This window comes from Kitasatospora sp. NPDC006697 (assembly GCF_042869935.1).
Lineage (GTDB): Bacteria > Actinomycetota > Actinomycetes > Streptomycetales > Streptomycetaceae > Kitasatospora.
Window position 1 is genome coordinate 1 of record NZ_JBIAGU010000043.1, and the last position, 55395, is coordinate 55395.

The 55395-nt window shown below is 75.4% G+C and carries 50 protein-coding genes; 28 read left to right on the top strand and 22 right to left on the bottom strand.

Annotated elements, in window-relative coordinates; genetic code table 11:
• Nucleotides 1–145 precede the first annotated feature (145 nt).
• From ACFYNO_RS37635 to ACFYNO_RS37645, 3 genes are all read right to left on the bottom strand, one after another.
• Nucleotides 146–1381 carry an MFS transporter gene (locus tag ACFYNO_RS37635; protein ID WP_388022347.1) on the bottom strand — a complete coding sequence of 412 codons (1236 nt, stop codon included), beginning with the start codon at nt 1379–1381 and terminating at the stop codon, nt 146–148.
• A 75-nt stretch (nt 1382–1456) separates the two neighbouring features.
• A complete protein-coding gene (locus tag ACFYNO_RS37640) occupies nt 1457–2212 on the bottom strand; it encodes an SDR family NAD(P)-dependent oxidoreductase (RefSeq protein WP_388022349.1) in 756 nt (251 codons plus the stop codon).
• 40 nt (nt 2213–2252) lie between these two features.
• Nucleotides 2253–3011: an arylmalonate decarboxylase gene (locus tag ACFYNO_RS37645; RefSeq protein ID WP_388022352.1), complete on the bottom strand. Its 759-nt coding sequence runs from the start codon at nt 3009–3011 to the stop codon at nt 2253–2255.
• Nucleotides 3012–3297: 286 nt separating this feature from the next.
• On the opposite strand from ACFYNO_RS37645, the gene ACFYNO_RS37650 reads away from it, so the two are divergent.
• Together ACFYNO_RS37650 and ligA are read left to right on the top strand one after the other, a co-directional pair.
• The gene (locus ACFYNO_RS37650; protein ID WP_388022353.1) at nt 3298–3774 is read left to right on the top strand and encodes a hypothetical protein; all 477 of its coding nucleotides are present in this window, start codon (nt 3298–3300) and stop codon (nt 3772–3774) included.
• Nucleotides 3775–3849: 75 nt separating this feature from the next.
• A complete protein-coding gene (gene ligA, locus ACFYNO_RS37655) occupies nt 3850–5883 on the top strand; it encodes an NAD-dependent DNA ligase LigA (RefSeq protein WP_388022356.1) in 2034 nt (677 codons plus the stop codon).
• 15 nt (nt 5884–5898) lie between these two features.
• On the opposite strand, the gene ACFYNO_RS37660 is transcribed toward ligA, so the two are convergent.
• Nucleotides 5899–6933 carry an FAD-dependent oxidoreductase gene (locus ACFYNO_RS37660; RefSeq protein ID WP_388022358.1) on the bottom strand — a complete coding sequence of 345 codons (1035 nt, stop codon included), beginning with the start codon at nt 6931–6933 and terminating at the stop codon, nt 5899–5901.
• Nucleotides 6934–7030: 97 nt separating this feature from the next.
• Between ACFYNO_RS37660 and ACFYNO_RS37665 the strand changes: the two genes are divergently transcribed.
• The 3 genes from ACFYNO_RS37665 to ACFYNO_RS37675 all read left to right on the top strand — a co-directional run bounded on the left by ACFYNO_RS37665 (nt 7031) and on the right by ACFYNO_RS37675 (nt 8916).
• Nucleotides 7031–7624: a TetR/AcrR family transcriptional regulator gene (locus tag ACFYNO_RS37665; RefSeq protein WP_388022360.1), complete on the top strand. Its 594-nt coding sequence runs from the start codon at nt 7031–7033 to the stop codon at nt 7622–7624.
• A gap of 220 nt (nt 7625–7844) precedes the next feature.
• Nucleotides 7845–8252 carry a hypothetical protein gene (locus ACFYNO_RS37670; protein WP_388022362.1) on the top strand — a complete coding sequence of 136 codons (408 nt, stop codon included), beginning with the start codon at nt 7845–7847 and terminating at the stop codon, nt 8250–8252.
• 52 nt (nt 8253–8304) lie between these two features.
• On the top strand, nt 8305–8916 hold the full coding sequence (locus ACFYNO_RS37675; protein ID WP_388022365.1) for a class I SAM-dependent methyltransferase: 612 nt from the start codon (nt 8305–8307) through the stop codon (nt 8914–8916).
• Nucleotides 8917–8986: 70 nt separating this feature from the next.
• On the opposite strand, the gene ACFYNO_RS37680 is transcribed toward ACFYNO_RS37675, so the two are convergent.
• Both ACFYNO_RS37680 and ACFYNO_RS37685 read right to left on the bottom strand, forming a co-directional pair.
• Nucleotides 8987–9820, bottom strand: a complete 834-nt coding sequence (locus tag ACFYNO_RS37680) for an SDR family oxidoreductase (RefSeq protein ID WP_388022368.1) — start codon at nt 9818–9820, stop codon at nt 8987–8989.
• Between the two features lie 100 nt (nt 9821–9920).
• Nucleotides 9921–10781 carry a TIGR03619 family F420-dependent LLM class oxidoreductase gene (locus ACFYNO_RS37685; RefSeq protein WP_388022369.1) on the bottom strand — a complete coding sequence of 287 codons (861 nt, stop codon included), beginning with the start codon at nt 10779–10781 and terminating at the stop codon, nt 9921–9923.
• A gap of 271 nt (nt 10782–11052) precedes the next feature.
• Between ACFYNO_RS37685 and ACFYNO_RS37690 the strand changes: the two genes are divergently transcribed.
• Nucleotides 11053–11754: a C39 family peptidase gene (locus ACFYNO_RS37690; RefSeq protein WP_388022371.1), complete on the top strand. Its 702-nt coding sequence runs from the start codon at nt 11053–11055 to the stop codon at nt 11752–11754.
• A 197-nt stretch (nt 11755–11951) separates the two neighbouring features.
• On the opposite strand, the gene ACFYNO_RS37695 is transcribed toward ACFYNO_RS37690, so the two are convergent.
• The gene (locus ACFYNO_RS37695) at nt 11952–12608 is read right to left on the bottom strand and encodes a WHG domain-containing protein (protein ID WP_388022374.1); all 657 of its coding nucleotides are present in this window, start codon (nt 12606–12608) and stop codon (nt 11952–11954) included.
• 135 nt (nt 12609–12743) lie between these two features.
• Here ACFYNO_RS37695 and ACFYNO_RS37700 point away from each other — a divergent pair, with 135 nt between their 5' ends.
• Together ACFYNO_RS37700 and ACFYNO_RS37705 are read left to right on the top strand one after the other, a co-directional pair.
• The gene (locus tag ACFYNO_RS37700; RefSeq protein WP_388022378.1) at nt 12744–13364 is read left to right on the top strand and encodes an NAD(P)-dependent oxidoreductase; all 621 of its coding nucleotides are present in this window, start codon (nt 12744–12746) and stop codon (nt 13362–13364) included.
• Nucleotides 13364–14329 carry an amidohydrolase family protein gene (locus ACFYNO_RS37705; RefSeq protein WP_388022380.1) on the top strand — a complete coding sequence of 322 codons (966 nt, stop codon included), beginning with the start codon at nt 13364–13366 and terminating at the stop codon, nt 14327–14329. The genes ACFYNO_RS37700 and ACFYNO_RS37705 overlap by 1 nt, the downstream gene beginning before the upstream one ends.
• A gap of 7 nt (nt 14330–14336) precedes the next feature.
• Here the strand turns inward: ACFYNO_RS37705 and ACFYNO_RS37710 are convergent, their stop codons facing one another.
• Both ACFYNO_RS37710 and ACFYNO_RS37715 read right to left on the bottom strand, forming a co-directional pair.
• Nucleotides 14337–14630: a WhiB family transcriptional regulator gene (locus tag ACFYNO_RS37710; RefSeq protein WP_388022381.1), complete on the bottom strand. Its 294-nt coding sequence runs from the start codon at nt 14628–14630 to the stop codon at nt 14337–14339.
• A 138-nt stretch (nt 14631–14768) separates the two neighbouring features.
• Nucleotides 14769–16247 (bottom strand): MFS transporter, encoded by a 1479-nt coding sequence (locus ACFYNO_RS37715; RefSeq protein WP_388022384.1) that lies wholly within the window; start codon nt 16245–16247, stop codon nt 14769–14771.
• Between the two features lie 90 nt (nt 16248–16337).
• Between ACFYNO_RS37715 and ACFYNO_RS37720 the strand changes: the two genes are divergently transcribed.
• From ACFYNO_RS37720 to ACFYNO_RS37750, 7 genes are all read left to right on the top strand, one after another.
• Nucleotides 16338–17249: a LysR family transcriptional regulator gene (locus tag ACFYNO_RS37720; RefSeq protein WP_388022386.1), complete on the top strand. Its 912-nt coding sequence runs from the start codon at nt 16338–16340 to the stop codon at nt 17247–17249.
• 120 nt (nt 17250–17369) lie between these two features.
• Nucleotides 17370–17981, top strand: a complete 612-nt coding sequence (locus ACFYNO_RS37725) for a sigma-70 family RNA polymerase sigma factor (RefSeq protein ID WP_388022479.1) — start codon at nt 17370–17372, stop codon at nt 17979–17981.
• Nucleotides 17982–18132: 151 nt separating this feature from the next.
• Nucleotides 18133–19113: a MerR family transcriptional regulator gene (locus tag ACFYNO_RS37730; protein ID WP_388022388.1), complete on the top strand. Its 981-nt coding sequence runs from the start codon at nt 18133–18135 to the stop codon at nt 19111–19113.
• 90 nt (nt 19114–19203) lie between these two features.
• Nucleotides 19204–20526 carry an NAD(P)/FAD-dependent oxidoreductase gene (locus ACFYNO_RS37735; protein WP_388022391.1) on the top strand — a complete coding sequence of 441 codons (1323 nt, stop codon included), beginning with the start codon at nt 19204–19206 and terminating at the stop codon, nt 20524–20526.
• Nucleotides 20523–21296, top strand: coding sequence for a DUF1365 domain-containing protein (locus tag ACFYNO_RS37740; protein ID WP_388022394.1), 774 nt, complete (start codon nt 20523–20525; stop codon nt 21294–21296). The genes ACFYNO_RS37735 and ACFYNO_RS37740 overlap by 4 nt, the downstream gene beginning before the upstream one ends.
• A gap of 93 nt (nt 21297–21389) precedes the next feature.
• Nucleotides 21390–22703, top strand: a complete 1314-nt coding sequence (locus tag ACFYNO_RS37745; RefSeq protein ID WP_388022397.1) for a cryptochrome/photolyase family protein — start codon at nt 21390–21392, stop codon at nt 22701–22703.
• Between the two features lie 12 nt (nt 22704–22715).
• Nucleotides 22716–24209: an SDR family oxidoreductase gene (locus ACFYNO_RS37750; protein ID WP_388022399.1), complete on the top strand. Its 1494-nt coding sequence runs from the start codon at nt 22716–22718 to the stop codon at nt 24207–24209.
• Between the two features lies 1 nt (nt 24210).
• Here ACFYNO_RS37750 and ACFYNO_RS37755 read toward each other — a convergent pair whose 3' ends face one another.
• Both ACFYNO_RS37755 and ACFYNO_RS37760 read right to left on the bottom strand, forming a co-directional pair.
• Nucleotides 24211–24903: a hypothetical protein gene (locus ACFYNO_RS37755; RefSeq protein WP_388022401.1), complete on the bottom strand. Its 693-nt coding sequence runs from the start codon at nt 24901–24903 to the stop codon at nt 24211–24213.
• 333 nt (nt 24904–25236) lie between these two features.
• The gene (locus ACFYNO_RS37760) at nt 25237–27222 is read right to left on the bottom strand and encodes a BTAD domain-containing putative transcriptional regulator (protein WP_388022403.1); all 1986 of its coding nucleotides are present in this window, start codon (nt 27220–27222) and stop codon (nt 25237–25239) included.
• Nucleotides 27223–27346: 124 nt separating this feature from the next.
• Here ACFYNO_RS37760 and ACFYNO_RS37765 point away from each other — a divergent pair, with 124 nt between their 5' ends.
• Complete coding sequence (locus tag ACFYNO_RS37765) at nt 27347–28231, top strand: alpha/beta fold hydrolase (RefSeq protein WP_388022405.1); 885 nt, start codon at nt 27347–27349, stop codon at nt 28229–28231.
• Between the two features lie 232 nt (nt 28232–28463).
• Here ACFYNO_RS37765 and ACFYNO_RS37770 read toward each other — a convergent pair whose 3' ends face one another.
• From ACFYNO_RS37770 to ACFYNO_RS37780, 3 genes are all read right to left on the bottom strand, one after another.
• Entirely contained in the window at nt 28464–30572 is a 2109-nt protein-coding gene (locus ACFYNO_RS37770; RefSeq protein WP_388022408.1) for a hypothetical protein, read from the bottom strand.
• Between the two features lie 242 nt (nt 30573–30814).
• Nucleotides 30815–31060 carry a hypothetical protein gene (locus ACFYNO_RS37775; RefSeq protein ID WP_388022411.1) on the bottom strand — a complete coding sequence of 82 codons (246 nt, stop codon included), beginning with the start codon at nt 31058–31060 and terminating at the stop codon, nt 30815–30817.
• A gap of 70 nt (nt 31061–31130) precedes the next feature.
• Nucleotides 31131–31823, bottom strand: a complete 693-nt coding sequence (locus tag ACFYNO_RS37780) for a TetR/AcrR family transcriptional regulator (protein ID WP_388022413.1) — start codon at nt 31821–31823, stop codon at nt 31131–31133.
• Nucleotides 31824–31931: 108 nt separating this feature from the next.
• On the opposite strand from ACFYNO_RS37780, the gene ACFYNO_RS37785 reads away from it, so the two are divergent.
• Nucleotides 31932–32993, top strand: coding sequence for a medium chain dehydrogenase/reductase family protein (locus ACFYNO_RS37785; protein WP_388022416.1), 1062 nt, complete (start codon nt 31932–31934; stop codon nt 32991–32993).
• Between the two features lie 61 nt (nt 32994–33054).
• On the opposite strand, the gene ACFYNO_RS37790 is transcribed toward ACFYNO_RS37785, so the two are convergent.
• Entirely contained in the window at nt 33055–34155 is a 1101-nt protein-coding gene (locus ACFYNO_RS37790) for an alcohol dehydrogenase catalytic domain-containing protein (RefSeq protein WP_388022418.1), read from the bottom strand.
• 103 nt (nt 34156–34258) lie between these two features.
• Between ACFYNO_RS37790 and ACFYNO_RS37795 the strand changes: the two genes are divergently transcribed.
• Nucleotides 34259–35152 carry a LysR family transcriptional regulator gene (locus ACFYNO_RS37795; protein WP_388022420.1) on the top strand — a complete coding sequence of 298 codons (894 nt, stop codon included), beginning with the start codon at nt 34259–34261 and terminating at the stop codon, nt 35150–35152.
• Between the two features lie 59 nt (nt 35153–35211).
• Nucleotides 35212–35631 carry a VOC family protein gene (locus ACFYNO_RS37800; RefSeq protein ID WP_388022422.1) on the top strand — a complete coding sequence of 140 codons (420 nt, stop codon included), beginning with the start codon at nt 35212–35214 and terminating at the stop codon, nt 35629–35631.
• 62 nt (nt 35632–35693) lie between these two features.
• Here the strand turns inward: ACFYNO_RS37800 and ACFYNO_RS37805 are convergent, their stop codons facing one another.
• Nucleotides 35694–36242: a hypothetical protein gene (locus ACFYNO_RS37805; RefSeq protein ID WP_388022424.1), complete on the bottom strand. Its 549-nt coding sequence runs from the start codon at nt 36240–36242 to the stop codon at nt 35694–35696.
• Between the two features lie 64 nt (nt 36243–36306).
• On the opposite strand from ACFYNO_RS37805, the gene ACFYNO_RS37810 reads away from it, so the two are divergent.
• From ACFYNO_RS37810 to ACFYNO_RS37820, 3 genes are all read left to right on the top strand, one after another.
• Nucleotides 36307–36948, top strand: a complete 642-nt coding sequence (locus ACFYNO_RS37810; protein ID WP_388022426.1) for a TetR-like C-terminal domain-containing protein — start codon at nt 36307–36309, stop codon at nt 36946–36948.
• Between the two features lie 86 nt (nt 36949–37034).
• Complete coding sequence (locus ACFYNO_RS37815) at nt 37035–37514, top strand: cupin domain-containing protein (RefSeq protein WP_388022429.1); 480 nt, start codon at nt 37035–37037, stop codon at nt 37512–37514.
• 140 nt (nt 37515–37654) lie between these two features.
• Nucleotides 37655–38788 (top strand): magnesium and cobalt transport protein CorA, encoded by a 1134-nt coding sequence (locus ACFYNO_RS37820; RefSeq protein WP_388022431.1) that lies wholly within the window; start codon nt 37655–37657, stop codon nt 38786–38788.
• Between the two features lie 236 nt (nt 38789–39024).
• Here the strand turns inward: ACFYNO_RS37820 and ACFYNO_RS37825 are convergent, their stop codons facing one another.
• Nucleotides 39025–41283: an MMPL family transporter gene (locus tag ACFYNO_RS37825; RefSeq protein WP_388022433.1), complete on the bottom strand. Its 2259-nt coding sequence runs from the start codon at nt 41281–41283 to the stop codon at nt 39025–39027.
• Between the two features lie 282 nt (nt 41284–41565).
• Between ACFYNO_RS37825 and ACFYNO_RS37830 the strand changes: the two genes are divergently transcribed.
• The 5 genes from ACFYNO_RS37830 (at nt 41566) to ACFYNO_RS37850 (ending at nt 48804) form a co-directional block, all read left to right on the top strand.
• Nucleotides 41566–42837, top strand: coding sequence for a sensor histidine kinase (locus tag ACFYNO_RS37830; RefSeq protein WP_388022435.1), 1272 nt, complete (start codon nt 41566–41568; stop codon nt 42835–42837).
• Complete coding sequence (locus ACFYNO_RS37835) at nt 42834–43538, top strand: response regulator (protein ID WP_388022437.1); 705 nt, start codon at nt 42834–42836, stop codon at nt 43536–43538. Before ACFYNO_RS37830 ends, ACFYNO_RS37835 begins: the two co-directional genes overlap by 4 nt.
• A gap of 111 nt (nt 43539–43649) precedes the next feature.
• Nucleotides 43650–46733: an amino acid adenylation domain-containing protein gene (locus tag ACFYNO_RS37840; protein WP_388022439.1), complete on the top strand. Its 3084-nt coding sequence runs from the start codon at nt 43650–43652 to the stop codon at nt 46731–46733.
• A gap of 125 nt (nt 46734–46858) precedes the next feature.
• The gene (locus tag ACFYNO_RS37845) at nt 46859–47908 is read left to right on the top strand and encodes an SPFH domain-containing protein (protein WP_388022441.1); all 1050 of its coding nucleotides are present in this window, start codon (nt 46859–46861) and stop codon (nt 47906–47908) included.
• The gene (locus tag ACFYNO_RS37850; protein WP_388022443.1) at nt 47905–48804 is read left to right on the top strand and encodes a hypothetical protein; all 900 of its coding nucleotides are present in this window, start codon (nt 47905–47907) and stop codon (nt 48802–48804) included. Before ACFYNO_RS37845 ends, ACFYNO_RS37850 begins: the two co-directional genes overlap by 4 nt.
• A gap of 142 nt (nt 48805–48946) precedes the next feature.
• Here the strand turns inward: ACFYNO_RS37850 and ACFYNO_RS37855 are convergent, their stop codons facing one another.
• Nucleotides 48947–50449 carry a glycosyltransferase family 39 protein gene (locus ACFYNO_RS37855; protein WP_388022444.1) on the bottom strand — a complete coding sequence of 501 codons (1503 nt, stop codon included), beginning with the start codon at nt 50447–50449 and terminating at the stop codon, nt 48947–48949.
• A gap of 289 nt (nt 50450–50738) precedes the next feature.
• Here ACFYNO_RS37855 and ACFYNO_RS37860 point away from each other — a divergent pair, with 289 nt between their 5' ends.
• The gene (locus tag ACFYNO_RS37860) at nt 50739–52271 is read left to right on the top strand and encodes a PQQ-binding-like beta-propeller repeat protein (protein ID WP_388022445.1); all 1533 of its coding nucleotides are present in this window, start codon (nt 50739–50741) and stop codon (nt 52269–52271) included.
• Between the two features lie 10 nt (nt 52272–52281).
• Here ACFYNO_RS37860 and pqqB read toward each other — a convergent pair whose 3' ends face one another.
• The 4 genes from pqqB to pqqA are packed head-to-tail and all read right to left on the bottom strand — an operon-like array spanning nt 52282 to nt 55353.
• Nucleotides 52282–53133, bottom strand: coding sequence for a pyrroloquinoline quinone biosynthesis protein PqqB (gene pqqB, locus ACFYNO_RS37865; protein WP_388022447.1), 852 nt, complete (start codon nt 53131–53133; stop codon nt 52282–52284).
• A 5-nt stretch (nt 53134–53138) separates the two neighbouring features.
• Complete coding sequence (gene pqqE, locus ACFYNO_RS37870; protein ID WP_388022450.1) at nt 53139–54512, bottom strand: pyrroloquinoline quinone biosynthesis protein PqqE; 1374 nt, start codon at nt 54510–54512, stop codon at nt 53139–53141.
• Nucleotides 54509–55201 carry a pyrroloquinoline-quinone synthase PqqC gene (gene pqqC, locus ACFYNO_RS37875; protein ID WP_388022452.1) on the bottom strand — a complete coding sequence of 231 codons (693 nt, stop codon included), beginning with the start codon at nt 55199–55201 and terminating at the stop codon, nt 54509–54511. Before pqqC ends, pqqE begins: the two co-directional genes overlap by 4 nt.
• Complete coding sequence (pqqA, locus tag ACFYNO_RS37880; protein ID WP_388022453.1) at nt 55186–55353, bottom strand: pyrroloquinoline quinone precursor peptide PqqA; 168 nt, start codon at nt 55351–55353, stop codon at nt 55186–55188. The genes pqqC and pqqA overlap by 16 nt, the downstream gene beginning before the upstream one ends.
• Nucleotides 55354–55395: the final 42 nt, after the last annotated feature.

Sequence of the window (55395 nt, forward strand, 5' to 3'; positions counted from 1 at the left end):
GGGGGTGGGGGGGGCGGGGGGGGGGGGGGGGGGCTGGGGGGGGGGGGCCCCGCCCCCGCCCCCCCCGCCCCGCCGCGGGGGGCGCGGCCGCGGCGGGCCCCCCCCCCCGGGGGGGCCCCCTTCCGTAGGAGGCGGTGACGCAGGCTCAGGCAGCCGCGCGCCGGGCCGGGAACCCGTGCGTGCGCGAGACCACCACCACGGCCAGCACCGGCACCAGCAGCGCCAGCACGATCCACGGGAACGAGCCCACGCCGGCCGGCCCCAGCAGCAGGCCGCCCGCGATGCCGCCCGCGGCCATCGCCACGTTCCACAGCACCACCAGGATCGCCTGCGCGGCGTCCGCCGCCTCGCCGCCCGCCTGCCCGGCGGCCGTCTGCAGCAGGGTCGGCACCCCGCCCCAGCCGAGGCCCCAGAGCGCCGCGGCGACGTACACCAGCACATGGGTGTGCGAGAAGGCGCCCAGCAGCGCGACCGAGGCGCCGACCAGCAGGGTGCTGGCGACCGTCAGGGCGCGCAGGTGGCTGGAGATGTAGGTGCCGACCAGCCAGATGCTGATCAGGCAGGCCACGCCGAAGACCAGCAGCGCCGCGTCGGTCTGGCCGCCCATCCCGACGTGGTGCAGGAAGGTCGCGACGTACGCGTAGAGGATGGTGTGCGCCAGCACGAAGACCAGCATCACGAAGAGCACCGGCGTCACGCCCGGCACCTTCAGCGTCCGGCGCACCGGGATCTTGCCGCCGGCCGCCTGGCCCGGGTAGTCCGGGACCACGGTGGCGATCCAGGCCAGCAGCAGCACGGTCAGGCCGGTCATCGCGTAGAACGCGGTGCGCCAGGAGGCCGCCTGGCCGATGAAGGTGCCGGCGGGCACGCCGATCGAGAGCGCGACCGGGATGCCGGCCATCGCGATGGCGATCGCCCGGCCCTCCAGCGCGGGCGCGACCATCCGGCGGGCGTAGCCGGCCAGCAGGGCCCAGGCCAGCCCGGCGGCCACGCCGGCGACGAACCGGGCGACCAGGGTGAGCGCGTAGTCGCCGGAGAAGGCGGTCACGGTGTTGGCGACCGCGAACCCGGCCATCGCGGTCAGCAGCAGCCGCTTGCGGTGCCACCCGGCGGTGGCGGTGGCGAGCGGGATGGTGGTCAGCACGGTGCCCAGCGCGTAGACGGTCACCGTCTGGCCGGTGGCCGACTGGCTGACGTGCAGTCCGGAGCTCATCGCGGGCAGCAGGCCCGCGGGCAGGGTCTCGGTGAGGCTGGTGATGAAGACCGCGACGGCCAGCGCGAGCAGCGCCGCCATCGGCAGCTTCTGGCTCGCGGCCGACGGGGCGTCGGATGCGGTGGGGGGAGCGGTGGCGGTGCCGGCGGGCGGCTGGGTGCTCGTCATGGTGAGATGCTGGAACCTTCCATTGGTGTCAGGGTCAAGCCCGGCGGGCCGGATCGGCCCGCCCGGCGGGGTGGTTCAGAGCCGCAGTGCGTGGATGCCGCCGTCGACGGAGAGGATCGTCCCGACCGTGCCGGTCGCGTCCAGGGCCAGGTAGGCGATCGCCTCGCCGACCTCCTCGGGGCGGGCCAGCCGGCCCAGCGGGTGGCGGTCGTCCAGCGCCGCGCGGGCCGCGGCCGGGTCCGGGGTGAGCGCCAGCACCCGCTGGATCCACGGGGTGTCCACGGCGCCGGGGGCGACCGCGTTGACCCGGATGCCCTCGCGCACGTGGTCGGCGGCCATCGCCAGGGTCAGGCCGTGCACGGCGCCCTTGGAGGCGGAGTAGAGGGTGCGGTTGACCACGCCGGTCCAGCCGAAGATCGAGCAGGTGTTGACGATCGCGGCGGCGGGGGAGCGGCGCAGGTGCGGCAGCGCGGCCCGGGCCAGGCGCACCATGCCGACGACGTTGACGTCCAGGACCCGGTGCCACTCCTCGTCGTCGTTGTCGGCGATGGTGCCCTGGGCGGCTATCCCGGCGTTGTTCACCACGATGTCGATCCGGCCGAAGCGCTCGGCGACCTCGGCGACGGCGCGGCGCACCGAGGCGTCGTCGGTCACGTCGCAGGCGAGGCCGAGAGCCGGACCGGCGACCTCCTCCGGCTTCAGGTCCAGGGCGGCGACGCGCACGCCCCGGGCGCTCAGCGCGGCCGCGGCGGCCGCCCCGATGCCGGAGGCGCCGCCGCTGACCACGGCGACGGGGGAGTCGGAGTTCTGTGCTTCGCTGTTGGCGGCCACGGCGGGCGCCTCCTTGACTGGAGTGGGGTAGCGGGGCGGATCAGCGGGCGGCGAGCTTGCCCAGGCGGCGGATCAGCGGGTGGGTGCCCTCGCCGTCGGTGACGCCCGCGGTGCGGCGCGCCCACCAGGCGGAGGCGGCGTTGGAGGTCAGCAGGGTGCGCCGGTCCTCCTCGCGGGCCAGCTCGGCCACCGCGGTCAGGGTCGCCATGCCGGTGCCGGTGAAGAGGACGGTCTCGTCCTCCGGCAGCTTCGCCGCCCGCACCCGGTCCAGGATGGTCTTCGTGGTGACCAGGTACGGGTTGTAGTGCTCGTCCTCGTCCCGCGGCTCCTCGCCGGCGGGGGTGACGATGATCTGGTTCACGGTCAGGCCGGCCTGCTCCCAGAAGGAGCGGGATATGTCGGTCAGCCAGGGGGCGTACGGCGTGACCAGGGTGAGCCGGCCGGTGCCGATCGCCGAGAGCAGGTCGAGGATCGCCTGCGAGGAGGAGCGCACCGGGAACCCGAACCGCTCCGACAACTCGGCCAGGAACTCCCGGTCGCCCGCCGGGTTCAGCAGGTAGTGCGAGGCGTTGCAGGCCACCACCACGGCGTCCAGCCGCAACTGGCCGAAGGTGGCGAGCACCTCCGGCAGCACCTTGTTGTACATCTCCATCGTTTCCAGCGTGAATTCCGGGGTCACCGGGAAACGAGTGGTGTAGACATTCATCTCGGAACCGAGCAGCTGCATGAACTCAGGCTCGGCGACAGGGTTTTCCGGCGGCACCAGCAGGCCGAAGCGAGGCAGTCCGAAGATATCCATGGCGGCACGCTAACAGCGGGCACGCGCCAGGAGGGGCGCTGGAGAGCGACCCTGACACTCCCTCACGCGGAATCGGCAGATCTTGACAATCCGACAATTCCTTGACATTTTCCGGCGGGCCGTTCAATTCGCCGCCGGGATATTCGAATCACTGCCGGGGCATTCGAAAAGGGATTCCGCGCCCACCATAGCCCACGCACGCGGGCGCCCGGCCTCAGAGCGCGGCCAAGCGCTCCAGCAGCCGCTCCGGCTCCACCAGGCCGCAGGCCTCGCGCACCGCCGCGTCGTGCGCGGCGGCCAGCGCGTCGAGCCGGACCAGGCGCGCCCGGCCCTGCCGGGAGAGGTGCGCGGTGATCCGCCGCCGGTCCTGGTGCCCTACACCGACACCATCACCGCCCGTGTCACCGCCTACTACAACCTCGACGCGGGCCCCGTCGCCCTGCCGGCGCCGGCGCCCACGCCCGTCCCCGCCGCTCCCACCCTGACCGCCACCACCCCCGCCGTCACCTCCGGGGCGGACATCACCCTCGCCTACTCCACCCCGGCCGCGACCCTCAGCGCCAAGAACCGGGTCGGCCTCTACCGTCCGGGCACCAGCCCGGGCAACGGCGACGCCGTCGTCCGGAAGTACGCGCCCGACGCCGGCGGCACCGTCACCTTCCCGGCCGCCAGCCCGCTCACCGCGGGCAGCTACGCGGCCTGGTACCTGCAGAACGACGGCTACACCGCACTCGCCGGACCCGTCACCGTCACCATCAGCTGACCGACCCCGACCAGGGGCGCCCCGGCGCTGTGCAGCCGGGGCGCCACTGTCAGTGCCACCAGCGAAAATGAACACATGACCGAAAACGTCGAGCAGCTGCTCTCGCCCGCCGCCTACCAGGACGCCGTCACCCGGGCCGTCACCGCCGCGGCCGCCTACTACGCCGACGGCTCCACCAGCCTCGGCGACGACGAGTACGACGTCCTGGTCAGGGCCATCGAGGCCTACGAGCTGGCGAACCCCGGCGAGGTGCTGCCCGAGTCGCCCACCGGCAAGGTGGCCGGCGGCGCCGCCACCGGAGACGTGCCGCACACCGTCCCGATGCTCTCGCTCGACAACGTCTTCTCCGCCGAGGAGCTCGCCGACTGGGCCGCCGGCCTGGAGCGCCGCCTCGGCCGCCCCGCCGCCGGCTACTGCGTGGAGCCCAAGCTCGACGGCCTCGCTGTCGCCGCCCGCTACACCGGCGGCCGGCTGCGCCGGCTGATCACCCGCGGCAACGGCCTGGCCGGCGAGGACATCACCGCCGCCGCCGACCTGATCCAGGGCCTGCCCGCCACCCTCGGCGAGCCCGTCGACGTCGAGATCCGCGGCGAAGTCCTCTTCACCCAGGCCCAGTTCGAGCACGCCAACGAGACCCGCACGGCGCACGGCGCGACCCCGTTCGCCAACCCGCGCAACGCCGTCGCCGGCACCCTGCGGGCCAAGGACCGGCCCTACCGGATCGAGTCCACCTTCTTCGGCTACGCCGCCCACGGCCTGCCCGCCGAGCTCTCCCACACCGCCCTGCTGGCCCGGCTCGCCGAGCTCGGCGCCAACACCGCGCACAGCACCGCCGCCGACCCCCGGCACTGCGCCACCCTGGAGGAGGCCCAGCAGCGGGTCCAGCAGATCGCCGAGCTCCGCGCCCACCTGCCCTTCGGCATCGACGGCGTGGTGGTCAAGGCGGACGCCGCCGCCGACCAGGAGCGGGCCGGCGCCGGCTCCCGCGCCCCGCGCTGGGCGGTGGCCCGCAAGCTGCCCGCCGTGCACAAGGTCACCCGGCTGCTCGGCGTCGAGTGGAACGTGGGCCGCACCGGCATCATCGCCCCGCGCGCGGTGCTGGAGCCGGTGGTGATCGACGGCGTCACCATCACCTTCGCCACCCTGCACAACCCCGCCGACATCACCCGGCGCGACCTGCGGATCGGCGACCAGGTCTTCGTCCACCGGGCCGGCGACGTCATCCCGCGGGTCGAGGCGCCGCTCACCGAGCAGCGCACCGGCAGCGAGCAGCCGATCGAGTTCCCGCAGTGCTGCCCGCGCTGCGGCGACGCCATCGACAGCAGCGAGCAGCGCTGGCGCTGCGTGCGCGGCCGCAACTGCCAGCTCGTCGCCAGCATCGGCTACGCCGCCGGGCGCGACCAGCTGGACATCGAAGGGCTCGGCGGCACCCGCGCCGTCCAACTGGTCGAGGCCGGCCTGGTCACCGACCTGGCCGACCTCTTCACCCTGACCCGGGACCAGTTGCTCACCCTGGAGCGGATGGGCGAGACCAGCACCGACAATCTGCTGGCAGCCATCGAGACCGCCCGCACCCAGCCGCTCGGCCGGGTGTTCTGCGCCCTCGGCGTGCGCGGCACCGGGCGGACCATGTCGCGCCGGATCGCCGCGCACTTCGGCTCGATGGCCGCGATCCGCGCCGCCGACGCCGAGGCCCTGGCCCAAGTGGCCGGCATCGGCGCGGACAAGGCCCGGGTGATCGTCGCCGAGCTCGCCGAACTCGGCCCGCTGATCGACAAACTGATCGCCCAGCAGGTCGGCACCGCCGTCACCGAGCCGACCGCCGCCGTCGCCGACCTGCCCGAGGAGGCCGGCGGCCCGCTGGCCGGCGAGGCCGTGGTGGTCACCGGCAGCATGACCGGCGCACTGGCCGCGCTCTCCCGCAACGAGATGAACGAGCTCATCGAGCGGGCCGGCGGCAAGGCCTCCGGCTCGGTGTCGAAGAAGACCACCCTGCTGGTGGCGGGGGAGAAGGCCGGCTCCAAGCGGGTCAAGGCGGAGGAGCTGGGAATCCGGATCCTCGGCCCGGAGGAGTTCGCCGCCCTGGTCGCCGAGCAGCTGACGCCGTGACGGCCTGAGGCCCGGTCAGGACGGCAGCAGCCGCGCCACCGTGTCGCGCAGCCAGGTGCGCTCGGTGGCGACGAAGCGGTGCAGGCTGCGCGAGGCGAAGGCCACCCGCTGGGCGCTGCGGCGGCGCTCGCGGTCGTAGGCGAGCAGCGCCCCCGGCAGGCCGTCCTGGCCGGCGGAGGCCACGTGGCGGGTCAGCGCCTCCGCGTCCAGCAGCGCCGTGCAGGCGCCCTGGCCCAGGTTCGGGGTCATCGCGTGCGCCGCGTCGCCGACCAGCGCCACCCGCCCGCCGTGCACGAAGCTCGGCAGCGCCGGGAAGAGGTGCCGCATCTCGTAGCGGAGCCAGCCGGCCGGGTCCGTCCCGTCGAGGATCCGCGGGATAGGGTCGTGCCAGCCCTCGAAGAGCCCGGGCAGCGCCTCGGCCGTGGTGCCCTGCGGCACGGCCGCGTACCAGTTGGTGCGGCCCGGCTCGACGGGGGTGAGGCCGAAGAAGCGGCCCGGACCCCAGGTCTCGCCGTGCAGCTCGCTCTCGAAGTCGGCGATGCCGATCCAGGCCACCGAGCCCGTCGTCCGCGGCCCGCTGCGCCCGCCGAAGCAGCCGGCCCGGACGGCGCTGCGCAGGCCGTCCGCCCCGACCAGCAGGTCGTGCCCGGCCGACAGCTCCGCCGGGTCGGCGACGGTCTGGCCGAGCTCCAGCGGCACGTCCGCCAGCGCCGCCAGCAGCACCTCGATCAAGTAGGGCCGCGAGACCAGCAGTTCGGGCCGGCCGGTCTTGCGCTCCAGCCGCTCCAGCGGCAGCTGCGCCAGCACCCGCCCGCCGGGCGTGCGCACCTGCGCCGACCGGTAGGGCACCGCCCGCTCGCGCACCGCCGCGCCGACGCCGAGCCGGTCCAGCGCGTCCTGCGCGGCCGGGTGCAGGGCGAAGGCGGTGCCGTACCGCTCCAGCGCGGTGCGGCGCTCCAGCACCGTCACCTGCCAGCCCGCCCGGCGCAGCCCGATCGCGGTCGCCAGCCCCCCGACGCCCGCGCCCACCACTACGGCCGTTCCAGCCATCACGCCACCCCCAAGGTGTGTCTCCGAGGCCACCACAGCTGTGGTACCACGCCTGGGGTAGTCTGGGCAACGCACCAACCGGAGAGGAGAGCTGACGGTGAGTGGGAACCGCCGCGATCTGCTGCGCGACGCGGCGATCCAGGTGCTGGCCGCCGCGGGCGGACGCGGCCTGACGCACCGGGCCGTCGACACCGCCGCCGGGCTGCCCGCCGGCACGGCGAAGAACTACTACCCGACCAGGGACGCCCTGCTGCGCGGGGCCGCCGAACGGATCGTCGAGCAGTACCACCGGGTCACCGCCGAGCTGACGGCCGGCGGCGCCGCACCCGTCGACCGGGCCGGCCTGGCCGCGCTGATCGGCGGACTGCTGACGAACGTGGCCGGTCCCGGCCGCGACCGGATGCTCGCCTTCGAGGAGCTCCGGCTCGAAGCGGCCCGCCGGACCTGGCTCGCCGACATCCTCGACCCGATCGCCGCCGCCGACTTCCAGGGCTTCGAACACGCCCAGCGCGCGGCCGGACTACCCGTCACCCCCGAACGCGCCGCCACCGTCACCCTCGCGCTGCACGCCGCCATCGCCCACCTGCTCAGCGGCGGGCCGCAGGCCCTGGAGCTGTCCGGGCTGGACGACCTCGACGGCTTCGTCCACGACCTGCTCGACTCGGTCTACCCGCCCGTCACACCCGCCTGATCGTGGTGATCCGGATCGCGTCCGGCGGCATGATCCGCACCACCGCTCCCGGGTGCGGGGCGTGCAGCACCCGGCCGTTCGGGCCAGCCCCGGCACCCGGCCGCTGGAGGTGTACCTGGCACCACCATCAAGTCGGGTAGGAGCGCTACTGCCTCGGGCGCGCGCGAACGACATGCTGGTGGCGTGCCCGAGGGGCGGGCACGGGAGGGAGCCAGGCGTCATGGCGAGCAGTCAGCTGACCGGCGTTCATCCGCTCCGCCTGCGGGCGGCCACGGTTCTCACCGTGCTCGGGCTGGCGATGATTCCCTGGCTGGCCTTCCTGTACACCGGGCTGCCGGCCACCGCTCAGGCCTCGCACTGGGCCTGGGTGTGGACGGGTCTGGACGGCTTCGAGGCGCTCGGCCTGCTCTCCACCGGACTGCTCCTCAGGTGCGGCGACTGCCGGGCCTGCCTGACCTCCGCCGCGACCTCGGTGCTGCTGCTGGTCGACGCCTGGTTCGACACCATGACGGCTGCCCGGGGTGCGGACTTCGAGCTGGCGGTGCTGATGGCGGTCTTCGCCGAGCTGCCGCTGGCCGCGGCCTGCGCGGTGCTCGCGACCCGGACCTTCCCTCGGCCGGGCCGCTGAGCGGAAGAGAGCGCGACCTGATGGCCCACATCGGATATTCGAGGAGGAACTTATGAGGCATTCGCGGGCATTGATCGGCGCGGGCGCTGCCGCCGCCGTCGCCACCTGGTGGTTCACCGACTCCGCGCCGTACCCGTACTCCCAGCGCTGGCTGCTCGACCTGCCGCTGCCGTTCCTGACCCTGAAGCGCCTGGACCAGGTGCTTCAGGCCCGGGAGGGCGAGCGGATCCTGGAGATCGGTCCCGGAACCGGCCTGCAGTCGCTGCACGTCGCACCGCAGCTGGGCCCGGACGGCCAGCTGGACATCGTGGACATCCAGCAGGAGATGCTCGACCACGTGAGCCGCCGGGCCAAGGAGCAGGGCATCGGCACCATCGTGCCGAACTGCGCCGACGCCCATGAACTCGAGTTCGCGGACGGCACGTTCGATGCGGCTTACCTGGTGACGGCGTTGGGCGAGATCCCGGATCCGGCGCGCACGCTGGCCGAGCTGCGCCGAGTGCTGAAGCCGTTCGGGCGGCTGGTGGTCGGCGAGTTCTTCGACCGGCACCAGATCCGGCCGTCCTCGCTGATCAGCCTGGCGGAGGGAGCCGGACTGCGGGTGGCCCGGCTGTACGGTCCGCCGTTCGCGTACTACGCGGTGCTGCGTCCGATCGCCGCCTGACGCCGCTCGGGCGGTTTCCCGCCCCGCGGGTCAGGCCCGTAGGAGCTGTGACCGGCGCGTTCGACCGGCTCTAGTGCTGCGCGTCCCCGGCGACCAGCGCACGCGCCGCCGCCAGCTCCTCGGCCGCCGCCCGCTCGGCCGCCTCCAGCCAGGCGAACGCGTCCGCCCCCACCGGCACCCGCAGCGGCCCGCCCGGCTCCGCCCGCACCAGCCGCAGCACCGCCTCGGCGAAGTCCTCCGGCCGCCCGAGCCCCGGGTTGTCGGCCATCGTCCGGAACCCGCCCAGCATCGCGGCGGTCGACTCCTGGTACGCGGGGAGCCGGTGCGCGGCCTCCGCCAGTGCCGTGCCGTAGCCGGTGGCGAACCCGCCCGGCTCCACCACGGTGACCCGCACCCCGTGCCCGGCCACCTCGCCCTGCAGCACCTGGCTCATGCCCTCGAGCGCGAACTTGCCGGTGACGTAGGCGCCCAGGCCCGGTACCGCCACCCGGCCGGCCAGCGAGGAGACGTTGACGATGTGCCCGGACCGCTGCGCCCGCATCAGCGGCAGGACCAGCCGGGCCAGCCGCCACGGGCCGACCAGCAGCACCTCCAACTGCTCGCGCAGCTCCTCGTCGGTGACCTCCTCCACCGCACCGAAGAGCCCCGAGCCGGCGTTGTTGACCAGCACGTCGATCCCGCCCAGCCGCTCGACGGCCGTCCGCACCGCCTCCTCGCACTGCCCGGCATCGCGCAGGTCCAGGGCCACCGGCGTGATCCGCCCGGGCCACTCCCGCACCAGCCCCTCCAGCGCGGCGGGCTTGCGGGCGGTGGCCGCCACCCGGTCACCCGCCCGCGCGGCCGCCACCGCCAGCGCCCGCCCGAGCCCGGACGAACACCCGGTCACCAACCAGCGTCTCTCCACGCCAACCCCTCCCGGTCGCCACCCCCGCAGCGCTCACGATCCCCGTCGCGGGCAGCGCGAAACCGCCCGCCCGCAACGTCGCCCACGACCGATCGGGAGGCTATCCGCCCAGGTGGCGCAGCAGCCCCGCGTGCCGCTCCAGGAACTCCTCCACCGCCGCGGCGTCCTCCAGCGGCAGCGGGTACACCAGCAGCCGGTCCACGCCCGACTCCGCGTACCGCAGCGCGCTCGGCGCGTCCACCTCGACCGGATCGACCTGCAGGAAGGTGATCTCCAGGCGGCCCAGCCCGGCCGGCCGCGCCACCTCGGCCGCCGCCTTCCGCAGCCCCTCCAGGTGCCCGGCCAGGTCCGCCGGCGACCCGCCGACCCCGATCCACCCGTGCCCCGACCGCACCGCCCGCCGGTACGCCGCCGGGCTGTGCCCGCCGACCACCACCCGCGGCCCGCCCGGCCGCACCGGCCGGGGGTGGGCGTCCACGCCCGCGAAGTCGGCGTACCGCCCGTGGAACTCCGGCTCCGCCGCCGTCCACAGCTGCCGCATCGCCGCCAGGTACTCGTCGGTCCGGCCGGCCCGCTCGCTCAGCCGCACCCCCAGCGCGGCCAGCTCGCCCTCCAGGTAGCCGGGCGCCACGCCGAGCAGCACCCGGCCCCCGGACAGCACGTCCAGGCTCGCCACCTGCTTGGCCAGCACCAGCGGGTTGCGCTGCGGGAGGATCAGGATTCCGGTGCCCAGCTCCATCCGCTCGGTCAGCGCCGCCACGTACGACAGGTGCACCAGCGGGTCGAGGATCGGATCGGTGGGCGCCATCGGCGACTCGGGCACCCGCGGGCTGGGCAGCACCACATGGTCGCCCACCCACCAGGACCGGTACCCCAGCTCCTCCGCCCGCCGGGCCAGCCGCGCCGTCTCGGCCGGCCCCAGCACCGCCTTGGCGCTCAGCCCGTACACACCCAGTTCCACGCGTCCCCGCTCCCATCGATCCGACTGGTCGTCAACTTCCTTGCCCAGAACTGCAACCGGCCGGACCGCCGGCCCATTCCCGTCCGCCCCGGACCCGCCCCTCCGCCCCGGCGGCCTCCGCTGCAACCACGTTGAACGCTCCGCTGCCCAGGCGGGCAGCAACTGACGGCAGCCCGCGCGGCCCCGGATCCGCCCGACGGCCACTCCCCGTGCTCACCCGTTGGGCGGACGTCCGCTGCACGGCCGCGGGGAGCCGCCTAGGTTCGGGGCCATGAGCGAAAACGCGATATCCGGACGGCTGGTCAAGGGCTCGCTCCTGTTCCTCGCCGGGACGGTGCTGACCCTCGTCCCCACCGGAGCGGCCAGCGCCGCCACCGCCGTCCCGATCCCCGAGTACTCGCAGCAGCTGAACGACGACTGCGAGGCCAGCGCCCTGCGCATGGTCCTGGCCGGCTACGGCGTCGACGCCAGCGACGAGGACGTCCTCGCGCAGATCGGCGTCGACCGCGAGCACTACGAGTTCGGCCACGACGGGCCGCTCTCCGGCGACCCGTTCGCGGCCTTCGTCGGCGACCCGGACGGCTCGGAGAGCGCCGGAACCGGCTACGGCGTGTACTACCCGCCAGTAGCCTCCGCTGCCCAGGCCTACGGCCTGACGGTGGTCAACGCCGGCCAGGGCATCTCCCCGGACGACCTGCGCTCCTACCTGGCCAACGGCAACGCCGCGGTCATCTGGACCGACTTCCAGTGGCAGAACCGCCCCGCCGACTACTACACCGCCTACGACGGCCAGTCCGTCCCGTACGCGGGCCCGGGTGAACACGCCGTGGTCGTCACGGACTACACGGACGACTCGGTCAGCATCAACGACCCCTACGCCGGCCAGTACTCCCTCGCGGCCGACGACTTCGACTCCGGCTACAACACCTACGGACAGATGGCCGTCGTCCTGGACGGCCCCCGGTCCGCCTGACCCGGCCCGTCAACGGTGCCCCCGGCCTCCCGCCGGGGGCACCGCTCTGTGCGCCCGCGCCACCCGGGGGAGTGGAGTTCCGCCGATCCGGTCGCGGACCGGTCGGCGCCCGCGGGACGGTCGGCCCGGCGCGGCCCGACCGGGGGCCGCCCGAGACACTGGGACACCCACACTGCCGAGGCCGCCGTGCCGGGTGGTCACCCCGCTTGGAGCCGCGCCGCGACCTCCGCCGCGGGCTCGCCCGTGTGCAGGCCGAGGAGATCGGCGATCAGCGCGTCCAGCGGGGGCCAGGGAAGCTCGCCGTGGTCGTTGTAGAGCACCACCAGGCCGTGCAGCGCGGTCCAGAGCAGCAGGCCGTCCTGCCACTGCCGGGCGGGGTCGGACTGCTCGCCGGTGCGCTTCTTGGCGGCGGCGAGGGAGGCGATGACGGAGCCCAGCAGCGCCTCGCCGGCGCCGTGGTCCTGGAGCAGTGCGAGGTCGGCGGGCATGCGGCCGCCGAAGAGCGTGCGGTACTCGCCGGGGTGCTCGACGCCCCAGCGCACGTAGGCGGCGCAGCGGCCGACCAGGTCGTCCAGCGGGTCGGCGGCCGGGGCCGCCGCTTCGTCCATCAGGCGGGCCAGCTCGGCGTAGCGCAGGCGCAGCACGTGCTGGACCAGTGATCCGAGGTCGGGGAAGTGGCTGTAGATGCTGGCGGGCGCGACCCCGACCTCGCGGGCGACCTGACGCAGGGTCAGCGTCTCGGGCTGGTCGAGGGTGGCCAATAGGTGGGCCGCGGCCGCCACCAGTTCGGCCTTGAGCACCTGCCCCTGCCCGCGGGGGTTGCGCCGGCGGCGCGGGGCCTCCTCACCGCCCATTCCCGGATCCTCCCTGTCGGCGACAGTCGATCACCTTACCTTTCGGCGCCCGTCCGCCCTGGCGGAGCGCCTTGACACCCATAACCAACAGGTGTTCACTCAAGTAACCAACACCTGTTCAGTTAAGGAGTCGCCATGCGCATCGCAGTCCTCGGCGCGACCGGCCGGGTCGGCCGCCTGGTCGTGACACAGGCACTCGAACGCGGCCACCAGGTGGTCGCCCTGGTCCGCCGCCCGGAGCAGTACGCCCAGCCCGCGCCGGGCCGGGTCGAGGTGCGGCAGGCGGACGTGACCAGGCCGCAGTCGTTCCCGGAGCTGGGCGACGTGGACGTGCTGGTCTCCGCGCTCGGCATCGGCAAGGGCGACGGCCCGGGCACCCTGCTGGCGGGTGCGCGGCTGCTGGCCGGGCTGCCGGTCCGCACGCTCTGGCTGGGCGCGCTGGGCTCGGGAGCCTCCACCGGCGCCGGCGGAGGGATCTACCAGGGCGTCATGAGGCTGTTCGTCGGCAAGGAGCTGGCGGAGAAGGGCGCGGCCGACGCGATCGTGCTGGCCGGCGGGGCCACCGTCTTCCACGCGCCCGACATGTGGGTGGGCGAGGTCAGCGCGGCCCGCCGCAACGTCCCGCTGGCGCAGTACCCCAAACCGCTGCTGCCGCCGCACGCCTCCCGTGCCACCGTCGCGGCGCTGATGCTGGACGAGGCCGAGCGGCCGGCGGCCGGCGCCGGCATCCTCGTCCCGATGGCGGGTGCGGCGTGATGGCGGGCTACATCGCGATCGAGGAGGCCATCGCCATCCCCGGCCTCGCCGAACGCCGCCCTCCGTTCCCGGTCCCGAGCGGGATGGACCCGGCCTTCGTCGCCGACGTGGTCCGGCGGCTGCCGGACGTCACCGAGCTGCGGCTGCCGGACATGGACGCCAACGGCATCGCCATGCAGGTGCTGTCGCTGACCGTCCCCGGCATCGAGGCGGACCCGGACCCGGCGCGCGCGGTGGCCAACGCCGGCTACGTCAACGACTCGCTGGCCGCGATCGTCGCCGCGCACCCGGACCGGTTCGCCGCCTTCGCCGCGCTCCCGCTCCAGGACCCGGCCGCCGCCGTCGCCGAACTCCGGCGCGCGGTGGGGGAGCTGGGCTTCAAGGGCGTCCTGGTCAACGACCACATCCAGGGCCGGTACCTCGACGACCCCGCCTTCGACCCGGTCTGGGCCACCCTGGTCGACCTGGACGTGCCGCTCTACCTGCACCCGGGCATGCCGCCCGCCGACTCCTGGCACGTGCTCTCCGGCCACCCCGAGATGGACGGCGCACTGTGGAGCTGGCAGGCCACCACGGGCGGGCACGCCATGCGGATCGTGCTCTCCGGCGTCTTCGACCGCCACCCGCGGGCCCGGATGATCCTCGGCCACGCGGGGGAGTTCCTGCCCTTCCAGCTCTCCCGCTTCGACTCCCGCTACGCCACGCTCAGCACCCCGGCCCCGCTGCTGCGCAGCCCCTCGCAGTACTTCGGCAGCAATGTGCTGGCCACCACCAGCGGCATCCTCGCCCCGGCCGCGATCGAGGCGCTGGTGCACGTGCTCGGCCCGGAGGCGGTGCTCTTCGCCGTCGACTACCCCTACGAGAGGACCGGCGCCGCGGTAGCCGCCCTGGAACAGGCCGACCTCCCGGAGGAGGTCAAGCACCGGATCGGCTCCGACAACGCCCGCGCACTGCTGCGGCTCTGACAGCCGGTCAGCTCAGCACGGGGCTCCGACGGCGGGTCAGCAGCCGATGCCGGTCGTCCTCGGTGAGTCCGCCCCACACGCCGTACGCCTCGCGGGCCTGCAGCGCGTGGCGGCGGCACTCTATCCGCACCGGGCACTCGGCGCAGACCGCCTTGGCCGCCTCCTCGCGGGCCTGGGCGGCGGGACCCCGCTCGCCCAAGGGGTGGAAGAAGAGCGTGCTGTCGGCTTCGCGGCACCGGCCGCGCAACTGCCACTCCCAGCGGTACACCAGAGCACCGGGCAAACGGGACAGGTCCGCCATCAGGGGCCTCCTTCGATGTCGACGACCACGATCTGCCCGCTCGTCTAACCGCCCCGGCGCCGGCTAATCACCGCGAAGCGCAAATCGGCGGCCTACAGCGGATCCCGGAGGGTGCCCGGACCACCGGGGTCCGGGCGATCACCGTGACCCCGCTGGAACGGAAGCACCGGGCCGGCCACGGTGGCGGTAGCCCATCGCCACCGCCCACGTGCCGAGCAGCAGCACACCGGCCACCACCCGCAGGCCCAGGTCCATGCTGCTGCTGAACCGGGCCAACTGCTCGGCCGTGCGCGGCACTCCGGCGCCGCGCGCGGCCAGCACCGAGCCGATCACCGCGACCCCGAGCGCGGCCCCGACCTCGCGCGCCGCCGTGTTCAGTCCGGAGCCCACCCCCGCCTGGCGCACCGGGAGTTCGGCGACCACGGTGATGGTCAGGGTCGGCAGGCAGAGGCCGGTGCCGACGGAGAGAAGCAGCAGCCAGAGCGCGTAGACCGGGTAGGGGGTGTGCTGGTCGGCGGTGCCGACCAACAGCAGGCCCAGGCCGATCAGGGCCAGCCCGGAGACCGCCAGCGGCCCCGGTCCGGTGCGCGGCACCAGCCGGGCGGCCAGCCGCGGGACCAGGATCATGCCGATCGTGACCGGACCGATCGCCAGCCCGGCGAGCGCCGTCGAGTAGCCCTTGGCGTACTGCAGGTACTGGGAGTTGACGAAGAAGAGGGCGAAGAGGCCGAAGAAGCTCAGCGCCGTGCCCAGCACTCCGGCCCGCAGCCGGGGCGAGCGGAACAGCCGGGGGTCGAAGAGCGGGTGCGGCGAGCGCAGCGCATGCCGCAGGAAGGCGGCGGCCAGCAGCACCCCGAGGCCGAAGGCGCCCAGCACCCGCGGGCTGCCCCACCCGTGGTGCGGGCCTTCGACGAGGCCGTCCACCACCGCCAGCACGGCGGCCGTGAGCAGCACCGAGCCGAGCGGGTCCAGCCGCACCTGAGGGTTGCGCGCCGTCCGCGGCAGCCCGCGCGCGACCAGCCCGGCCAGCGCTGCCGCGAGCACCGTCACCAGCACGAAGAGCGCGCGCCAGGAGAGCAGTTGGGCCGTCAGGCCGCCGACCACATTGCCCGCCAGGCCACCCAGGCCGAGCGCCAGGGTCCAGGCCGCCAGCGCCTGGGCCCGGCCCGCCGGACCGGCCAGCTGCACCACCAGGGCCATGGTGGCGGGCATCACCAGCGCCGCCCCGGCCCCGCAGAGCGCCCGTCCGGCGATCACCAGCCCCATACCCGGTGCGGCACCGCTCAGCGCGGCGCCCAGCGCCAGCACGCCGAGACCGGCGAGCAGCGCGCCCTTGCGGCCGTACCGGTCGCCGAACGCGCCGGCGGGGATGAGCAGTCCGGCGAAGACGATCACATAGGCGTCCACCGCCCAGAGCAGCTGACCCGGCGTCGGATGCAGTGGCGAGGCGGCGAGCCGGGGGATCAGCAGGTTGACGGCCGCGACCATGCTCTGCGCCAGCCCCACGCAGGTGCAGAGCAGCAGGAGCACGGTGCGGGACAGGCCGGGCGGGGCGGCCGGACCGCCGCCATCGGCGGTTCCGGGCGCGGCGGCAGGTGCCTGGGCATGACTGGTCACGGCTCTCCTCGGAGCGGAAGTCGGTGGGATCGACTTTCACCGTAGGGTGAGGGCTGACCCATCGGCCAGTGCATGTTCTGCAGGGAGACGTTGCGTGTGACGCAATCCAGCCTCGACCTCAATCTGCTGCTCGCCCTCGACGTGCTGATCGAGGAGTCGAGCGTGCGCGGCGCCGCCGCCCGGCTGCACCTCTCCGAACCCGCCATGAGCCGCACCCTGGGCCGGATCCGCAAGGCGCTCGGCGACCCGGTGCTGGTCCGGGCCGGCCGGACCCTGGTGCCCACCCCGCGTGCCCTGGCCATCCACGCCGAGGTCCGCGACGTGGTGGAGCGGGCCCGCGCGCTCTTCCTGACCGCCGGTCGACCCGACCTGCGCACCGTGGTGCGGACCTTCACTGTGATCGCCTATGACGGCCTGTCAGCCACCCTCGGGCCGCCGCTGCTGGCCCGGATCCGCGCGGAGGCGCCCGGCGTGCGGCTGCGGTTCCTGATCGAGAGCCACCTGGACGAACCGGTGCTGCGCGAGGGCGTGGCCGACCTGGAGATCGGCGTGATCGACAGCCGCCAGCCGGAGATCCGGGTCGAGCACCTGCTCGACGAGCGCATGGTCGGCGTGGTCCGGTCCGGCCACCCCCTGCTCCGCGAGCCCGTCACCCCGGAGCGCTTCGCCGCCGCCGAACACCTGGCCGTCTCCCGCCGCGGCCGGATGCAGGGCCCGGTCGACCACGCCCTTCGGGAACTGGGCCTGACCCGCACCGTCGCGGCCACCGTCGGCTCGCTCACCTCCTCGCTCTTCGTGCTGCGCGAGACCGATCTGGTCGGGCTGGCCCCGCTGCAGAACATCCCCCTCGCCCGCGCCCTCGGCCTGGCCACCTTCCCGATCCCGCTGACCCTTCCCGCCCTCCCCTTCGCCATGGCCTGGCACCCGCGCCACGAGGCCGACCCCGCCCACCACTGGCTACGCGGCACGGCCCGTGAGCTCGTCCTGGCGGCCGCGGGGTGATCGCGGGGCGGGCCGGGGTCTCGCGCCGAAACGCTGCACAAACGCTTCAACTGGGCTTCCCGAGCCGAATCGCTGCACCGTGAGGGGGTGACTCCCGCACCGAAGACCCAGCCCGCCCCGATGGCCGCGGAGCTGTGCCGTCTGCTCCAGCTCTCGGCCCGCGGTGACGACGGCGCCTTCGAACTGCTGTACCGCCGGGTCGCCGGACCGGTGTACGCCGAAGCGCTGCGCATGCTGCGCAGCCGGGCGCACGCCGAGGAGGTCACGCAGGAAGTGCTGCTGGAGGTCTGGCGGACGGCCGCCGCCTACCGGCCCGAGCGCGGATCGGTGCTCACCTGGGTGCTGACCATGGCGCACCACCGGGCGGTCGACCGGGTGCGTGCCGCCCAGGCCTCCGCCGAACGCGACCACCGCGCCGGCTGCCGGGAGCAGGTGCCGAGCGAACCGCCCGAGGAGCAGGCGGTCCGGGCGCTCGACGGGCAGCGGGTCCGGTCCGCGCTCGCCCGCCTGAGCACGGCCCAGCGGGAGGCGCTGGTGCTGGCGTACTACGGCGGCTACACGCAGCGGGAGATCGCCCACCGGCTGGGCCTGCCGCTGGGGACGGTCAAGACGCGGATCCGCGACGGGCTGCTCCGGCTGCGGGCGGCGATCACGACGGTCGGCGACCGGCCGTCGGCGAGGGCGGTGCCGCGCGGCGCGGTACCGCTCCGCGCGGCGGGGGTGCGGCGGTGAGGGGGCTCGGGGTACGCGGCCCGCTTGGCCTGCGCCGCGCTGGCCGCCTCGCCCGACCACGCCGCTCGCGGCGGGCAGGGCCGGCGGCCGGCATGTGGTTCGCTGGGGCCCCATCGCCGTGGCGGTTCGCCGCAGGGAGGAGCGCAGCACGGTGACCTTTCCCGCCGGCAGTGAGCCCGCCCCCACCCCCGAGCCGGGCCTGCCCACGGGCAGCGTGGCCCGGCGGCTCGGCGTCTCCGCGACCACGGTCCGCTCCTGGGAGCGGCGCTACGGCATCGGCCCCGCCCACCGGGAGGCCGGCCACCACCGCCGCTGGAGCAGCCAGGACATCGCCGTGCTGGAGGCGATGTGCCGCCTGACCGCCCGCGGGGTGCCGCCGCGCGAAGCCGCCCGAGCCGCCCTGGCGGAGCGAGACCCCGCCCCGGGGACGGAAGCGGAGGCCGAGGGCGGCGAGCAGCGGGGCCCCGGCGGCAGCCGCGTCCTGCGGGTCGGCACGGTGCGCCCCGAATGCCGCGGCCTGGCCCGGGCGGCGGTGCGGCTCGATGCGCCGGAGGTGACCCGGATCCTGCGCGAGGCGGTCGACGCGCTCGGAGTGGTCGAGGCCTGGACGGAGGTCATGATGCCCGCGCTGCGCGCCGTCGGCCGCAAGTGGGCCGTGGACGGCGAGCAGTACGTGGAGGTCGAGCACCTGCTCTCCTGGCACGTCTCCACCGTCCTGCGCGGCGCGGCGGTCGCCCCGTCCGCGACCCGGTCCGCGCCGCCCGTCCTGCTGGCCGCGACGCCCGCCGAACAGCACACCCTCCCGATCGAGGCCACCGCCGCCGCGCTGGCCGAACGCGGGCTCCCGTTCCGGATGCTGGGCGCGGCCGTCCCGCCCCGGGCGCTGCTCGACGCCGTGCACCGGCTGGGGCCGGGGGCCGTGATGGTCTGGTCGCAGGACCCGCGCAGCGCGGACCGCGAGCTGATCGGCCGGGTCGGCGCCAGCAGTTGGGGCCCGCGCGGCGCGCGCGGCGGCGCGCTCGTCGTCGCCGCCGGCCCGGGCTGGGGCCGCACCGGGCCACCGGCCGGCACCGCCAGCCCCCACACCCTCGCGGCCGCCGTCGACCTGCTCGAACGCTCGGTGACCGGCTGAGAGACGGATCCAATCCACCCGGCCGCGGGCTCCGAAGATCAGGTGCAAGGACAGTGCGGGCCGCACCGCGGCCCTGTCGGGAGGGCCCCCGTGACGACGTTCGACACCACCAGCACCCGCCCCGCCGCCGGGGGAGCGGTGCCGCGCCGGGTGGCGGTGGTGGGCTCCGGCGTCGCCGGGCTCACCGCGGCCCACGAGCTGTCCCGCGCCGGGCTGGCGGTCGAGCTGTTCGAGGCGGACGGGCGGCTCGGCGGCCACGCCCACACCCAGGATGCCGCCGACCCGGACGGACGCACTCTCGCCCTGGACACCGGCTTCCTGGTGCACAATGAACGAACCTACCCCCACCTGGTCAGACTGTTCACCGAACTCGGTATCCGCACCCAGGACAGCGAGATGAGCATGTCGGTTCGCTGTGACGGCTGCGGCCTGGAGTACGCCGGTGCCCGCGGACCGGCCGGCCTGCTCGCCCGGCCCGACGTCCTGCTCCGCGGCCGGTACCTGCGGATGCTCGCCGAGGTGCCCCGCTTCCACCGGCGCGCCCGCCGCCTGCTCGCCGACCCCGGCGCGGGCGATCCGAGCCTGCGGGAGTTCCTCGCCGCCGAGGGCTTCGGGCCCTACTTCGTGCACCACTTCATGACCCCGGTCGTCGCCGCCGTCTGGTCCTGCGCCCCCGACCTGGCGGGCGACTACCCGGCCCGCCACCTCTTCGCCTTCCTCGACAACCACGGAATGCTGGCCGTGACCGGCTCGCCGACCTGGCGCACCGTCATCGGCGGCTCGCGCGGCTACGTCGAGCGGATCGCCGAGCGGCTGACCGCCGTCCACCGGGCCACCCCCGTGCGCGCCGTGCACCGCCACCCGGACGGCGTCACCCTCCGCACCGACGACGGCCGCCGCACCGAGGCCGACGCGGTGGTCATCGCCACCCACGCCGACCAGGCACTGCGCCTGCTCGCCGACCCGACCGACGCCGAGCGCGCCGTCCTCGGCGCCTTCGGCTACTCGCACAACCCCACCGTGCTGCACCGCGACTCCTCCGTACTGCCCGCCGCCCGCGCCGCCCGCGGATCCTGGAACTACCGGATGCCGCACTGCACCGCCCCCGCGGACCGGGTCCGGGTCAGCTACCACCTCAACCGCCTGCTGCGCCTGGACACCGCCGAGGACTACCTGGTCACCCTCAACGAGGACCGCCGCGCCCCGATCCCCGAGGAGCTGGTGCTCTCCCGCACCGTCTACGAGCACCCCGTCTACACCGCCCGGAGCGTCGCCGCCCAGCGTCGGCTGCCCGAACTCACCACCGGCCGCACCGCCTTCGCCGGCGCCTACCACGGCTGGGGGTTCCACGAGGACGGCTGCCGCTCGGGCCTGGCCGCGGCCAACGCCCTGCTGGGGGTGAGCGCGCCGTGACCACCCTGCCCGGGCCCTGGGGCGCGGTCCTGTACGACACCACCACCACGCACGTGCGCACCGCGCCCCGCCGGCGGACCTTCCGGCACCGCGGCTACCTGTGGCTGGTGGACCTGGACCGCCTGCCGGTGCTGCCCGCGCCGCTGCGCCCGCTCGCCCGGTTCCTGCCGCCCGACCACACCCTCACCCGCACCCCGGCACTGACGGTCCGCCAGGAGCTGGCCCGCCAGCTCGCCGACCGGGGCCTGCGGCTCGGCCGCGGCCAGGTGCTGATGCTCACCCAGGCCCGCTCCCTCGGGCACCTGTTCAACCCGCTGACCGTCTACTGGTGCCACGACGAGACCGGGCGGCCGCTCTGCACGGTCGCCGAGGTCCACAACACCTACGGCGGCCGGTACCGCTACCTGCTGCCCCCCGACCCCAGGGGCCGCGGCGAGTGCGCCAAGGAGTTCCCCGTCTCGCCCTTCTTCCCGCTCGACGGCCGCTACCGGATGGTGCTGCCCGAGCCCGGCCCGCGCCTGCGCCTGACCGTCCACCTGGACCGCGAGGGCACCCGCGCCTTCACCGCCACCGTCCACGGCACCGGACGCCCGGCGAGCCCCGCCGCCCTGCTGCGCACCGTGCTCACCCACCCGTTCGCCACCTGGGCCGTCAGCGCGCACATCCGCTACCAGGGCATCCGCCTCTGGCTCAGCGGACTGCCCGTCCACCCCCGCCCGGGCTCGTGCCGGTCCGACCCGAAGCCCGTCGAGGAGGTGCCCACCTCATGACCACCGCGCACCGCCCGACCCGCGCGGCCCACCCGCTCCGCCGCGCCGCCGACACCCGAGAACCCCGACCGCACCACCTGCGAGGCCCCAGCCGTGACCGCAACCATCGCCCTGTTCACCCAGGACCTGCGCCTGCACGACAACCCCGTGCTGCACGCCGCCGCCACCGCGGCCGACGAGGTCGTGCCGCTCTTCGTCCTCGACCCGGCCATCGAGGCCGCCGGCTTCGCCGTCCCCAACCGGCTGGCCTTCCTCGCCGACTGCCTCGCCGACCTGGACGCCTCGCTGCGCCGGGCCGGCTCGCGGCTGACCGTGCGGCGCGGCGAGCCCGCCGAGCAGGCGGCCCGGGTCGCCGCTGAGGCCGGCGCCGGCTCCGTGCACGTCGCCGCGGGCGTCAGCGCCTTCGCCCAGCGCCGCGAGGCGCGGCTGCGAGCCGTGTTCGGCGACCGCCTGCGGGTCCACGACGCCTCGCTCACCGTGGTGCCGCCCGGGCGGATCACCCCGGCCGGCCGCGACCACTACGCCGTCTTCACCCCCTACCACCGCGCCTGGCAGCAGACACCCCGCCGCACCGTGCTGCCCGCACCCCGCAGGCTGCGCACCCCCGAGGGCATCGGCAGCCAACACCTGGTCTTCGACGGCCCGTTCTCGCCCGGCCTGCCGCGCGGCGGCGAGACCGCGGCCCGGCAGCGCTGGCGGGCCTGGGGCGTGGACCGGTACGAGGAGATCCACGACGACCTCGCCGCCGACGCCACCTCCCGGCTCTCCCCGTACCTGCACTTCGGCTGCCTCTCGGCCACCGAGCTCACCGAGCACGCCCTGCGCCACGACGGCGCGGGCGCGCAGGCCTTCGTCCGGCAGCTCGCCTGGCGGGACTTCCACCACCAGGTCCTCGCCGCCCGCCCCGACGCCGCCCGCCAGGACTACCGCGGCCGGGGAGACCGGTGGCACGAGGACGAGGACGAGGCCGAGGCCTGGCGGCAGGGCCGCACCGGCTACCCGATCGTCGACGCCGGAATGCGCCAACTCGCCCACGAGGGCTGGATGCACAACCGCGCCCGGCTGCTGACGGCCGGCTTCCTCAGCAAGACCCTCCACCTGGACTGGCGGATCGGCGCCGCCCACTTCCTCTCCCTGCTGGTCGACGGCGACGTGGCCAACAACCAGCTCAACTGGCAGTGGGCCGCGGGCACGGGCACCGACACCAGGCCCAACCGCACCCTCAACCCGCTGCGCCAGGCCGACCGCTACGACCCCGCCGGCGACTACGTGCGCCGCTGGGTGCCCGAACTCGCCCACCTCCCCGGCCCGGCCGTCCACCGCCCCTGGCTGCTCGCGCCCGAGTACCCGGCCCCGATCGTGCCGCCCGAGGAGCTGACCACCCGGTTCCGGCAGGGCCGGCCCTGAGGAGGAGCCACCATGGACACCACGCACCCCGGACCGAAGCACTGCCTGGTGACCGGCGCCAGTGGCTACATCGGCGGCCGGCTGGTGCCCGAACTGCTCTCCCGCGGCTACACCGTCCGCTGCCTGGCCCGCGACCCCGGCCGGCTGCGCGACCAGCCGTGGCGGGCGCAGGTCACGGTCGCCACCGGCGACGTCAGCCGCCCCGAGACCCTCGCGGAGGCCTTCGAGGGCATCGACACCGCCTACTACCTGGTGCACTCGCTCGGCACCGGACCGGGCTTCGAGGCCACCGACCGCGCGGCCGCCCGCGCCTTCGGAACGGCCGCCGCGGCCGCCGGCGTCACCCGGATCGTCTACCTCGGCGGCCTGGTCCCGGCCGGGGTGCCCGAGGCCGAGCTCTCGCCCCACCTGCGCTCCCGCGCCGAGGTCGGCCGGATCCTGCGCGACAGCGGCGTCCCCACCGCCGAACTGCGCGCGGCCGTGATCATCGGCTCCGGCAGCGCCTCCTTCGAAATGCTCCGCCACCTCACCGAGCGCCTGCCCGTGATGGTCACGCCGCGCTGGGTCGGCACCCGGATCCAGCCGATCGCCGTCCGCGACGTGCTGCGCTACCTGGCGGGCGCCGCCGAGCTGCCCGCCGAGGTCAACCGCACCTTCGACATCGGCGGCCCCGAAGTCCTGACGTACATCCGGATGATGCACCGCTACGCCCGGATCGCCGGACTGCGCCGGCGCTGCATCCTGCCCGTCCCGGTGCTCACGCCCCGGCTCTCCGGCCACTGGGTCGGCCTGGTCACGCCGGTGCCCAACTCGATCGCCCGGCCGCTGGTCGAGTCGCTGCGCCACGAGGTGGTCTGCGGCGAGCACGACATCGCCCGCTGGGTGCCCGACCCGCCGGACGGCCTGACCGGCTTCGACCGGGCCGTCACCCTCGCGCTGCGCCGGATCAAGGACGCCGAGGTGGCCACCCGCTGGTCCTCCGCCTCCCTGCCCGGCGCCCCCAGCGACCCGCTGCCCACCGACCCCGACTGGGCCGGCGGCAGCCTCTACCAGGACGTCCGGGAACGCACCGTCGCCGCGCCCGCCGGCGCCGTCTGGCGGGTGGTCGAAGGCATCGGCGGCGACAACGGCTGGTACTCCTTCCCGCTGGCCTGGGCCCTGCGCGGCTGGCTGGACCGCCTGGTCGGCGGCGTCGGCCTGCGCCGCGGGCGGCGCGACCCGGTGCGGCTCCGGGTCGGCGACTCGCTCGACTTCTGGCGGGTGGAGGAGATCCAGCCGGGCCGGCTGCTCCGGCTGCGCGCCGAGATGCGGCTGCCGGGGCTGGCCTGGCTCGAACTGTCCGTCACCCCGGAGGGCGACGACCGGGCGTGCTACCGGCAGCGCGCCCTCTTCCACCCGCACGGCCTGGCCGGGCACGCCTACTGGTGGTCCGTCGCCCCCTTCCACGCGGTGGTCTTCGGCGGCATGGCCCGCAACATCACCGAACGAGCCCGCCAGGACCCCTGACCTAAGCGAACGAACTGTGCAGGTACCGGACGGTCGGCACCGCGGCCAGCCAGGCCGCGGCGGCCAGGCCCAGCGTCACCGGGAAGGGCCACTGCACCAGCACCAGGATGACGGCGCCGATCGCCGTCGCCATCGCCGTGCCGAGGAAGAGCAGCGGCGCGCTGTGCCGGAACGCCGGGTTCCGGCCGGGCAGCCCGAAGGCCGTCACCACCGTGCCCGCGGCGATCGCCGCCGTGGCCGCCGCCAGGCCGAACCAGAGGTGCCAGGACAGGTCGGTGGTGCCCACCTCGTGCCCGCCCTGGGCGATCCGCACCACCATGTTCTGCCAGACCGTCAGGTCCACGGTGCTGCCGGTCTCCACGTGGCGGTACAGGTACTCGTCCACCTCGAACTTGCGGGCGGAGCCGGTCCCGCGCGCGACGTCCAGGTAGTAGGCGACGCCGTCCTCGGCCGAATCGGTCACCTGCTTCCCGGTGACGCGGCCGCTCTCCCGCAGCAGGCAGTCGGCGTCCGGCCCCGGCGCCGGGGTGCCGCAGAGCGGAGCGGTGCGGTAGCCGCCGCGCTCCTCGTAGCCGCCGGTGAAGAGCAGGAAGCCGAGGACCACCAGCGGCAGTCCGGCCAGCACGATCAGGGCGCGCGCGGCGCGGGAGCCCCGCCACCGCCGCGCCGGCCCGTCCGCCCCCCGGTCAGCCATCGGATCCCCACCCGCCTCACGCCGCCCGCGCTTGCCACGGACCGCATACCGGATGATGCCAGGCACCTCAGACGGGCGGGAGGGGCCGTCGGCGCCGCGGCGGCGTCCGCCTGCCGGGATGGCATGTTCGCGGCCGAAAAATCCGCTGGTCACAGCCCTGGTGACAGCCGCCCGGCGGGTCTAGCATTCCCGGCACGGCGGCCCGCCACGGCATCTCCAGGGCCGCCGAGCAGAGCAGCAGGGCCCTGGCTCGGGCACTGCTGACCTTCCCACGGCCGGGCCCGGCGGAGCCTCCCCCCTCGCTCCCCGGACCCGGCCGGCTGCCGCATCCCGTCACCGCCCGGCGTCATCGAGCGCGGCGAGCCACAGGTCGGCCGGGCCGAGCGTGAGCAGGCCGCTGCCCGCGCCCGCGAGTTCGCCGGCGGCCGGCGCCAGCCGGTCACGGGCGCGCAACCGCGCCTCGCGGTCGCCGAGTTCGAGCGCGGCGGCGGCCTCCAGACAGGTCAGCGCCTCCTGAAGCAGGTCGGCGGGCGGCTCGGGCAGCGCGCGCAGGGCGGCCGAGGCCTGCGCGCGGCGGTCGGCCCCGAGCAGCAGGAACGGCTCGGCCCACGGCAGGTACGGGCCCCAGTCCGCACCGGGATCAAGCCGGGCGGCAGCCTCGGCCGCCGCGCCCGGGCGGCCCGCCAGGGAGCGGGTGAGGCCCAGCAGTGCCACCAGGCCCTGCTCGAGGCCGGGCATGCCCGCGTCGGGCAGCAGCGAGGCGGCCCGCCGGTACCCGGCGTCGGCGGCGGCGCCCGCCCCGGTCGCCGCCGCCCGCAGCGCCCGGTACCAGGCGGTGAACACGCTGGCGAGCGGCCGCTCGTGACGCTCCGCCAGCTCGTCCACGGCGTCCGCGTGCGCATCGGCCGCGGGGAAGTCGGCGAGCGCGGCGCGGGCCTGCATCCCCATGAGGTGGCCCAGCACCCGGTAGTTCACCAGCCCGTGCCGGGTGGCCACGGCCACGGTCTCCGCGGCGATCGCGTCGCGCCGGGGCGCGAGCCCGGCCCGGGAGCAGGACTGCATGAAGACGCCGTTGAGCGCGAACGCCAGCAGCGCGGGATCGTCCAGCCGGCGGGCCAGCCGCTCGGCCTCCCGGGCCGCCCGCGGCCCGCGCCCGGAGCGGGTGCCGCGCAGCTCCAGGGCGACCGTCGTGAGCAGGCGGGCCCGGGCCGGCTCGGTCCCGGGCGCCTCGGGCAGCCGGGCCAGGGTCCGCTCCGCGGCGGCGGCGAGCTCGCGCGCCCGCCCGGGGTCGTCGGCGCGGGTCCAGATCGCGGGCACGTCGTAGGCGCCGAGGATCCGGGCGGTCAGCTCCGGATCGCCGTACTCCTCGGCGGCGGCGACCGCCGCCCAGCGGTGCTGCTGGGCCTCGCGCAGGCCGTCGCCGCCGGTCACCGCGAGGGTGCGGACCAGGCCCACCACCGACTCCAGCCGGGCCCGGGAGCCGGTCGCGACGGTGCGGTCGTAGGCCGCGCTCGCCCGCGACCAGAGCCGGTCGGCCGCGTCCGCGGGCTCCGGCCGCAGGTCGAGCCCGGGGGACTGCGCCAGCACATCGGCCTCCAGACGCCGCAGCCCCGGCCCCGGGTCGATGCCGAACCGCTCCGCCAGCATCCCGCGGGCCCGGCGCAGCACCGCCAGCGCGTCCGCCTGCCGGCCGGTCCGGTAGAGCGCGAGGGCCAGCAGCCCCCAGGCCTCCTCCCGATGGGGATGGGCCTCCAGATGGCCCTCCAGATCGGCCGCCGCCTCCGCTGCCCGGCCGCACCCGAGCCTGGCCCGCGCCTGCTCCTCGACCGCGTGCAGCCGCAGCCCGTCCAGCCGCCCGCACTCGGCCCGGGCCCAGTCCGCCCCGGCGAACCCGGCGTAGGCCGGGCCGCGCCACAGCTCCAGGGCGGCGGCCAGCTCCGCGACCGCGCGCTCCGGCGGCAGGCTCGCGGCCGAGCCGACGGCGGCCTCGAAACGCCAGGCGTCCACCGCCTCCGGTCCGACCCGCAGCGCGTACCCGGGACCCTCCGTGACCAGCACCCGGCTCGGCGCCCGCGGCGGACGGTCCGGCTCCAGGACCCGCCGCAGCGAGCCGACGAAGGTCTGCACCGCGCCGGTGGCCCCCGGACCCGGCTCCTCCCACAGGTCGGCCACCAGTCGCGCGAGCGGCACCACGCGCCGGCGCGCCAGGATCAGCCGGGCCAGCACGGCGCGGTGCCGCGGCCCCTTCAGGTCGAGCGCCCCGCCGTCCGCGTCCCAGGCCGTGACCGGTCCGAGCACCCCGAAGGTGATCCGCTCCATCGACTCTTCCTGTTCACCGTCCGACCGCTGCGGCCACGGTAGACGCTGATCGGCTGCTGATTCGCGCCCACCAGGCTGGGACACGTCCGATCCACCGCACCACCGAGCGAAAGCAGGCACCGCCATGGCACCCGCACCGACCATCCCCGGCTTCGAGCAGCGCCGCGTCCTGGTCGCCGACGGTGTCGCCCTGCACGCCGCCGTCGGCGGCTCGGGCACCCCGATCGTGCTGTTGCACGGCTTCCCGCAGACCCATCTGATGTGGCGGCAGGTGGCCGCCGACCTCGCCGCCGACCACACGGTCATCTGCCCCGACCTGCGCGGCTACGGCGCCAGCGACAAGCCCGCCGACCCCGACGGCACCGCCTACGCCAAGCGCACCATGGCCGCCGACACCGTCGCGCTCGCCCGGGCGCTCGGGCACGACCGCTTCGCGCTGGCCGGCCACGACCGCGGCGCCCTGGTCGCCTTCCGCGCGGGCCTGGACCACCCGGGCGCCGTCACCCACCTGGCCTGCCTGGACGTCCTGCCGACCCTGGACATGTGGGACGTCATGCACGGCACCAGCGCGGCCGTCGGGTTCCACCTCTACCTGATGGCCCAGCCGCCCGGCCTGCCTGAGCAGCTGATCGCGGCCGCCCCGGACGCGTTCTTCGGGCACTTCCTCGACCTCTGGTCGGCGGACCCCGCGAGCACGCCGCCCGAGGTGCGCGCCGCCTACCTGGCCGCCTGCCGCGCCGCGGTGCCCTCCATCGTCGCGGACTACCGCGCCTCGGCCGGCATCGACCTCGAGCACGACCGGGCCGACCGCGAGGCCGGCCGGCGGCTGGCCATGCCCGTCACCGTCCTGCAGCAGGACTGGGGAGCGGCCCTGGGCTTCGACGCCCGGGCCCGCTGGTCCGGCTGGGCGGCCGACCTGGCCCACAGCACCGTGGACTGCGGGCACTTCATGGCGGAGGAGGCGCCCGAGCTGGTCACCGCCGCGCTGCGCGAGCTGCTGCGGCGCTGACCCCGCCGGCGCGGCGACGGCCAGGCGGCCCGCTCCTCCCGCAGGGCCGCCTGACGGTCGCCTCCCGCAGGGCCTGGGCCGGCAGTTCGGCCGCGAACCCGCGGGTGCTGCCGCCGAGCACATCAGGGTGCCGTCGGGCCCGCACGGTACCGCCCGCCCATAAGGAGACGCAGACGCCTATATGGCGAAGCGTCAGCGTGCGGGCCGGGCCGCGCCCGGCCCGCACGGTCCGTCAGGTGGTCCAGATCGCCGAGCTCGAGCCGTTCGGGTCGCCGGTGACGGGGGTTCCGGTGGCCGCGCTGACGTCGAAGGAGACCCAGCGCCCGCCGGAAACGAAGAACTGCACCAGGTGGCCCGCGGCGGTGCGGGCGTACTGGGCACCGCCCAGCGAGACGGGGTTGCCGGCGATCGGCACGCCGGTGGCGGCGCTGACGTCGAAGGCGACCCAGGCGCCGTTCGCGACGTAGAACTGCAGCAGGTCGCCGTTGCTGCCGCGCGCGTACACGGCGCCGCCGGCGGTCGGGTCACCGGCGATGGCGGCACCGGTGGCCGCGCTGACGTCGAAGGAGACCCAGCGGCCGCCCGAGACGAAGAACTGGCGCAGGTGGCCCGCGGCGTCGCGGGCGTAGACGGTGCCACCCTGGCTCTGCGGGGCGCCGGCGATCGGCACGCCGGTGGCGGCGCTGACGTCGAAGGCGACCCAGGCGCCGTTCGACACGTAGAACTGCAGCAGGTCGCCGTTGCCGCCGCGCGCGTACTCGACGCCGCCGTCCACGGCCGGGCCGGCGCTGATCGCCGCACCCGTGGCCGCGGTCACGTCGAAGGCCACCCAGGCGTTGCCGGAAACGTAGAACTGCACCAGATGGCCGTTGGTGTCCCGGGCGTAGACGCCGCCGCCCGAGCCGACCGGGTCGCCGGAGACGGCCACGCCGGTCGCCGCGGTGAGGTCGAAGGCGATCCACTGGCCGTTCTGCTGGAAGTACTGCCACAGGTGGCCGTCGGCGCCTCGGACCCAGGTGCTGCCGGAGTCCGACGAGGGCGTGCCGGTGGCACTGCCGCCCGCGCCGGCCGCCACGTCGGTGGCCACCCAGGCGCTGTTCACCACGGCGAACTGCCACAGCCGGGTGGCGGCGAAGGACGGGGTGCCCGCCGGAGTGCCGAGGCCGGTCGGGCCGTCCCAGCCCGGGCCCGCGGCGCAGAGCGGCGAGCCGCCGCAGCTGCCGTTGCCGCCGCCGGTGACGTCGTTGAGCTTGCCCGGGTAGGCGTAGGGGTAGCCGGCGGGCCGGTCGGCGGCGCCGGGCCGGCCGGCCAGCGCGTACACGGCGGCGGTGATCGGCGCGGCCACGCTGGTGCCGCCGTACTCCGTCCAGCCGGAGGCGCCGTAGGTCTGGTAGACGGCGACACCGGTGCCCGGGTCGGCCACGGCGGAGACGTCGGCGATGGCGCGCCCGGCGCAGCCGGTGGCCACCGACTGCTGGAAGCCCGGGCGCGGCTCGTAGGCCGAGCAGCCCGAACCGGCGCCGCTCCAGGCCGTCTCGGTCCAGCCGCGCGCACCGCCCGAGCGCTGCAGCGTAGTGCCGCCGACGGCGGTGACCAGCGGAGAGGCGGCCGGGTACTCGGTGCCGTAGCCGCTGTCGCCGGTGCTGACGGTGATCGCCACGCCCGGGCGGTCGAAGTGCGCGTCGTCGCCGGTCTCGCCCGCGTACTCGGGCGTGCCCCAGCTGTTGGAGACGTAGCCGGCGTGGCCGGTGGCGTAGTCCTCGGCCGCGTAGAGGCTGGTCCGCAGGCTGTCGTTGGCCTCGACCAGCAGGATCGTGCAGTGCGGGCAGACCGCCGAGACCATGTCGAGGTCCAACGAGATCTCGCCGGCCCAGCCGGGGTCGGCGGCCGGCAGCGGGGCGGCGGCGCCGGTCTGGTTCACCTTGTGGAAGCAGCCGTTGGCGGTGGAGCAGGCGGGCAGGCCGTACTGGCTGCGGTAGGCGGTGAGGTCCTGCTCGGCGGTGGGGTCGTCGTAGGCGTCGACGATGGCGACGGTGCGGGTGCTGTCGGCGGTCAGCGCGTAGGCCTGGCGCAGGTCGGCGGGACCGTAGCCGGTGGGGGCGGCGGCCGGGGCGACGTCGGTCCGCCGGACGGCGAAGCAGGCGGCGCTGCCGGGCGCGGGCGCGGCGCAGGCCCGGGTGGTGGCGGGCTGGACGGCGGCGGCCGGGGCGAGCGGCACGGCCTGGGCCGGCGCGGTCGGCAGTGCGGCGAACCCGGCGGTCGCCAGGAGCGCGGCCAGCGACGCGACGGCCCTTCGGCGTAACGCGCGCACGGCGACGGTGCTGCGGGACGGGCTGGACATGGGCGGGGCCTCCCTGGGCGAGAAGAAGTTCCGAACACGGTCCGCATCCCGCCCGCAATTGAGCCACAGCTCGTGAACACCCGTCAACGGCCCCATATAGTCCGCAGCTTGGCGTGACTGACCGTTAGAAAACCTCCTGCAGAGGCGAAGTGACGGTTCGTCACCAGAATTTCAGATGCCCGCCTCCGCGAGCGCCGCCAACGAAGGAGTCCGCCCGCGGCTCGCCGCCGCCGTCGCCGCTATCACTGCTCGAGGCGCAGGCCCTCGGTGTCGCGCAGGAGCCCGAGTTCGCCGTTGGCGAGTTTGACCTGGTAGCCGTCCGGGGTGCGGGCGACGGCCTTGTACCAGACGACGGGCTGCAGTTCGCTGATCTGCCGGCCGTCCGGCCCGTAGACGGGCCGGGGCTCGGGCGGCATGAACGGGAAGGGGCGGAACCCGTCCTTGCGCCGGCCGAAGATGCTGCGGATCCTGCCGATGATGTTCACCATGCCGGTCAGTATGCCCAGTTGGGGGAGGGGCCACCGCGCCGGCCGGCCGGCGGGTGCCCCGCTCGGACCGTCAGCTCAGTCCGGCTTGGCCGACCGCGAGCACCTCGTCCGCGTACAGCTCCGCCACGTCGAGCCCCATCCCCGTGAAGTGCCCGGCGAGTTCGAGCGACAGCACCCCGTGCAGGCGGGTCCAGAAGGCGAGCGCCCGGCGCAGGGCGGCGGGGGAGGCGGGGTGGTCGCCGGCCCAGGCGCGGTGGTCGGCGAGGTGGGCCGCCAGCGGGCTCGGCGGCTCGGCGGGCGGGTCGCCGGCGGCGCAGGCGTCGAGGATGTGGCCCATGATCTCCTGGGTGATCCGGGTGGTGTCGGCGGGTGCGTGGTAGCCGGGCACCGGCGTGCCGTAGATCAGCAGGTAGCGCTGGGGGTCCGCCAGGGCCCAGTCGCGCAGCGCGTGGGCCAGGCCGGCGAGGTCGGGGCCGGTCTCGGCGCGGGCGCGGAAGGTGTCGGCCAGGCTGCGGTAGGCGTCGGTGATCAGCTCGGTGATCAGCTCGTCGCGGTTGGCGAAGTAGCGGTAGAGGGCGGGGCCGCTCATGCCCATCTGCTTGGCGATGGCGTTGAGCGAGAGCGCGGAGGCCCCGGCGGTGGCGATCTGCTGCCGCGCGTGCTGCTTGGCCTCCTCGCGCACCTGGGCGCGGTAGCGCTCCCTCGGGGGCCTGGTCTCCGCTGCGGCCACGGCCTGCCTCCTTCTCCCTCGCGTTCCACCCATGCCGACGGTTAGAGGCTATCACTGCCGTTCTTGACGCTCACCGCAGAAAGGAGTTATAACTTCTAACGAACGCGACAGCGTCTCCCAGAAGCACGGAAGGTCGAGGACATGAACGAGATGAACGAGCGGAACCGGACGAGCGAGATGACCGAGATGACCGAGATCGTGCTGCCGGGCGTCGTGGCGCCCGAGGGCCTGGAGATCCGGCACGGCGCGGTGCCGACCGCCGGCGCCGGCCGGCTGGTGATCGCCGTCGAGGCCACCGGCGTCTCGTTCGCCGAGCAGCAGATGCGCCGCGGACGCTACTACGACCAGCCGCCCTTCCCCTTCGTCCCCGGCTACGACCTGGTCGGCCGGGTGCTCGCCACCGGTGCGGGCGTCGACCCGCAGCTGGTCGGGCAGCGGGTGGCCGCACTCGTCAAGGTCGGCGGCTGGGCCAGCCACGTGGTGATCGAGGCCGCCGACGCCGTGCCGGTGCCGACGGGCCTCACGGCGGCCGAGGCGGAGACCGTGGTGGTCAACGGCATCACGGCCTGGCAGATGCTGCACCGTCAGGCCCGGGTCCGGTCCGGGCAGACCGTGCTGGTGCACGGCGCCGGCGGCGGGGTGGGCTCGGTGCTGGTCCAGCTGGCCCGCGCCGCCGGCGTCACGGTGCTCGGCACCGCCTCCCCCCGGCACCACGAGGCGCTGCGTGCCCTGGGCGCCACCCCGATCGACTACCGGACCGGCGACGTGCCCGCCCGGGTCCGCGAGCTGGCGCCCGGCGGGGTCGACGCCGTCTTCGACCACCTCGGCGGCCGCAGCGTCATCGACTCCTGGCAGCTGCTCGCCCCCGGCGGCGCCCTGGTCGCCTACGGCAGCGCCTCGACCCGCGACGACACCGGCTCCAAGCAGTGGCCGGTGCTGAAGATCCTCGCCCGCACCATGCTCTGGAACACCCTGCCGAACGGGCGCAGCGCCCACTTCTACAACATCTGGGCCGGCCGGTCGTTCGGCAAGGACCGCTTCCGCGCCCGGCTGCGCGCCGACCTCGGCCGGGTCTTCGAGGCCCTGCGGGACGGCGAGGTGACCGCCCAGATCGCCGCCCAACTGCCGCTCACCGCCGCCGCCGAGGCGCTGCGGCTGGCCGAGTCGGGCGCCGCCACCGGCAAGGTGGTCCTGGTCCCGTGACCGGCCGCGCCGCCACCCGGACCACCACGACCGGCACTCCGGGCCGCCGGGTGAGCGGCAGTCAGCCGGCCGCTCGGCGGGCACCCGGCGCGAGGACGGTCCGGTCGAACGGCCCGCCGTGCGAAGCGGCGTACGCCACGGCCTCGTTGACGTCATCGAGGCCGAACGACCGGACCCGCTCGGGCGCGAGGTCCAGCGCGCCGGAGGCGAGCAGCCGGATGATGCCGACGTTCGCCGTCCGCGGGTACATCCACTGGCCGCGCACCGTCACCGAGTTGCGCATGAGCCACGGGTACGGGAGCGCCAGGTCCTCGCCACCGAGCATCCCCACGCCGCCCATCAGGACGACCCGGCCGTACTCGCGCACCATCATGGCCGCCGTGCGCGCCACCGAGCTGGGTGCGCCCGGCGGCAGCAGGTCGATCACCAGGTCGATCGGGCCGTCGGCCGCCGCGGACATCGCCGCCCGGTCCTCGGCCTCCTCCCCGGACAGCGGGACCGGGCGCACCCGCGGACCGAACCGGTCGGCGAGCAGCCCGAGCGCGGCCTTGTTGCGGCCCGGGGCGACCACCCGGCCCGCCCCCATCGCGAGCGCGACCGCCACCGCACTGCTGCCGAGGTTGCCGGTGGCCCCGCTGACCAGCAGCGTTTCCCCGGCCGCGAGCCCGCCGGCCAGCAGCCCGCCGTAGGGGATGACGTGCACGCCGAGCGCGGCCCAGCGGGCCGGATCCTCCCCGGCCGCCGGGGGCAGCGGGTAGACGTTCTCCGTCGGAACCCGCATCAGCTCGGCGAACGACCCGTCAGGCAGGTAGCGGGCCAGCCGCGCGCCGCCCTCGCCGCGCGAACTCCAGCCCTGGAGCGTGATGTCGGGCGTCAGCGCGTCGTCCCGCGCCCGCACCGTGCAGTCGCACCAGACCAGATCGCCGGGCCGCAGCCGGGTGGCGTCCGGGCCGGCGTGGAGGATCCGCCCCACGCCGCCGATCCCGGGCACCACGGGCGGCACCAGCGGGTAGTTCCGCCGGCCGCCGAAGACCTCGGCCGCGTACGGGGCCACCGCGGCGGCCAGCACCTCGACCACCACCTCGCCGCCGCCCGCCACCGGGTCGGGCAGCTCCCGCACCGCCAGCGGGGCGCCGAACCGCGTCAGAACCGCTGCTCGCACGTTGATGACCTCCGTGTTCGTCCCTGTCCGTCACGATCGACCCTAGGAGCCCGGCAGCCATGCGGGAAGCGACGATCGCGCATCTCTGGTATGCGTAGGCCGCATGGACATCTCCAGCACAGGCCTGCGGGTCCTGCGGCAGATCGCCGAGTCCGGCAGCTTCACCGCGGCGGCCACCCGACTCGGCTACACCCAGTCGGCGGTCTCCCGCCAGGCCGCCTCCCTCGAACGCAGCGCGGGCACCGCCCTCTTCGAACGCCGCCCCGACGGCGTCCGGCTCACCCCCGCGGGCCTGACCCTGCTGCGGCACGCCCGCACCATCCTGGACTGCCTCAGCGTCGCCGAACGCGACCTCACCGGCACCGCCCCGCGCACCGAACTGGTGCGCCTCGGCCTCTTCCTGAGCGCGGGCGCGGCCCTGCTGCCGCCCTCGCTCGCCCGCCTCGCCGCGACCGACCCGCAGATCACGGTCACCACCTCCGAGGGCACCACCCCCACCCTGGTCCGCGCCCTGCGCGCGGGCACGATCGACCTCGCCGTGCTGACCTCCCGGCCGCCCCACCGGCCCCTCGACGGCGAGTCACCGCGCCTGCACCTCGAGACCGTCACCGACACCGAACTGGTGGTGGCCGTACCCTCCACCGGAGCATTCGCGGGCCGCACCTCCGTCCACCTCGACGAACTGCTCGACGCCCCGTGGATCGCCACCCCGGCCTCGGCCGCCGAGCCCCTGCTCGGGGTGTGGCCCGGCCTGCCCGGCCGGCCGCACATCGCCCACCAGGCGCGCGACTGGCTGACGAAGCTCCACCTGGTCGCCGGCGGCTTCGGCGTCACCACCGTCCCCGCCCGGCTCTCCCCGGTACTGCCTCCCGGCGTGAGCCTGCTGCACGTCGAAGGCGCGCCCCCGGAGATCCGCCGTGTCCTGGTGGCGCGCCTCCCGGGCCGGCCGACGGCGGCGGTCACGGCTGTCGTCCGGGCGGTCACCTCGGCTGCCTGACCGGTGTCGTGTCAGTCGGGGGTGACAGGATCACGCCCCCAGGTCTCCAGGAGGACGAAGTGCGGCAGCGGCTCAACCTGATCCTGCTCGGCGTGCGCGATGTCGCGGCCTCAGTCGCGTTCTACCAGGCCCTCGGCTGGCGGCGCTCCACAGCGGGCTCGGACGGCTTCGCGCTCTTCGAACTGGGCGGCGTCGCGGTCGCGCTCCAGTCCCGCGAGGCCTTCGCCGCCGACGCCGGCCTGCCCGACCCGGGCCCGGGCGCCTTCGCGGGCTTCGCCCTGGCGTACGTGGCCCGCAGCGCCGAGGAGGTGTACCGGGTGATGGCCAGGGCCGCCGAGCTGGGCGCCACCGTCACCCGCCCCGCCGGACCGAACGCCTGGGGGCACAGCGGCTACTTCACCGATCCGGACGGCCATCTGTTCGAAGTGCTCTTCGAGGACGGCTGGATCTTCGACGAGCAGGACGACCTGGTGCTCTGACCCGCTGGGGCGGGGGCCCTCGGGCGTCCGCCGGTGCGATTCCCCGCCGGCCGGCGCAGGCGTCAGGCAGCGCCGGGTGTGCCGGACAGCGCGGTGTCCAGCCACTCGAAGGTGACCTGGTGGAAGCGGGTCATCGCACCGGCGTGGCAGTGCTCGCCCGCGCCCTCGTCCTCGGGCAGGGTGACCAGGGTGTGCGGGCAGGTCAGCGCGGCCTGGACGCGCTGGGGCTGGCCGCGGAAGAACTGGTCGTTCTCGGCGTCCAGGATCAGTGTCGGGCAGTCGATCAGCTGGGCGACGCCGTCGAGGGTGTAGGCGCCGGTGCGGCGCACGTAGTCGCCCACCGAGGAGGCGCCGAAGGTCCACACCCCGTTGCGCAGCGCCCAGCGGGTCTGGGTGTCCACCTGCATGAGCAGCCCCAGCACCGGGTCGGCGAGGTCGTCGCGGCCGCTCGTCACCCAGTCCCGCAGGAACGGCGGCAGGAGCGCGAGGTGCGGCTCCTGGTAGTCGTAGAGGCCGTCGTCGAGCACCAGGGCGGCGCCGCCGTCGCCGGCGAATCCGGTGGTCCGCAGGGTCTCGTAGGAGAAGGACTCGTCCTCGAACAGGAACTTCATGGTGCCTCCTTCGGCCAGAGGTGAGACGGAACGGTTCCGTCTCGCCTCAGGTAGGATTCCGGGCATGGCAAGCTCCCCTGACACCCCGAGCGCCCCCGGCTCCTCCGGTACCACCGGCGCCACCGCGCCCCGGCCCGCCGGCGGCCCGGTCCTCCAGGACTCGGTGACGGCGGCGATCTCGCAGGCCTTCTTCGAGGAGCTGGCCGCGACCGGCTACGCGAAGCTCTCGCTGGAGGCGGTCGCCAGACGCGCCGGCGCGGGCAAGGCGGCCATCTACCGGCGCTGGCCCGCCAAGCAGGAGATGGCGCTGGCGCTGATCTCGGACGTCGTCGCGCGCACGCCGGAACCGCTGGACAGCGGCGCCGTCCGCGAGGACCTGCTGGCCTTCCTCGCCGAGACCGCCGAGGTGCTGCGCCACCCGCTCGCCTCGAAGATCATCCCCGACCTGCTCGCCGAGGCCCGCCGCACCCCCGAGCTGGGGGAGGCGCTGCTCGGTGCCGTTCGCGAACCGCGCCGCAGCCGGGCCGGCCGGATCCTCGATCGCGCCGTCGAACGCGGCGAGCTGCCCGCCGACCTCGACCACGGCATCGCGCTCGACCTGCTCGCCGGCCCGCTCTACTGGCACATCGCGGTGGTCAACGGCACGGCCGAGCCCGGCTACCTGGAGCGGCTGGCCGACATGCTCCTCGCCGCACTCCGGGGCTGACCGGGTCCGGAGGCCCCGAACACGGAGGGACCTGCCCGGAACTGACCCCGTGCCAGCAGCCGCCCCCGGCCGATAGAGTGATGATCATGACATTCCCCAGGAGCAGTGGCGAACTGAGCGCGGTCTTCAAGCCCTCCGCCTCGCACGAGTCCGTGACCTTCCCGAACGGCACCAAGCCGCGCTTCGTGGCGACGGCCTCGCAGACCGACGGCCGGTTCGGCCTCTTCGAATGGAACATGACCGGCGCGCGCGGCACGCGCGACAGCGGGCACTTCCACAAGACCTTCTCCGAGTCGTTCTACATCCTCTCCGGCGAGGTCACCCTCTTCGACGGCCGGGAGTGGACGACGGCCCGCCCGGGCGACTTCCTCTTCGTCCCCGAGGGCGGCGTGCACGGCTTCGCCAACGAGTCCGACGCGCCCGCCTCGATGCTGGTCCTCTTCACGCCGGGCCCGGCCCGTGAGAAGTTCTTCCAGGAGCTGGCCGAGATCCGCGAGTCCGGCCGCCAACTCGACGACGCCGAGTGGGACGAGGTCTGGGCCCGGCACGACCAGTACCGGGCCTGAGCCCAGCCCCGCCCCCGCCGGTTTCGCGCGGCGGGCCCGCCCGAACCGGAGGAGCATCTGTTCCGGTGGGACCTCGCACGGCACCCGGCACCGCCGGTGGCGCCGGGCCGTGCGGTCCGCGGAGCGGGAGGAGGACGGCCGTGATCGTCGACTGCGCGCACTACCGCGACGGACGGCGCCAGCACGCGGGCCCGATGTCGCTGGAGCAGGCGGCCGCGCACAGCACCCGCGGCGGGTTCGTCTGGCTGGGCCTGTTCGAGCCCACCCCCGAGGAACTGGCCACGGTGCGCGCGAGCTTCCGCCTGCACGAACTCGCGGTCGAGGACGCGCAGGCCGCGCACCTGCGGCCGAAGGCCGAGCGCTACGAGGACGGCACCGAGCTGATCGTGCTGCGCACCGCGCGCTACGACGACGGGCGCGAGGAGATCGACACCGGCGAGATCAGCGTCTTCCTCTCCGAGCACTTCGTGATCACCGTCCGCCAGGGCGTCGCCAGCGAGCTGGCCGGCGCCCGCAGCCGGCTCGAACGCCGACCCGAGCTGCTGCGGGCCGGCAGCGCCGCGACGCTCTGGGCGATCCTCGACCAGGTGGTCGACGGCTACTCGCCCGTCGTCGCCGAGCTCGAACGCGACATCGAGCAGATCGAGGCCACGGTCTTCTCCGGCACGGTCGCCCCGACCGAACGGATCTACTTCCTGCGGCGCGAGGCCACCGACTTCTACCGGGCCGTGCACCCGCTGCTGGCCGTCCTCGGCCGCCGCCTCTCGGCGGACGACTCGCCCGGCGAACTGCTGCCCTACTTCCGGGACGTCCACGACCACCTGCTGCTGGTCAACGAGGAGGTTGCCGCCCAGCGCGACCTGCTGGCCACCGTCCTGGAGGCGAACATCGCGGTGATCTCGGTGGAGCAGAACAAGATCAACCTCCGGCAGAGCGCCACCATGGAGCGCCTGACGATCGTCGCCACCGTCTTCCTGCCGCTCTCCTTCGTGGTCGGCTTCTTCGGGCAGAACTTCGGCTGGCTGGTCGGCCACATCACCGGCCTGACCGCCTTCCTCGTGCTCAGCGCCATCGGCCTGCTGCTGCCCTGTCTGGTGCTCTACCTCTGGCTGCGCCGCCAGCGCGGCCGCGAGGCGCCACCGACGCCGGGGGCGGAGGACGGCCCGGGTCAGGGCCCGCTCCGGCGTCCCGCTCGCGCCGACAGTCGCCGGGAGGCCGGGGCTACTGACCGTACGTCACATCGGACTCCGGCGAACCGTCACAGAACCGGGTGAGCTGCCGGCGAAGCGCCGCGGCGGCCGCGGGACACCGGCGTTCGAGCCCGGCCGGCCCTCCTCGGCATCGAAGCCGAGGCGGCCGCAGCAGGGGCAGGGGCGTTGGGTGTCCACGGGCGCAGTCTGCTCCGCGGCCCGCCACCGCGGCGACCGGATTTCCCGGCCCGACGGCCCCGACAGCCCGACGGCCTGACCGGCCCCGGTGGACGTCCGGGACCGGCGGGCCGTCGGTGCGGTCAGTACCGCCGGGGGGTGAACTCCGGCGCGTCCGGCTCGACCCCGTACGGGTCGTGCGGCCGCGCCTGCGCCTGCCGGCCGGGCTCGGCGTGCTCCGGGCCCCGGGCGCTGTGGCCGCCCCGTCCGCGCAGCGGCCACCAGAGGCCGCGGCCGAGCAGCGCCGCCAGGGCCGGCACCAGCACGATCGAGAGCACGAACGCGGAGAGCAGGATGCCGAGCCCGGTCGCGAAGCCGATCTGCTGGGTGGCCGCCGAGGGGGTGGCCGCCAGGCTGCCGAAGGAGCCCGCCAGCACCAGCCCGGCCGTGGCGATCGCGGGCGCGGTGTGCCGCACGGCGCGCGCCACGGCGGCCCGGGCCGGGCCCGGCCGCTCCATCTCCTCGCGGATCCGGTCGGTGATCAGGATGTTGTAGTCGGTGCCCAGCGCGACCACGAAGAGGAAGAGCACCAGCGGCAGCGTGAACACCACGCCCGGCCTGCCCATCCCGTGCTGGAAGACCAGCGCGGCCGCGCCCAGGGTGGACGCGAAACCGAGCCCGACCGCGAGCATCAGGGCCACCGGCGCCAGCAGGCTGCGCAGCAGCATCAGCAGGATCAGGCCGATCAGCAGCGCGGCCACCGGGAAGACGATCCGCAGGTCGTGGTCGACGGCGGTGGCGACGTCCGCGTAGATCGCCGCCGTGCCGCCGACGTGGGCGGCCAGGCCGGCCGGCGCCTGCGCGGCGACGGCCGCCCGGAGCGGGCCCGCGACCAGCTCGCGCGCCTGGGCTGAGCCGGAGTCGGCGGTCAGGAAGAGGTCGATCCGCGCGGCCCGCCCGGACGGGGCGAGCACCGGTTCGGCCGCCTGGCCGACGCCCTGGACCCGGGCCAGGCCGTCCCGCAGGCCGGCCAGCCGGCCCGGTGCGATCGGGCTGCCGTCCGTGCTCTTCAGGTAGACGGTGGTCGGGTCGGAGACCCCGGCCGGCAGCGCGCGGGTGATCTGCTCCGCGGTGGCCCGGGCGGCGGTCTTCGGGCCGCCGCCGCCGAGGTCGTAGTCCATCGCGACCCCCGCCAGGCCGGCCGCCGGCAGGCCCAGCGCGACGACGGCGGCGAGCGCGAGCGCCGCCGGCCGGCGCGCGACCAGGGCGCCGAACCTGGCCGCCGCACCGGCCCGCGGCTCCCGGCGCAGGGAGCGCGAGGGCCAGAAGAGCTTGCGGCCGCAGGCGGCCAGCACGGCCGGCATCAGGGTCAGCGCGGCCAGCAGCATCACCAGCACGGAGACCGCGATCGCCGGGCCGAGCACCCGGAACTGCCCGAAGCTGGCGATCCCCAGGGTGGCGAAGGCGGCGACGATGGTCAGCGCCGCCGAGGTGACCGCGGTGCCGACCCGGCCGCCGACCTCGGCCGCCACGGCCCGGTGGTGCCGGTCCGGCCGGGCCCGCAGCTCCTCGCGGAACCGGAACATCATGAAGAGGAAGTAGTCCACGCCGATGCCGAGCAGCACCACGCCGATCAGGCTGGGCACGCTCGGGTCGAGGTCGATCCCGGTGGCCAGCGCCGTGAGCACCACCGCACCGCTCGCCACGCCGCCGATCAGCGCCACCGCGAGCAGCGGCACGAACGCGGCCAGCACGCTGCGGAAGACCAGGACGTTCAGCAGCACGATCAGCGCCATCGCGCAGCCCTTGGCGATCGCCGCGCGGGTGCTGCCGGCATCCTCGGTGTCGACCTGGTCGGCCAGGCCGCCGGTGAACCCGGTGCGCAGGCCGGCCGGTTCGAAGGCCGCCCGGGCCTGGTCGCGGAAGGCCTTGAAGGTGGCCTCCAGCCGGGGGTCGGCGCTGTTGCCGGTCAGCCGGACGGAGAGCAGTTCGAAGCCGCGGTCCGGGGCGAGCAGGCCCACCGCCACCTGCGGGACCTGCGAGTAGTCATGGGCGAACGGCGGGCTGTCCTTGACCTTCGGCATCGTGATCCGCTCCCGGCCGAGCCGGCCGGCCAGGTCGGCGACGGTCCGCTGGTCGGCCGCGCCGAGCGGGGCGCCGTCCTGGCGGCCGACCAGCACGGTGACCACGCTGGCGTCGGGGTCGGCGCCGAACTCCTGCTGGGCGATGGTCAGCGCGGCGGCCGAGTCGTAGCTCTTGGGGAGGAAGTCGGCCGGCTGGCTCCGGGTCACCTGGAAGACCAGGGACTGGCTCAGGACGGTCAGCAGGGCACCCAGGACCGCCCAGCCGGCGATCACCTTCCATGGGTTCCTGGTCGCGAACCCGGTCAGGGCGCGGATCACGTGCTTCTCCTCGGTGGGAAGGGGTGGGGAGCCGGGGTTTCCCGGCCTTCTCCAGCCCATCACCGGCGGGACGCCTTCTCGTCGGGGCACAGGACGAGAAACCGGGCGGGAGCCCGGGCCCGGCCCGGCCCGGACCAGGAGCGTGCTCCCAGAACGGGCTCCTCCGCAGGTCCGGGTCCTGCGCGGGGCGGCGGTGGGAGAATGGTTCGCGCGGAGAACGGTCCGCGCGCGCCGGTGACGGCGCATCGGAAACAGCGGCGCAGCCACCGAGGGGGCACCACCATGGCCACGGGCCGACCACTGCCGGGAACGGCCGAAGCGGAGCGCAGCGGAGGCCTCCCCGGTGCGCCGGCCGCCGCCGACGGCTGGCTGCCCGGCCGCGGCGACGCCTTCCTGGCCGCCGGGACGGCGTTGCTGGACGTCTTCAGCTACACCATGAGCTGCCTGGACGACGGCCGCCCGCTCACCGCGCCGGCGCTGGTGCTCAGCGTGCTGGCGGCGCTGCCGCTGCTGGTCCGCCGGGTGTGGCCGGTGGCCGTGCTGGGCACGGTGCTGGTCGTCATCCTGGTGCTGAACCTGTGCGAGCCCGCGCCGCGCCACTTCCCGATCGCGGTGGTGGTGGCGCTCTTCACGGTGAGCCGGCACCGCGCGCTGCGGCTGGCCGTGCCGGTCGGCCTGCTGGCGGGGCTGGTGGTGCTGACCAGCCGCGGCCCGCACCTGAGCCTGGCCTTCACCGATGTGCTCGGCAGCCTGCTGGGCAGCGCGCTGGTGGTCGGCGCGGGCGCGGTGGTCGGCCGCTGGCAGCAGGAGGCGGAGGCGCGGCGGGCGCTGCTGGCGGACCGCGCGGTGGCCGAGGAGCGGCGGCGGATCGCCCGCGAGCTGCACGACATCGTGGCCCACCACATCACCACCATGCACCTGCTGGCGGGCGGTGCCCGGGCCAACCTGGGCGGCGACGTCGAGGTGGTCCGCGAGGCGCTGGTGACCCTGGAGGGCTCCGGGCGGATGGCACTGCGCGAGATGCGGCAACTGCTCGACGTGCTGCGGGCGGACGACGAGCGGGAGGAGACCCCGGGCGCGCCGCAGCCGGGGACCGCCGACCTGGAGCGGATCGTCGCCGAGGCGCGGCTGGGCGGGCTGGCCACCGAGTTCACCGTGCACGGCGCGGTCCGTCCGCTGCCGCCGACCACCGAGCTGACGGTCTTCCGGATCGTCCAGGAGGCGCTGACCAACGCGCGCAAGCACGCCGGCCCGGCGCGGGCCCGGGTGCGGCTCGCCTACCACCCGGACTCGGTCACCGTGGAGGTCAGCGACGACGGCGCGGGCCGGGCGGCCCCGCCCCCGCACGGCGAGGCCGGCGGCCGCGAGCGGGCGGTGCCGGGGCGGCGCGGCGGCTACGGGCTGATCGGCATGCGCGAGCGGGTGGCGCTGCACGGCGGCACCCTGACGGCCGGTCCGGTCGCGGACGGCGGGTTCCGGGTCGCGGCGAGCCTGCCGTACGAACCGGCGGAGGAGCCGCAGCCCTTCGGCGCGGTGGAGGTGGCGGTCCCGTGACCGAGCACCCCGTGAGCCCGCTCACGGTGCTGATCGCCGACGACCAGCCGCTGGTCCGCCGCGGGCTGGCGCTGATCCTCTCCCCGGCACCCGGCGTCCGCGTGGTCGCGGAGGCCGCGAACGGCGAGCAGGCGGTCGAACTGGCCCGGCTGCACCGGCCCTCGGTCGTCGTGATGGACATCCGGATGCCCGTGCTCGACGGCGTCCAGGCCACCGAGCGCCTCTCCCGCGAACTGCCCGACTGCCGGGTGCTGGCGCTGAGCACCTTCGACATGGACGAGTACGTGGTGGCCGCCCTCCGGGCGGGCGCCGCCGGCTTCCTCCCCAAGGACGTCTCGCCGGAGGAACTGCTCGCGGCCGTCCGTACCGTGCACTCCGGCGAGGCCGCCGTGGCACCCCGGCTGCTCACCCGGCTGCTCGCCGCCTACGTCACCGCCCCCGGCCCGCCGCCCCGGCCCGGCACCGGTGCGGCGGCCCAGCCCGCGGGATCGGCCGAGCTGACGGCCCGTGAGGTCGAGGTGTGGCGGCTGATCGCGGAGGGCCTGGACAACAACGAGATCGCGCAGGCGATGCAGATCAGCGCGTCCACGGTGAAGAACCACATCACCAACGTCTTCGGCAAGCTCCGGGTCCGCGACCGCGCGCAGGCGGTGATCGCGGCCTACGAGTCCGGCCTGGTGGCCCCCGCCCCGCGAGGCTGACCAACGGTGGCCCCCGCCCCGCGAGGCTGACCAACGGGAGACCAGCCCCCCGTGTGACGCAGGAGACTGTACTGTTTCACATGTCATATTTTTACAGGTGGGGGAGACGTGATGGAGACCGGCCAGAGCGACGTCGTGGCACTGATCGAGGCAGTCGCCCGGGAACGGGGGGACCGGCCCGCGCTGCTCCTGGCCGATGCCCGCGGGGTCCGGGAGGAGATCGGCTACCGGGAGCTCGACCGGCGGGCCGACGGGTGGGCCGAGCGGCTGCACGGCGCTGGCGTGCGCCCCGGCGACCTGGTGGCCGTCGCGGCCGCCCGCGGGCCCGAGCTGGTGGTGGCGCTGCTCGCCGTGCTCAAGGCCGGCGCCGCCTACCTGCCGCTGGACCCGCGCTACCCGGCCGACCGCCTCGCCGGAATCCTCGCCGAGGCGGCGCCCGCGCTGCTGCTGGGCACCGCCGGAACGGAGCTGCCCTGGGCCGGGCCGACCCTGTCGCTCGACGGCGACCCCGGCGACCCCGGCGTCCCCGGCCGCCTCCCGCGCCCGGCCGCCCACCCGCAGCTGCCCGCCTACGTGCTCCACACCTCGGGCTCCACCGGCAGGCCCAAGGGCGTGGTGATCCCGCGCGGCGCCTACGCCACGGCGCTGCGCGCCCTGGTCCGGCGGCTCGGCATCGGCCCCGGCGACCGGGTGCTCGCCACCACCACCATCGCCTTCGACATCGCCGGCCTGGAGCTGTTCGGCACCCTCACCGCCGGGGCGTGCGTGGTCCTCGCCGACGACCGGCAGGTGGGCGACCCCGCCGCACTCGCCGAGCTGATCACCGTCGCCGGGGTGACCACGGTGCAGGGCACCCCGGCCCTCTGGCACGGACTGCTGGCGGAGCGCCAGGTCCTCACCGGACTGCGCGCCCTGGTCGGCGGCGAGGCGCTGCCCCGCGACCTCGCCGACCGGATGCTCCGGGCCGGCGCCGCACCGGTCAACCTCTACGGGCCCACCGAGACCACCATCTGGTCGCTCACCGCCCCGGTCGCCCCCGGCGGCGGGCCGCCGCCGATCGGCACGCCGCTGCCCGGCACCGCCGCCCGGGTGCTGGACGCCCGCCTGCACCCGGTGCCGCCGGGCCAGGACGGCGAGCTCTACCTGAGCGGCCCGACCCTGGCCGCCGGCTACCTGTCCCGCCCCGGACCGACCGCCGAGCGGTTCCTGCCCGACCCGGCCGGCCCGCCCGGCAGCCGGATGTACCGCACCGGCGACCTGGTCCGGCTCCGCCCCGACGGCGGACTCGACTACCGCGGTCGGTGCGACGACCAGGTGAAGGTCCGCGGCTTCCGGATCGAGCTGGGCGAGGTGGAGGCCGCGCTGCGGGCCGACCCGGCGGTGGCCCGGGCCGCCGTGGCGGTCCGCGGCGAGGGGCCCGAACGGCAGCGGCTGATCGGCTACCTGGTGGCCGAGCCCGGCACCGGCCCGGCGGACACGGACCGGGTGCGGGCGACCGCCGCCGGCCTGCTGCCGGCCTACATGCTGCCCGCCGCCCTGCTCTGGCTGGACCGGCTGCCGCTCGCCCCCAACGGCAAGCTCGACCGGCGGGCGCTGCCCGACCCGCCGCCGCCCGGCGCGGCGCCCGCCGACCGGGCCCCGGCCGATCGGACCGAGGCGGCGCTCTGCGCGCTCTTCGCCGAAGCCCTGGACCTGCCGGGGGTCGGTCCCGAACAGGACTTCTTCGACCTGGGCGGCACCTCGCTGCTGGCCACCCGGCTGACCGGCGCGGTGCGCGCCCGGTTCGGCCGCCGGGTCGGCCCGCACGACCTCTTCGACCACCCCACCCCCGCCGCGCTGGCCGGGCTGCTCGCCGACGCCCGTCCGGCCGGCCCACCGCTCACCGTCGGCCCCCGGCCGGAGCGGATCCCGCTCAGCCCCGCCCAGTACGGCCTCTGGTACCTGGACCAGCTGTACGGCCCGGGCCCGCTCTACAACCTGCCGCTGGTGCTGCGCTTCGAGGGGCCGCTCGACCGCACCGCGCTGCGGGCCGCGCTCGCCGATCTGACCGATCGTCACGAGGCGCTGCGCACCACCCTGCCGGACGAGCTCGGCCGGCCGCACCAGCGGGTGCACCCGCCGGGCGAGCTGCCGCTGGAGCCGGTCGTCCGCGCCGTGGCGCCGGAGGAGCTGGAGGCGGCGCTGGACCGGGCCGTCCGGACGGTCTTCGACCTGGCCGCCGACGCCCCGGTCCGGGCCGAGCTGCTGGTATGCGGCGAGGAGCGGCACGTCCTGGTCCTGCTGCTGCACCACAGCGCCGCCGACGGCTGGTCGACCGACCTGCTGGCCCGCGACCTGCTCCGCTGCTACCGCGACCGGCTGGCCGGCCGGAGCCCGCGGTGGCCGGCCCCGCCCGTCCAGTACGCCGACTTCGCGCTCTGGCAGCAGCGGTCCGCGCCGGAGGGCGAGCAGGAGTTCTGGACCCGGACCCTGGCGGGCGCGCCGGAGCTGGTGACGGTGCCCGGCGACCGGCCGCGGCCCGACGCGGCGGTCGGCCCCGGGGCGGCGCTGCCGTTCACCGTGGACGCGGCCGGTCACGCCGAACTGCTGGCGGCCGCCCGGACGCACGGTTGCACGCCCTTCATGCTGGTGCACGCGGCGCTGGCGGCGCTGCTGACCCGCCGGGGCGCCGGGACCGACGTGGTGGTCGGCGCCGTGGTCGCCGGCCGGCCCGATCCGGCGCTGGCCGAGGTGGTCGGACACTTCGTCAACACCGTCCCGCTGCGGACCGGCACCGGGGGCGACCCGGCCTTCGCCGAACTGCTGGCCCGGGTCCGGCAGGCCGACCTCGCGGCGCTGGAGTACCAGGACACCCCGTTCGAACGGCTGGTCGGCCTGGTCAACCCGACCCGCACGACGGACCGCCAGCCGCTCTTCCAGGTGCTGCTGGCCTTCCAGACCGAGCCCGTGCGGCTGCCCGAGGTGCCCGGACTGGCCGTCGAACTCGCCGGGCGGAGCACCGGGACGGCCAAGTTCGACCTGACCTTCGGGCTGACCGAGCACCTCGGCCCGGCCCGCGAGCCGCTCGGACTGACGGGTGAACTCGAGTACCGCTCCGACCTGTTCGATCCGGCGACGGCCCAGGGGCTGGCCACGGAGCTGGTCGGGCTGATCCGCACGGCGGTCCGGCGGCCCGGGCAGCGGATCGGGGCATGAGGAAGGGCCCGTCCGGCTCGCGCCGGCCGGGCGGCGGCAGGGGGGCGGGCCAGCTCTCTCGTCAGGTTGACGATAACCAGGGAGGCTGGTTATCGTCATAGAGACGAGAAAGAGGGGGTCCTCTCATGGCCGACATCACCAAGCGCCTCGGACTGCGACACCTGCGGGCCGTGCCCACCGCCCACATCCGGCACCTGCACGGCGGCCGGCTCGCGCACGAGGGCACCGGGCTGGCGTTCTGGTTCCGCCCGCTGGCCGCCGCGATCTCCGAAGTCCCCGCGGACGACCGCGAGCTCTCGCTGGTCTGCCACGCCAGGACCGCCGAGTTCCAGGACCTGGCCGTCCAGGCCACCCTCACCTACCGCATCACCGACCCCGAACGGGCCGCCGAGCGCATCGACTTCAGCATCGACCCGGAGACCGGCGAGTGGCAGGGCGATCCGCTGGACCAGCTGGCCACGCTGCTCACCGAGACCGCCCAGCAGCACGCACTGGAGCTGATCGCCCGCACCCGGCTCGCCGCCGCGCTGGCCGACGGCGTCCGCACGGTCCGCCAGGCCGTGGCCGACGGGCTGGCCGGCGACGCCCGCCTGGCCGAGCTGGGCCTGGCGGTGCTCGCCGTCCGGATCACCGCGCTGCGCCCCGAACCGGAGCTGGAGCGGGCACTCCGCACCCCCGCCCGCGAGCAGGTCCAGCAGGAGGCCGACCGCGCCACCTACGAGCGGCGGGCCGTCGCGGTGGAACGGGAACGCAAGATCGCCGAGAACGAGCTGACCAATAAGATCGAACTGGCCCGCCAGGAGGAGGAACTGGTCACCCGGCAGGGCGCCAACGCCCGCCAGGAGGCCGAGCAGCAGGCCGCCGCCGACCGGATCCGCGCCGAGACCGAGTCCCAGCGCCGCACTCGGCTGGCGACTGCCGAGGCCGAGGCCGGCCGGCTGCTCGCCGAATCCAAGGCCGCCGCCGAGCGCGCCCTCGGCGAGGCCCGGGCGGCCGCCCAGGCGGCCTGGCTGACGGCGCACCAGCAGGCCGGCCCCGAGGTGCTGCAGGCGCTCGCACTGACCCGGCTCGCCGAGAACCTGCCGAAGATCGACAGCATCACCCTCACCCCCGACGTACTGACCGACCTGCTGGGCCGCCTGGGCCGCCCCGCTCCCGCCGGCGGCGACCGGTGACCCTGGCCCCGCGGGTGGTGCTGGTCCACCGGAACACCGAGTACCACGAACTGCTGGCCCGCCACGGCACCCGCGGGCAGGCCGCCTTCTTCCTGGCCGGCCGCGGCCGGGCGCTGGACGAGGTCGAGCAGCGCCACCGGCAGGCCGAAGCCGCACTGACCGAGGTGGCCGCCGCGGTGCCGCTGGACTGGCGCCGGGCCAAGGTGGAGCGCGGCGACCTGGACCGGTTCCTGTTCACCCCGCAGGACCTCGTCGCGGTGGTCGGCCAGGACGGGCTGGTGGCCAACGTCGCCAAGTACCTGACCGGGCAGCCCGTGATCGGCATCGACGCCGAGCCCGGCCGCAACCCCGGCGTCCTGGTCCGGCACCGCCCGGGCGACACGGCCGAACTGCTCCGCCTGGCCGCCGCACCGGGGGCCGGCGGGGCACTGGAGGAGCGCACCATGGTCGAAGCGGTGGCCGACGACACCCAGCGGCTGCTCGCGCTCAACGAGATCTACCTCGGCCAGCGCGGCCACCAGACCGCCCGCTACCGCCTCGCCCCGCCCGGCACGGCCGGCGAGGCCCAGGCCTCCTCCGGCGTCCTGGTCGGCACCGGCACCGGCGCGACCGGCTGGTGCCGCTCGGCCTGGCTGGAACGCCGCAGCACCCTCGCCCTGCCCGCCCCCGCCGCCCCCGAACTCGCCTGGTTCGTCCGGGAGGCCTGGCCCTCCCCGGTCACCGGCACCACCCTGGTGGAGGGGAGCTGCGCCGCGGGCGAGGAACTGGCCCTCACCGTCGAGTCGGACCACCTGGTCGCCTTCGGCGACGGGGTCGAGTCGGACGCCCTCCAGCTGACCTGGGGCCAGACGGTGCGCCTGCGCGTGGCGGGCGAACGGCTGCGGATGCTGGTCTGACGATGAGCCGGTGCCGCCGCCCCCACGTCAACCCCTGAGGGCCCCGGCGCGCCTCGCCGGCGGCAAGCCGGATCCGTGCTGACATAGCGTCACAGGCCGGATGCGCCGACCCGCCAGGAGCCCGCGCTCCTCGCGAGTTCGTTCAGTACCGGCGCAGCTGCGGCCACAGGGCCGGCCATGGCTCGGCGGGTCCGGCGCAGAGGGCGATCACGGCGTGCTGCTCCATGTTGGCGGTGCCGTGGCCGTTGTCGACCTGGGCGACCTGGCGGCAGTCGGTGAAGTACCGCTCCAGCCACGGGTACCCGATCGGGTGGACGAGCAGCACCGGCCCGGTGGCACCCGCCGGCGGCGGACCCCAGGCGTAGAGGCCCATGTGCCCGGAGTACGGGGCGGGCAGGCCGTAGGCGGGGCCGTAGTGGGCGAGGGCGCCCGCCTCGCCGTAGTTGGCGGTCAGCAGCACGGCCTGGGCGCGCTGCTCGACGGGTATCCGCGCCCAGCCCGCGGCGGTGGCGGCGGTCAGCTCGGGCCAGCCGACCTCCTCGCCGAGGTCGGGGTCGACGGCCATCGGCACGGCCAGCGCGGAGGCGGGCAGCACCGGCAGGGCGGCGAGCGCGCTGGTGAGGAGGGCGGCGAGCAGTCCGGCCGCGAGCTTGGCGCGGTGCTCGCGGAGCCAGTGGGCGAAGGGTTCGCAGCCGGCCGCCAGCAGTGCGAAGAGCAGCGGGATCGGGTAGTAGCCCTTGCCGCCGCCCACCAGCACCAGCAGGCAGAGCGCCGCCCAGGCCACCACCAGCGGCCGCGCCCAGCGCAGTTCGGCCCGGCGCCAGAGCCGCCCGATCCCGGTGAGCCAGAGCGGGGCCAGCACGGGGGAGAGCTGCAGCAGCTGCATGGGCAGCAGGAGCAGCCGCCCGCCCACCCCCTGCTGGGCGCTGATCCCGTGCGCCACCGTCAGCTCCGGCCAGCCGTGCGCGGCCTGCCACCAGAGCACCGGAACGGCGAATGGACAGGCGGCGAGCACGGCGACCAGCGGGCCGAGCAGCTCACGGGGCCGGGGGAGGAGGAGCCCGCGCGGTCCGGCGGTCAGCACCCCCAGCAGCAGCGCCGGGAGCAGGCTGAACACCAGCAGCTTGTTGAGCGCCGCGACCCCGACGGCGAGGCCGAGCAGCGGCCACCAGCGCGCCTCGCCGGTGCGCAGCAGACGGAGCGTCAGCAGGATGATCGCCAGCCAGGCGGTGAGGTCGAAGGTCGCGGTGGAGAGCAGGTGGCCGTTGCCCAGCAGATGGCCCGAGCAGGCGGCGGCCGCGGCCGCGACGAGCTGACCGCCCCGGCCGGCGCCCAGCTCACGGGCGATCAGCGCGACGAGAGCGACGGCGACCGCGGCGAGCAGCGCGGGCAGCACCCGCAGGCCGCTCGGGGAGGCGCCGAACAGCTCCGCGCCGAGGCGGGCGAGCAGCGGGGTGAGCGGCGGCTGGTCCGGATAGCCCCAGGCCAGGTGGCGGCCGGCGAGCAGGAAGTACAACTCGTCCCGGTGGAAGCCGTACCGGCCCGAGAAGGCGAGCAGGACGGCGGCGGTGGCGAGGGCGATCCCGAGGACCGGCCCGGCTGCGAACGGCTGTTGCTGCGGATGCGCATTCCCCCGAGTGTGCATGCGGGCATTCTGGCAGCTTCCGGGGCGGGTGGAGGTGGTCCGGGCGGCGTCCACTGCTCCCCTAGCGTGAACCTGCCGCCGCACCGCCCTGCCGGTCGGCCGCGAACTGACGATCCGTCAGCACAATGAGCCATCGGGCCGGGCTTCGACGTCCACGGCCAACCGGAGACCAGGGCGGATGGCGGATCACATGATGCGACCCAGTTCAGCGACGCACGGGCAGGACCGACCGAGGAGCGGAGGCGGGCTCCGGCTGAGGGCGGGGGCGGCGGCCGCGGCGAGCCTGCTCATGCTCGCCTTCGCGCCCCCCGCGCAGGCCGTCGACCCCACCGTGTCGCTCAACAACAAGCGCACCGGGTGGGACGCGAGCGAGCCGAACCTGACACCCGCCAAGGTGTCCTCCTCGGCCTTCGGGCAGCGCTGGTCCACGCCCGTGAACGGCTCGGTGCTCGCCCAGCCGCTGACCACCGGCAGCAACGTGATCGCGGCGACCGAGAACAACTACGTCTACGGCCTGGACCCGGCCACCGGCAAGGCCAACTGGACCCGCCGCCTCGGCGCGCCCTGGCCCACCTCGGCCGTCAGCTGCAACGACCCGGCCGCTCACACCGGGATCACCGCGACGCCGGTCTACGACTCCGTCACCAACACGGTCTACCTCACCAGCAAGGTCAACGACGGCCCGGACGTCCAGCACCCGCACTGGTACATCCACGCGCTGAACGCCTCCACCGGCGCCGAGCGCACCGGGTGGCCGGTGACCATCCAGGGCACGCCGACCAACAGCCCCGGCCACCCGTTCAACCCGCTGACCGCGAACGGCCGCGCCGGGCTGCTGCTGCTGAACGGCCACGTCTTCGCGGCCTTCGCCTCCTACTGCGACTCCGGCCCGTACGTCGGCCAGGTGGTCGGCGTGAACACCGCGACCCGGGCGCTCAGCATCTGGTCGACCGAGGCCGGCTCCGACACCCAGGAGGGCGGCATCTGGCAGAGCGGCGGCGGTCTGGTCTCGGACGGCACGGGCCGGATCTTCGTCGCCACCGGCAACGGCGAGAACGCGGGCTCGCCCGGCCCCGGCCCCGGCAACCGGCCGCCCGGCAAGCTCGGCGAGTCGGTGATCCGGCTCGGCGTGAACTCCGACGGCAGCCTCACCGCCAAGGACTTCTTCAGCCCGACCAACAACCAGACGATGGACAAGAACGACACCGACCTCGGCTCGGGCGGCCCGACGGCCCTGCCGACCGGCTTCGGCACCGCCGCGCACCCGCACCTGCTGGTCCAGGTCGGCAAGGACGGCCGGGTCTTCCTGCTGGACCGGGACAACCTCGGCGGCATGGGCCAGGGCCCGAACGGCACCGACAAGCCGGTCAGCATGGCCGGCCCGTTCGAGGGCGTCTGGGGCCACCCCGCGGCCTTCGGCGGCGGCAGCGGCTACGTCTACACGGTGGCCACCGACACCGGCAACGGCCGCTCGCCGCTGCGCGCCCTCAAGTTCGGGGTGAACGGCGCGGGCGTGCCGACCCTGACCAGCTCCGCCACCAGCAACGAGGGCTTCGGTTACGGCTCCGGCTCCCCGGTGGTCACCTCCAACGGGACCAGCCTCTCCTCCGGTCTGGTCTGGGCGGTCTGGTCCGGATCCGGCGCGGGTGGCGTCGGCGGCGAGTTGCGGGTCTACGACGCGGTGCCGGTCAACGGCGTGATGCACCTGCGCCGCTCGTTCCCGATCGGCACGGCGGCGAAGTTCGTGGTGCCCGCGACCGACAGCGGCCGGGTCTTCATCGGCACCCGGGACGGCCACCTGATCGCCTTCGGCAGCAACTGACCCCGCGGCGTCAGAGCTCGATCAGCAGCCCGTCCTCGGCGATCCCGGCGCCCGTCACCTCCCACGGTGGCGGGCGCCGGCCGAGCGGATTGGTGTTGTTGAGGTGGGTGTAGAGGTAGCGCGGTCCGGGCCGGCGGGCCAGCCGCGGCAGCGAGTCCGCGACGGCGAGGTGGCCCATGCCGGCGGTCCGCCTGCCGAACTCGTCCGGCGCGGCGAAGGTGCCGTCGAGCAGCACCAGGTCCGCCTGTTCCACCGCGCGGTCCATGGCCGGTGACCACTCGGCCAGCCCCGGCGCGTACACCGCGCAGGCGGAACCGTGCTGCGCGGTGAACCGGTAGCCGACCACCCAGTCCGTACTCCCGGCCAGGCCGGCCGCGTACCGCGGCCGCTTGCCGCCGAGCGTGAAGGCCTCCGCCCGCAGCCCGCCCGCGAGCGCCAGCGGCTCGCCGGGCCTGACGGTGTGCCAGCCGACCTCGGTGTAGGCCGCCAGCAGCGGGCCGACGGGGAAGGCGCGCGCCAGCGCCTCCCGGACCGGCGCGGTGGCGTGGACGGTCAGGAGGGCGGCCTCGCGCAGGGTCAACAGGCCCAGCGTGTGGTCGAGTTCACCGCTGGTCAGCAGTACGCCGCGCAGCGGGGTGTCCCGGGTGCCCGGGGCGGGGGCCAGCTCGGGTGCGGAGAGCAGCTGGGTGCGCAGGTCCGGGGAGGCGTTGACCAGGTACCAGGCCTGGCCGTCACCGCTGACGGCCAGGCAGTCCTGGCTCCGGCCGGCCCCGGTGCGGCGGGCGGCGGTGCACTCGGCGCACCCGCAGTTCCACTGGGGCAGCCCGCCGCCCGCGGCGGTCCCCAGGATCCTGATCCACATGGCCGTCAGTGCATCCGGCGCGGCACCGGGGCCGCCGTCGCGGCCGCGGCCGGGGCCGTGACCAGGTGGTGGTGCGGCGAGAACCGGCACGCGGGGTCGGTCGCCGCCGGGTCGCCGGTGAACTGGTAGGCCTGGCACCGGCAGCCGCCGTGGTCCAGTTCGCGCAGGTCGCAGCTGCGGCAGGGCTCCGGCATCCAGCCGGTGCCCCGGAACCGGTTGAACGCGGGCGAGTCGTGCCAGCTGGCCGCCAGCCCGTCGGTGACGGCGTTCGGCAGCACCAGGCCGGGCAGCTGCGCGGCGGCGAGGCAGGGGAGCACGTCGCCGTTGGGGGCGACCGCCAGTTGCTCGCTCCCCCAGCCGTTCATGCACGGCTTGACGGTGCCGCCGTGCAGGTCGGCGGCGATGTAGGCGATCTCGATCCGCCCGCCGTGGCGCTCCCTGGCCGCGGCGACGTCGCGATCGGCCCGCTCGACCTGCTCCGCGCTGGGCGCGAGGTGGGCGCGGTTGCGCCAGGCCCAGCCGTAGTACTGCACGTGGGCCAGCTCGACCCGGTCGGCGCCGAGCTCGACCGCCCGGTCGACGAGTGCGCCGAGCCGGACCAGGTTGCCGCGGTGCAGCACGGCGTTGACGGTCAGCGGAAGGCCGGCGGAGGTGAACTGCCGGGCCGCGGCGAGCTTGCGGTCGTGGGCGGCGATGCCGGCGATGGTGTCGGCGCTGCCCGGCTCCGCGTCCTGCAGGGAGAGCTGCACATGGTCCAGGCCCGCGGCGGCGAGCTCGGCGGCCCGCCCGGGGCCGAGCGGGATGCCGCTGCTGATCAGGTTGGTGTAGAGGCCCAGCTCTCGTGCCCGGGAGACGAGTTGCCCCAGGTCGCGGCGGACCAGCGGTTCGCCGCCGGTCAGGTGGACCTGCAGCACGCCGAGCCCGCGGGCCTGGTCGAGCACCCGCAGCCACTGCTCGGTGTCCAACTCGGAGCGATAACGCGAGAGTTCGGTCGGATTGGCGCAGTAGGTGCACTGCAGCGGGCAGCGGTAGGTGAGTTCGGCGATCAGCCCGAGCGGCGCGGGCTCGCGGACCGCGTCGCCGGCCGCCGCCACCACGGGCCGTACCGGCGCGCCGGTCCCGTCGAGGACGAGCAGCCGGCGCTCGGCCAGGTCGGCGAAGAGGGCCTCCACCTGGGCGCCGGCCACCCCGTCGTAGCGGGCGGCGAGCTCCGCGGTGACCGCTCGCGCGTCGCGCCGCCCGTCGCACTGCCGCAGCACGTCGGCGGCGGTGTCATTGAGCAGCAGCACGCCCTCGGGGTGCAGCAGCACGGACCGGCCGCGCGCCGGGTCGTACACCAGCCGCACGCCCGGGCGCAGTCCCGGGGCGGCGGTGCTCATCGGTCGGCTCCGTAGTCGACGGCGTCCAGCACGGCCCGCAGCACCTCGCACTTGAAGGCCAGCGCGTCCACGGCGGCCCGCTGCTGGTCCGCGGTGACGCAGTGGTCCAGGACGAGCTCCAGGGTGCGGGCGCTGTCCGCGCGGGCGACCGGGATGCGGTGCTCGAAGTAGGCGTAGCCGGCCGGGTCGATCCAGCCGTAGTGGCGGCGCCAGGCGGTGACCCGGTCGGCCATGTGGTCGGGCGAGAACATCTCGGTGAGCGCCGCCGCCACTCCCTCGGTCCAGGGCCGGGTCTGGCAGAAGTGCAGATAGCCGTCGACGGCGAACCGCACCCCGCGGGCGAGGTGCCGCTGGTCCACCACCTCGGCGCGGTCCAGGCCCACCGCCTCGGCGAGCACCAGCCAGTCGGCGAGGCCCCCGGTCCCGTCGGCGTCCGGCCCGTCCTGGTAGGCGAGCCGGCCGGCCCAGGCCCGACGGACCTCCGGGAGCGGGCAGTTGGCGATGATGGCGGCGTTCTTGCGGGTCAGGCAGAGCTGGTAGTACCAGCGGTTGGCGACCCAACGCCGCAACTCCGGTGGCGTGCAGCCACCGGAGTGCAGGCGCAGGTGGAACGGGTGGGTGTCCCAGTACCGTCCGCGCAGGTCGTGCAGCCTGGCCGCGAACTGCTCGCGGCTCAGCGGTCGCGCCACTGCGAGGTCCGTCCGGCGTAGGCGGTGACCTCGGCGCCGGTGCGGTGGCACTCCACCGCGGGGGCGGACCAGGAGGGCTTGGCGGCGGCCGGCGGGATCGTCGGCGCGGCGGCGGCTCCCGGCGGCGGTTGCGGGGTACGGGTGGCATCCATGACTGCCTCCTCGGCTTCGGGGGTGGGGGAGAGGACTCGCGG

Excerpts from the sequence above, each read along its gene's own strand:
- ACFYNO_RS37675 (WP_388022365.1), top strand. The coding sequence starts at position 8,305 with ATGAGGCATTCGCGGGCATTGATCGGCGCGGGCGCTGCCGCCGCCGTC.
- ACFYNO_RS37645 (WP_388022352.1), bottom strand. The coding sequence starts at position 3,011 with ATGGATATCTTCGGACTGCCTCGCTTCGGCCTGCTGGTGCCGCCGGAA.
- ACFYNO_RS37795 (WP_388022420.1), top strand. The coding sequence starts at position 34,259 with ATGGACATCTCCAGCACAGGCCTGCGGGTCCTGCGGCAGATCGCCGAG.
- ACFYNO_RS37635 (WP_388022347.1), bottom strand. The coding sequence starts at position 1,381 with ATGACGAGCACCCAGCCGCCCGCCGGCACCGCCACCGCTCCCCCCACC.
- ACFYNO_RS37815 (WP_388022429.1), top strand. The coding sequence starts at position 37,035 with ATGACATTCCCCAGGAGCAGTGGCGAACTGAGCGCGGTCTTCAAGCCC.
- ACFYNO_RS37705 (WP_388022380.1), top strand. The coding sequence starts at position 13,364 with ATGGCGGGCTACATCGCGATCGAGGAGGCCATCGCCATCCCCGGCCTC.
- ACFYNO_RS37750 (WP_388022399.1), top strand. The coding sequence starts at position 22,716 with ATGGACACCACGCACCCCGGACCGAAGCACTGCCTGGTGACCGGCGCC.
- ACFYNO_RS37770 (WP_388022408.1), bottom strand. The coding sequence starts at position 30,572 with ATGTCCAGCCCGTCCCGCAGCACCGTCGCCGTGCGCGCGTTACGCCGA.
- ACFYNO_RS37775 (WP_388022411.1), bottom strand. The coding sequence starts at position 31,060 with ATGGTGAACATCATCGGCAGGATCCGCAGCATCTTCGGCCGGCGCAAG.
- ACFYNO_RS37670 (WP_388022362.1), top strand. The coding sequence starts at position 7,845 with ATGGCGAGCAGTCAGCTGACCGGCGTTCATCCGCTCCGCCTGCGGGCG.
- ACFYNO_RS37860 (WP_388022445.1), top strand. The coding sequence starts at position 50,739 with ATGCTCGCCTTCGCGCCCCCCGCGCAGGCCGTCGACCCCACCGTGTCG.
- ACFYNO_RS37690 (WP_388022371.1), top strand. The coding sequence starts at position 11,053 with ATGAGCGAAAACGCGATATCCGGACGGCTGGTCAAGGGCTCGCTCCTG.
- pqqA (WP_388022453.1), bottom strand. The coding sequence starts at position 55,353 with ATGGATGCCACCCGTACCCCGCAACCGCCGCCGGGAGCCGCCGCCGCG.
- ACFYNO_RS37840 (WP_388022439.1), top strand. The coding sequence starts at position 43,650 with ATGGAGACCGGCCAGAGCGACGTCGTGGCACTGATCGAGGCAGTCGCC.
- ACFYNO_RS37845 (WP_388022441.1), top strand. The coding sequence starts at position 46,859 with ATGGCCGACATCACCAAGCGCCTCGGACTGCGACACCTGCGGGCCGTG.
- pqqE (WP_388022450.1), bottom strand. The coding sequence starts at position 54,512 with ATGAGCACCGCCGCCCCGGGACTGCGCCCGGGCGTGCGGCTGGTGTAC.
- ACFYNO_RS37700 (WP_388022378.1), top strand. The coding sequence starts at position 12,744 with ATGCGCATCGCAGTCCTCGGCGCGACCGGCCGGGTCGGCCGCCTGGTC.
- pqqB (WP_388022447.1), bottom strand. The coding sequence starts at position 53,133 with ATGTGGATCAGGATCCTGGGGACCGCCGCGGGCGGCGGGCTGCCCCAG.
- ACFYNO_RS37765 (WP_388022405.1), top strand. The coding sequence starts at position 27,347 with ATGGCACCCGCACCGACCATCCCCGGCTTCGAGCAGCGCCGCGTCCTG.
- ACFYNO_RS37710 (WP_388022381.1), bottom strand. The coding sequence starts at position 14,630 with ATGGCGGACCTGTCCCGTTTGCCCGGTGCTCTGGTGTACCGCTGGGAG.
- ACFYNO_RS37760 (WP_388022403.1), bottom strand. The coding sequence starts at position 27,222 with ATGGAGCGGATCACCTTCGGGGTGCTCGGACCGGTCACGGCCTGGGAC.
- ACFYNO_RS37810 (WP_388022426.1), top strand. The coding sequence starts at position 36,307 with ATGGCAAGCTCCCCTGACACCCCGAGCGCCCCCGGCTCCTCCGGTACC.
- ACFYNO_RS37855 (WP_388022444.1), bottom strand. The coding sequence starts at position 50,449 with ATGCACACTCGGGGGAATGCGCATCCGCAGCAACAGCCGTTCGCAGCC.
- ACFYNO_RS37660 (WP_388022358.1), bottom strand. The coding sequence starts at position 6,933 with ATGGCTGGAACGGCCGTAGTGGTGGGCGCGGGCGTCGGGGGGCTGGCG.
- ACFYNO_RS37755 (WP_388022401.1), bottom strand. The coding sequence starts at position 24,903 with ATGGCTGACCGGGGGGCGGACGGGCCGGCGCGGCGGTGGCGGGGCTCC.
- ACFYNO_RS37830 (WP_388022435.1), top strand. The coding sequence starts at position 41,566 with ATGGCCACGGGCCGACCACTGCCGGGAACGGCCGAAGCGGAGCGCAGC.
- ACFYNO_RS37805 (WP_388022424.1), bottom strand. The coding sequence starts at position 36,242 with ATGAAGTTCCTGTTCGAGGACGAGTCCTTCTCCTACGAGACCCTGCGG.
- ligA (WP_388022356.1), top strand. The coding sequence starts at position 3,850 with ATGACCGAAAACGTCGAGCAGCTGCTCTCGCCCGCCGCCTACCAGGAC.
- ACFYNO_RS37785 (WP_388022416.1), top strand. The coding sequence starts at position 31,932 with ATGAACGAGATGAACGAGCGGAACCGGACGAGCGAGATGACCGAGATG.
- ACFYNO_RS37780 (WP_388022413.1), bottom strand. The coding sequence starts at position 31,823 with ATGGGTGGAACGCGAGGGAGAAGGAGGCAGGCCGTGGCCGCAGCGGAG.
- ACFYNO_RS37695 (WP_388022374.1), bottom strand. The coding sequence starts at position 12,608 with ATGGGCGGTGAGGAGGCCCCGCGCCGCCGGCGCAACCCCCGCGGGCAG.
- ACFYNO_RS37725 (WP_388022479.1), top strand. The coding sequence starts at position 17,370 with ATGGCCGCGGAGCTGTGCCGTCTGCTCCAGCTCTCGGCCCGCGGTGAC.